Origin of the sequence: Burkholderia sp. USMB20 (assembly GCF_000949135.2) — a bacterium.
Taxonomy (GTDB): domain Bacteria; phylum Pseudomonadota; class Gammaproteobacteria; order Burkholderiales; family Burkholderiaceae; genus Burkholderia.
Genome location: NZ_JTAN02000019.1, coordinates 343,824 through 400,696 on the forward strand (window position 1 = coordinate 343,824; position 56,873 = coordinate 400,696).

General features: G+C 68.2%; 51 protein-coding genes and 1 pseudogene (2 of these 52 cut by a window edge). 25 read left to right on the forward strand and 27 right to left on the reverse strand.

Going from position 1 to position 56,873, the window contains the following annotated elements:
• Nucleotides 1-558, forward strand: a pseudogene (locus tag PL79_RS26095) (efflux transporter outer membrane subunit); it begins 965 nt to the left of the window's first position.
• On the opposite strand, the gene PL79_RS26100 reads toward PL79_RS26095, so the two are convergent.
• Both PL79_RS26100 and PL79_RS26105 read right to left on the reverse strand, forming a co-directional pair.
• On the reverse strand, nt 536-1,996 hold the full coding sequence (locus PL79_RS26100; RefSeq protein ID WP_044844254.1) for a heavy metal sensor histidine kinase: 1,461 nt from the start codon (nt 1,994-1,996) through the stop codon (nt 536-538). The pseudogene PL79_RS26095 and the gene PL79_RS26100 sit on opposite strands and share 23 nt — an antisense overlap.
• Complete coding sequence (locus PL79_RS26105; protein ID WP_027786146.1) at nt 1,993-2,670, reverse strand: heavy metal response regulator transcription factor; 678 nt, start codon at nt 2,668-2,670, stop codon at nt 1,993-1,995. Before PL79_RS26105 ends, PL79_RS26100 begins: the two co-directional genes overlap by 4 nt.
• A gap of 354 nt (nt 2,671-3,024) precedes the next feature.
• Between PL79_RS26105 and PL79_RS26110 the strand changes: the two genes are divergently transcribed.
• Genes PL79_RS26110 through PL79_RS26125 form a run of 4 tightly spaced genes read left to right on the forward strand, consistent with a single transcriptional unit; the run spans nt 3,025 to nt 6,199 of the window.
• Nucleotides 3,025-3,867 (forward strand): transporter substrate-binding domain-containing protein, encoded by an 843-nt coding sequence (locus PL79_RS26110; protein ID WP_044844255.1) that lies wholly within the window; start codon nt 3,025-3,027, stop codon nt 3,865-3,867.
• A complete protein-coding gene (locus PL79_RS26115; protein WP_044844256.1) occupies nt 3,864-4,598 on the forward strand; it encodes an amino acid ABC transporter permease in 735 nt (244 codons plus the stop codon). The genes PL79_RS26110 and PL79_RS26115 overlap by 4 nt, the downstream gene beginning before the upstream one ends.
• Entirely contained in the window at nt 4,588-5,373 is a 786-nt protein-coding gene (locus tag PL79_RS26120; protein ID WP_082088471.1) for an amino acid ABC transporter permease, read from the forward strand. The genes PL79_RS26115 and PL79_RS26120 overlap by 11 nt, the downstream gene beginning before the upstream one ends.
• Nucleotides 5,360-6,199 (forward strand): amino acid ABC transporter ATP-binding protein, encoded by an 840-nt coding sequence (locus PL79_RS26125; RefSeq protein WP_044844258.1) that lies wholly within the window; start codon nt 5,360-5,362, stop codon nt 6,197-6,199. Before PL79_RS26120 ends, PL79_RS26125 begins: the two co-directional genes overlap by 14 nt.
• Before the next feature lies 1 nt (nt 6,200).
• Here the strand turns inward: PL79_RS26125 and PL79_RS26130 are convergent, their stop codons facing one another.
• Nucleotides 6,201-7,532, reverse strand: coding sequence for an LLM class flavin-dependent oxidoreductase (locus PL79_RS26130; protein WP_044844259.1), 1,332 nt, complete (start codon nt 7,530-7,532; stop codon nt 6,201-6,203).
• Nucleotides 7,529-9,184, reverse strand: a complete 1,656-nt coding sequence (locus PL79_RS26135) for an MmgE/PrpD family protein (protein ID WP_235879335.1) — start codon at nt 9,182-9,184, stop codon at nt 7,529-7,531. The genes PL79_RS26130 and PL79_RS26135 overlap by 4 nt, the downstream gene beginning before the upstream one ends.
• 75 nt (nt 9,185-9,259) lie before the next feature.
• Between PL79_RS26135 and PL79_RS26140 the strand changes: the two genes are divergently transcribed.
• A complete protein-coding gene (locus PL79_RS26140) occupies nt 9,260-9,466 on the forward strand; it encodes a type II toxin-antitoxin system VapB family antitoxin (RefSeq protein ID WP_044844336.1) in 207 nt (68 codons plus the stop codon).
• Nucleotides 9,463-9,846, forward strand: a complete 384-nt coding sequence (locus tag PL79_RS26145) for a type II toxin-antitoxin system VapC family toxin (protein ID WP_044844261.1) — start codon at nt 9,463-9,465, stop codon at nt 9,844-9,846. The genes PL79_RS26140 and PL79_RS26145 overlap by 4 nt, the downstream gene beginning before the upstream one ends.
• 51 nt (nt 9,847-9,897) lie before the next feature.
• Here PL79_RS26145 and PL79_RS26150 read toward each other — a convergent pair whose 3' ends face one another.
• Nucleotides 9,898-10,074 (reverse strand): CsbD family protein, encoded by a 177-nt coding sequence (locus PL79_RS26150; RefSeq protein ID WP_044844262.1) that lies wholly within the window; start codon nt 10,072-10,074, stop codon nt 9,898-9,900.
• 235 nt (nt 10,075-10,309) lie between these two features.
• Here PL79_RS26150 and PL79_RS26155 point away from each other — a divergent pair, with 235 nt between their 5' ends.
• Nucleotides 10,310-10,456: a DUF3096 domain-containing protein gene (locus PL79_RS26155; RefSeq protein ID WP_082088472.1), complete on the forward strand. Its 147-nt coding sequence runs from the start codon at nt 10,310-10,312 to the stop codon at nt 10,454-10,456.
• 689 nt (nt 10,457-11,145) lie between these two features.
• Nucleotides 11,146-11,445, forward strand: coding sequence for a hypothetical protein (locus PL79_RS26160; protein WP_044844263.1), 300 nt, complete (start codon nt 11,146-11,148; stop codon nt 11,443-11,445).
• Nucleotides 11,446-11,764: 319 nt separating this feature from the next.
• On the opposite strand, the gene PL79_RS26165 is transcribed toward PL79_RS26160, so the two are convergent.
• The 13 genes from PL79_RS26165 to PL79_RS26225 all read right to left on the reverse strand — a co-directional run bounded on the left by PL79_RS26165 (nt 11,765) and on the right by PL79_RS26225 (nt 27,648).
• Nucleotides 11,765-12,985, reverse strand: coding sequence for a M20 aminoacylase family protein (locus PL79_RS26165; protein ID WP_442861572.1), 1,221 nt, complete (start codon nt 12,983-12,985; stop codon nt 11,765-11,767).
• Nucleotides 12,986-13,021: 36 nt separating this feature from the next.
• On the reverse strand, nt 13,022-14,491 hold the full coding sequence (locus PL79_RS26170; RefSeq protein ID WP_044844264.1) for an aldehyde dehydrogenase family protein: 1,470 nt from the start codon (nt 14,489-14,491) through the stop codon (nt 13,022-13,024).
• 86 nt (nt 14,492-14,577) lie between these two features.
• Entirely contained in the window at nt 14,578-15,903 is a 1,326-nt protein-coding gene (locus PL79_RS26175) for an NAD(P)/FAD-dependent oxidoreductase (RefSeq protein ID WP_044844265.1), read from the reverse strand.
• A 2-nt stretch (nt 15,904-15,905) separates the two neighbouring features.
• The gene (locus PL79_RS26180; protein ID WP_044844266.1) at nt 15,906-16,640 is read right to left on the reverse strand and encodes a cupin domain-containing protein; all 735 of its coding nucleotides are present in this window, start codon (nt 16,638-16,640) and stop codon (nt 15,906-15,908) included.
• Between the two features lie 116 nt (nt 16,641-16,756).
• On the reverse strand, nt 16,757-17,209 hold the full coding sequence (locus PL79_RS26185; RefSeq protein ID WP_044844267.1) for a helix-turn-helix domain-containing protein: 453 nt from the start codon (nt 17,207-17,209) through the stop codon (nt 16,757-16,759).
• 11 nt (nt 17,210-17,220) lie between these two features.
• Nucleotides 17,221-17,349, reverse strand: coding sequence for a hypothetical protein (locus PL79_RS36935; protein WP_268906936.1), 129 nt, complete (start codon nt 17,347-17,349; stop codon nt 17,221-17,223).
• Between the two features lie 25 nt (nt 17,350-17,374).
• Nucleotides 17,375-18,652, reverse strand: a complete 1,278-nt coding sequence (locus PL79_RS26190; protein WP_044844338.1) for an NAD(P)/FAD-dependent oxidoreductase — start codon at nt 18,650-18,652, stop codon at nt 17,375-17,377.
• A 210-nt stretch (nt 18,653-18,862) separates the two neighbouring features.
• On the reverse strand, nt 18,863-20,737 hold the full coding sequence (locus PL79_RS26195; protein ID WP_044844268.1) for an ABC transporter ATP-binding protein: 1,875 nt from the start codon (nt 20,735-20,737) through the stop codon (nt 18,863-18,865).
• Nucleotides 20,737-21,696, reverse strand: coding sequence for an ABC transporter permease (locus PL79_RS26200; RefSeq protein ID WP_044844339.1), 960 nt, complete (start codon nt 21,694-21,696; stop codon nt 20,737-20,739). Before PL79_RS26200 ends, PL79_RS26195 begins: the two co-directional genes overlap by 1 nt.
• Nucleotides 21,697-21,726: 30 nt before the next feature.
• Nucleotides 21,727-22,680: an ABC transporter permease gene (locus PL79_RS26205; RefSeq protein ID WP_044844269.1), complete on the reverse strand. Its 954-nt coding sequence runs from the start codon at nt 22,678-22,680 to the stop codon at nt 21,727-21,729.
• Between the two features lie 79 nt (nt 22,681-22,759).
• The gene (locus PL79_RS26210; protein WP_044844270.1) at nt 22,760-24,343 is read right to left on the reverse strand and encodes an ABC transporter substrate-binding protein; all 1,584 of its coding nucleotides are present in this window, start codon (nt 24,341-24,343) and stop codon (nt 22,760-22,762) included.
• An 887-nt stretch (nt 24,344-25,230) separates the two neighbouring features.
• Entirely contained in the window at nt 25,231-26,769 is a 1,539-nt protein-coding gene (locus tag PL79_RS26220) for a methyl-accepting chemotaxis protein (RefSeq protein WP_044844271.1), read from the reverse strand.
• Nucleotides 26,770-26,979: 210 nt separating this feature from the next.
• Nucleotides 26,980-27,648 carry a haloacid dehalogenase type II gene (locus tag PL79_RS26225; RefSeq protein ID WP_044844272.1) on the reverse strand — a complete coding sequence of 223 codons (669 nt, stop codon included), beginning with the start codon at nt 27,646-27,648 and terminating at the stop codon, nt 26,980-26,982.
• Nucleotides 27,649-28,118: 470 nt separating this feature from the next.
• Between PL79_RS26225 and PL79_RS26230 the strand changes: the two genes are divergently transcribed.
• The 10 genes from PL79_RS26230 to PL79_RS26275 all read left to right on the forward strand — a co-directional run bounded on the left by PL79_RS26230 (nt 28,119) and on the right by PL79_RS26275 (nt 39,744).
• Entirely contained in the window at nt 28,119-28,979 is an 861-nt protein-coding gene (locus PL79_RS26230) for a GNAT family N-acetyltransferase (protein WP_044844273.1), read from the forward strand.
• A 12-nt stretch (nt 28,980-28,991) separates the two neighbouring features.
• Entirely contained in the window at nt 28,992-29,918 is a 927-nt protein-coding gene (locus PL79_RS26235) for a 2-hydroxyacid dehydrogenase (RefSeq protein ID WP_044844274.1), read from the forward strand.
• Between the two features lie 160 nt (nt 29,919-30,078).
• Nucleotides 30,079-31,479: an aspartate aminotransferase family protein gene (locus PL79_RS26240; protein WP_044844275.1), complete on the forward strand. Its 1,401-nt coding sequence runs from the start codon at nt 30,079-30,081 to the stop codon at nt 31,477-31,479.
• Nucleotides 31,480-31,565: 86 nt separating this feature from the next.
• On the forward strand, nt 31,566-32,057 hold the full coding sequence (locus tag PL79_RS26245) for an Lrp/AsnC family transcriptional regulator (protein ID WP_006749694.1): 492 nt from the start codon (nt 31,566-31,568) through the stop codon (nt 32,055-32,057).
• Between the two features lie 98 nt (nt 32,058-32,155).
• Nucleotides 32,156-33,628, forward strand: a complete 1,473-nt coding sequence (locus PL79_RS26250) for an NAD-dependent succinate-semialdehyde dehydrogenase (protein WP_044844276.1) — start codon at nt 32,156-32,158, stop codon at nt 33,626-33,628.
• A gap of 202 nt (nt 33,629-33,830) precedes the next feature.
• Nucleotides 33,831-35,351 (forward strand): GGDEF domain-containing protein, encoded by a 1,521-nt coding sequence (locus PL79_RS26255; protein ID WP_044844277.1) that lies wholly within the window; start codon nt 33,831-33,833, stop codon nt 35,349-35,351.
• Nucleotides 35,352-35,590: 239 nt separating this feature from the next.
• Nucleotides 35,591-37,549 carry a phosphatase PAP2 family protein gene (locus tag PL79_RS26260; RefSeq protein WP_044844340.1) on the forward strand — a complete coding sequence of 653 codons (1,959 nt, stop codon included), beginning with the start codon at nt 35,591-35,593 and terminating at the stop codon, nt 37,547-37,549.
• 515 nt (nt 37,550-38,064) lie between these two features.
• Nucleotides 38,065-38,355 (forward strand): hypothetical protein, encoded by a 291-nt coding sequence (locus tag PL79_RS26265; RefSeq protein ID WP_135801146.1) that lies wholly within the window; start codon nt 38,065-38,067, stop codon nt 38,353-38,355.
• Between the two features lie 253 nt (nt 38,356-38,608).
• Nucleotides 38,609-39,406 (forward strand): alpha/beta fold hydrolase, encoded by a 798-nt coding sequence (locus PL79_RS26270; RefSeq protein ID WP_193759882.1) that lies wholly within the window; start codon nt 38,609-38,611, stop codon nt 39,404-39,406.
• Nucleotides 39,406-39,744 (forward strand): hypothetical protein, encoded by a 339-nt coding sequence (locus PL79_RS26275; RefSeq protein ID WP_135801147.1) that lies wholly within the window; start codon nt 39,406-39,408, stop codon nt 39,742-39,744. The genes PL79_RS26270 and PL79_RS26275 overlap by 1 nt, the downstream gene beginning before the upstream one ends.
• A gap of 167 nt (nt 39,745-39,911) precedes the next feature.
• Here the strand turns inward: PL79_RS26275 and PL79_RS26280 are convergent, their stop codons facing one another.
• The 5 genes from PL79_RS26280 to xylA form a co-directional block, all read right to left on the reverse strand.
• Nucleotides 39,912-41,111, reverse strand: coding sequence for a sugar ABC transporter permease (locus tag PL79_RS26280; RefSeq protein WP_044844279.1), 1,200 nt, complete (start codon nt 41,109-41,111; stop codon nt 39,912-39,914).
• A complete protein-coding gene (gene xylG / locus PL79_RS26285) occupies nt 41,108-42,667 on the reverse strand; it encodes a D-xylose ABC transporter ATP-binding protein (RefSeq protein WP_044844280.1) in 1,560 nt (519 codons plus the stop codon). The genes PL79_RS26280 and xylG overlap by 4 nt, the downstream gene beginning before the upstream one ends.
• 84 nt (nt 42,668-42,751) lie before the next feature.
• On the reverse strand, nt 42,752-43,780 hold the full coding sequence (gene xylF / locus PL79_RS26290; protein WP_044844281.1) for a D-xylose ABC transporter substrate-binding protein: 1,029 nt from the start codon (nt 43,778-43,780) through the stop codon (nt 42,752-42,754).
• 133 nt (nt 43,781-43,913) lie between these two features.
• Complete coding sequence (gene xylB, locus PL79_RS26295) at nt 43,914-45,392, reverse strand: xylulokinase (protein WP_044844282.1); 1,479 nt, start codon at nt 45,390-45,392, stop codon at nt 43,914-43,916.
• A gap of 4 nt (nt 45,393-45,396) precedes the next feature.
• Nucleotides 45,397-46,719, reverse strand: a complete 1,323-nt coding sequence (gene xylA / locus PL79_RS26300; protein ID WP_044844341.1) for a xylose isomerase — start codon at nt 46,717-46,719, stop codon at nt 45,397-45,399.
• Between the two features lie 266 nt (nt 46,720-46,985).
• Here xylA and PL79_RS26310 point away from each other — a divergent pair, with 266 nt between their 5' ends.
• From PL79_RS26310 to PL79_RS26320, 3 genes are all read left to right on the forward strand, one after another.
• Nucleotides 46,986-48,179: a XylR family transcriptional regulator gene (locus PL79_RS26310; protein ID WP_044844283.1), complete on the forward strand. Its 1,194-nt coding sequence runs from the start codon at nt 46,986-46,988 to the stop codon at nt 48,177-48,179.
• 27 nt (nt 48,180-48,206) lie between these two features.
• Entirely contained in the window at nt 48,207-49,295 is a 1,089-nt protein-coding gene (locus tag PL79_RS26315) for an aldose epimerase family protein (RefSeq protein WP_044844284.1), read from the forward strand.
• Nucleotides 49,296-49,641: 346 nt separating this feature from the next.
• Entirely contained in the window at nt 49,642-50,220 is a 579-nt protein-coding gene (locus PL79_RS26320) for a DUF4337 domain-containing protein (protein WP_044844285.1), read from the forward strand.
• A gap of 244 nt (nt 50,221-50,464) precedes the next feature.
• Here PL79_RS26320 and PL79_RS26325 read toward each other — a convergent pair whose 3' ends face one another.
• The 3 genes from PL79_RS26325 to PL79_RS26335 are packed head-to-tail and all read right to left on the reverse strand — an operon-like array spanning nt 50,465 to nt 53,724.
• Nucleotides 50,465-51,649, reverse strand: coding sequence for a porin (locus PL79_RS26325; RefSeq protein WP_044844286.1), 1,185 nt, complete (start codon nt 51,647-51,649; stop codon nt 50,465-50,467).
• A gap of 55 nt (nt 51,650-51,704) precedes the next feature.
• Nucleotides 51,705-52,499 carry an ABC transporter substrate-binding protein gene (locus PL79_RS26330; protein WP_044844287.1) on the reverse strand — a complete coding sequence of 265 codons (795 nt, stop codon included), beginning with the start codon at nt 52,497-52,499 and terminating at the stop codon, nt 51,705-51,707.
• A gap of 55 nt (nt 52,500-52,554) precedes the next feature.
• Nucleotides 52,555-53,724, reverse strand: a complete 1,170-nt coding sequence (locus PL79_RS26335) for a M20 aminoacylase family protein (protein ID WP_044844288.1) — start codon at nt 53,722-53,724, stop codon at nt 52,555-52,557.
• A gap of 157 nt (nt 53,725-53,881) precedes the next feature.
• On the opposite strand from PL79_RS26335, the gene PL79_RS26340 reads away from it, so the two are divergent.
• From PL79_RS26340 to PL79_RS26350, 3 genes are all read left to right on the forward strand, one after another.
• Complete coding sequence (locus tag PL79_RS26340) at nt 53,882-54,844, forward strand: LysR substrate-binding domain-containing protein (protein ID WP_044844289.1); 963 nt, start codon at nt 53,882-53,884, stop codon at nt 54,842-54,844.
• Nucleotides 54,845-54,970: 126 nt separating this feature from the next.
• The gene (gene frmR, locus PL79_RS26345) at nt 54,971-55,246 is read left to right on the forward strand and encodes a formaldehyde-responsive transcriptional repressor FrmR (protein ID WP_044844290.1); all 276 of its coding nucleotides are present in this window, start codon (nt 54,971-54,973) and stop codon (nt 55,244-55,246) included.
• A 57-nt stretch (nt 55,247-55,303) separates the two neighbouring features.
• Nucleotides 55,304-56,413, forward strand: a complete 1,110-nt coding sequence (locus PL79_RS26350) for an S-(hydroxymethyl)glutathione dehydrogenase/class III alcohol dehydrogenase (protein ID WP_044844291.1) — start codon at nt 55,304-55,306, stop codon at nt 56,411-56,413.
• A 192-nt stretch (nt 56,414-56,605) separates the two neighbouring features.
• On the opposite strand, the gene PL79_RS26355 is transcribed toward PL79_RS26350, so the two are convergent.
• Nucleotides 56,606-56,873: the final stretch of an AraC family transcriptional regulator gene (locus tag PL79_RS26355; protein WP_044844292.1), read on the reverse strand. The gene runs 758 nt beyond the window's last position; 268 of the gene's 1,026 nt are visible here — the last part of the coding sequence; the start codon falls outside the window, past its right edge — the gene reads right to left on this strand; it ends in the stop codon at nt 56,606-56,608.

Sequence of the window (56,873 nt, forward strand, 5' to 3'; positions counted from 1 at the left end):
CGCGTTCTTCCCGATCTCGTGCTGTCGGCGAGCGCCGGCCTCGAGAGTTCGTTCTTCGCGCCGTGGCTCGCCGCGCGAGCCTGTTCTGGTCGCTCGCCGCAACTTGCCGGCACGCTGTTCGACGGCGGTCGCCGCAGCGCATCGCTGCGCGGCGCACATGCGCAGTACGACGGCGCGGTCGCCGATTACGGCAGACCGTACTGTCGCGTCCAGCAGGTCGAGGATCAGTTGTCGACGATCGATGCGCTCGCGTCCGAAGCCGGCAGCCAGCAGCGCGCGACCGACGCGGCCGACCTGTCGCTGCGGCTGACGACGAATCGCTTCAACGCCGGCGCCGTCAGCTATCTGGACGTGGTGACCGCGCAGACGATCGCACTGACGAACCGGCGCACGGCCGATCAGATCGACGCGCGCCGGATGGAGGCCGCGGTCGGGTTGTTGAAGGCGCTGGGCGGCGGCTGGCAGGCGAGCGCGGATGAGGAATCGAACACCGGCACGCACGAACGCCCGGTCGCCGCGTTACCCGACTCCGCAGTCACGCAGCCGACGGCCGGTTGAACGTGAGCACGAAGCGCGTGCCGCGCGCGTCGCTTTCGACCTGCGCGGTGCCGCCGTGCAGTTCCATCACCGAGCGCACGATCGCGAGGCCGAGCCCGGCCGTGCCGCCCGGCACCCCGCCGCTGCGGGCGGGATCGCCGCGCACGAACCGGTCGAAGATCCGCGGCAGCAGCGCGGAATCGATCGGCTCGCCCGGATTCGCGACGACGACGCGCACCGCGTCGGCGGCGTCATCGACACTGAGCGTAATGACGCCGCCGGCGGGCGTGTAACGCAGCGCGTTCGCGAGCAGGTTGCCGACGGCGCGACGAAACAGCTCGACGTCGGCGGTCAGCTGCCCCCGCCCTTCGACGCGCAACGTCGAGCCCGCTTCGTCCGCGAGCCCCTCGAAATACTCCGCGATGCGCTCGAGTTCGTCGTGCACGTCGAACGCGCGCTGCCGCGTGACGAAGCTCGGATGCTCGGCGCGCGCGAGAAACAGCACGTTCTCGATCATCCGTGCGAGACGATCGTATTCCTCGAGATTCGATTCGAGCAGCGCCTGGTACTCGTCGGCCGCACGCGGCCGCGCGAGCGCGACTTCCGTGGCGCCGCGCATGTTGTTCAGCGGTGTGCGCAGGTCGTGCGCGAGATCGGCGCTGAATTGCGACAGATGCGCGAACGCTTGCTGCAGGCGGCCGAGCATCGCGTTCTGCGCATCGACGAGCGCGCGCAGCTCGCTCGGTGCACGCGACGCGTCGAGCCGTGTATCGAGCTTGTCGATGGTGATCCGGCCCGTGTTGTCGACGATCTCGCGCAGCGGCGCGAGCGCCGTGCGGATCAGCCAGTAGCCGAGCAGCAGCGCGAACAGCGCGCCGAGCCCGCCGGCGATCTCGAGCCGGTCGCGGTAGCCGTCGAGCAGGTCGGCGCGGTCGTGCATGTTGCGCGCGATCGCGATGCGGATCGGCGTGCGGTCGCCGAGCGCGGCCTCGATCACGACGCCGCGCATCGGCGTGCCGTTGTCGGCCGTCCACGTGACCAGCCGGTCGGCCGTGATCCGCTCGTCCGCCGGAACCGGCGCCGCATGCGGCGCGAACAGCTGCGCGTCGGCCAGCGGAACCGACGCGGCGGCAGGCGCATCGTCGAGCGCGGCGAGCCGCACGTTGTGGCGCGCGAGCACGTCGCCGCGCGCATCGACGGCGGCCATCGACAGCGCCTCGTTGCCGAGCACCTGGCTCGTCAACCGCTCGGCATGCGTGCGGACTGCATCGAGCGACTCGAGCTCGCCCGCGAGCCGGCGCGTGTGGCGCGCGGCCAGCACGATGTCGAGGTCGTCCTGCGTGTTCACCTGCCGTTCGAGGCCCGCATACACGTATGCGCCGACCAGCGCGAACGCGGCGAGCGTGGTCGCGGCGAACGCGAGCGCGAGCGTCGCGGCGAGCGAGCGCGGCCGCGTCATGCGTCGTCCTTCGGTTCGAGCACATAGCCGACGCCGCGCACGGTATGGATCAGCTTGACCGGAAACGCGTCGTCGATCTTCGCGCGCAGGCGCCGGATCGCGACCTCGACGACGTTGGTGTCGCTGTCGAAATTCATGTCCCACACGTACGATGCGATCTGCGTGCGGCTCAGCACCTCGCCCTGCCGGCGCGCGAGCAGCTGCAGCAGCGAGAATTCGCGCGGCGTCAGGTCGATGCGCGTGGCGCCGCGCTTCACGCGGCGGCGCACCACGTCGATTTCCAGATCGCCGACCGCCAGGTGTTCGGTCTCGCGCGGCGGCCCGCGACGCGCGAGCGTGCGGATGCGGGCAAGCAGCTCGACGAACGCGAACGGCTTCACGAGGTAGTCGTCGGCGCCGAGTTCGAGGCCGTGCACACGATCCTGCACGTCGTCGCGCGCGGTCAGGAACAGCACCGGCGTCGTATGCGTGTCGCGCAGCCGCTTGAGCACGCCCCAGCCATCGAGCACGGGCAGCATCACGTCGAGCACGATCACGTCGTAACGCTCTTCCTGCGCGAGCGTCAGCCCTTCGCCGCCGTCCTTCGCGAGATCGACGCTGAAGCCCGATTCCTCGAGCCCCTTCTTCAGGTACGCACCCGTCTTCGGTTCGTCTTCGACTATCAGGATACGCATGGCCGGCTCCGTCGCTTTCGTGATGACATCCGGCGATGTTACCGGCAAACGGCGACAAGGGATCGCTGCGTGCGGGCGCAAACGCCATTGATTACAAAACGGTAATCGGGCGGTCAGCGTAGCGTGCGGTTGCGAAGCCGTGCACGGCGGAGTGGGTAACCTGCATAAACCCTCCGCCACATCGCCATTCCAGCCGCTAGAGCGTCGCCTTCCTCTGCGTAAATCTAAGGACCAGATAACGGTATGAGAATTTCTTGGTTCTTGGATGCGTTCCACATCCCGAAAATACGAGCTCCCGACAACCGGGCGCGCGATGTGCCGCCCCGCGTCGCTCAAACAACGTTCCTCTTTCCCATGTTCAGCAGATCGTTTCGCACTACGTCGGGCCACGCGCTGTGCGTCGCCGCCCTCCTTTCCGTTTTTTCCGGCGTCGCCCGCGCGGACAGCACGCTCGATCGCATCCATCAACGTCACACGATCACGATCGGCGTGATCCTGTCGGGCCCGCCGTTCGGCTCGCTCGATCCCGCGACGCAAAAGCCGGTCGGCTTCAACGTCGATCTGGCGAACGACGTCGCGAAACGACTCGGCGTCGACGTCGAGCTGACACCGGTTCAGCCGTCGAACCGCGTGCAGTTCCTGCAGCAGGGCAAGGTCGACGCGCTGATCGCCAACATGGAGCTGACGACGGAGCGCGCGGAGATACTGTCGTATGCGCCGACGCCGTTCGAATCCATCGGCGGCGCGCTGATCGCGCGCAAGGACAGCGGTATCAAGTCCTGGGCCGACTTGCGCGGCAAGCCGGTCTGCGTGTCGCAAGGCAGCAACTACACGAAGCCGCTCGCGACGGAATACGGCGCGCAGGTGAAGGCCTTCCGCGGCCAGCCGGAATCGCTGCTCGCACTTCGCGGCAACAACTGCGTGGCCGCCGTGCACGTCGCGCCGACGTTGCGCATGCTCGTCGCGCGCAACCCCGACTGGAAGGACTACACGACGCCGCTGTCGACCGACCTGATTCCGTCGCCGGCGGTGATCTGGGTCCGCAAGGGCGAGACCGACACGCAGGGCGCGCTCGACCGGATCGTTCAGGATTGGCACCGCAGCGGCTGGCTGCTCGACGTCGAGCGCAAGAACGGCATGACGCCGTCGCAAGCCGTGCTCGACCTGCACGCGAAGCTCAAGGCGCAGCGCACATGACGGTGGCCGCCGCGGTCGATGCGCTCCGCAAGTTCGGCCTCGATTACAGCTTCGTGCTCGCCGCGGACGAACGCGCGTCGTTCGTGCACGGGATGGGGGTGACGCTCGAACTGTCGATCGCGACCGCGGTCGGCAGCCTCGCCTGCGGCGTCGTGCTCGCCGCGCTGCTGGTATCGCCGAGCGCGGCGCTCGCGCGCCCCGCGCGCGCATTCGTCGAGGTCACCCGCAACACGCCGACGCTCGTGCAATTGTTCTGCGCGTTCCTCGTCGTCAACATGCTGATCAGCGCCGCACTGCGCAATTTGGGCGGCAATCCGCTGACGCCGTTCATCTGGAGCGTGATCGTGATCTCGCTGCACAAGGGCGCGTTCCATGCGGAAGCGCTGCGCGCCGGCCTCGAAGCGGTACCGCGCGCAACGCTCGAGGCCGCGCAGTCGCTCGGCTACAGCCGCCGCCAGCGGCTCTGGCACGTGCAGCTGCCGCTCGCGATACGCTTCGCGCTGCCCGCGCTCGTCAACAACCTGGTCGATCTCGTGAAGATGACGACGGTCGCCTCGGCGATCGCCGTCGGCGACGTCACCTATGCGTCGATCATGATCTGGACGCAGCGCGACAACGTGCTCGAGTTGATGATCCTGATCCTGCTCTTCTTCGGCGCGCTCACGTTCACGGTCAACCTCGCGGGACGTTGGCTGGAACACCGCCTGAGGATACCCGGCTATGGCCATTGACATGCACGCGCAGCCCGCGCGCCTCGTGCGATGGCGCGCCGTCGCGGCAACCCTGGCCGCGCTGGCCGTCGTCGCGCTGGCCGTCGCGGGCCGCCGTCACCCGACCCTCGTCGCGCTCGCCACGTGGCTGCCGGCGCTCGGCAAGGCGATGCTGATCAACATCGGCATCAGCGCGATCGCGATCGCGATCGGCACGCTCGCCGGCCTCGTACTCGGCCCGCTGACGCTGTCGCGGCTCGGCATCGCGCGCGTGCTGGCGCGCGCGTACGTGCAGTTGTTCCGCAACGCGCCGCTGCTCGTGCTGATCTATTTTTCGACCTACGTGTTCCCGTTCGAAATCAGGTTCGGCCATGCGTCGCTGCCGTTTCCGGACTGGTTCAAGGTAACGCTCGGTCTCGCGCTGCCCGCGAGCGCGAACTTCGCGGAAATCTTCCGCGGCGCGATCCAGTCGATTCCGCACGCGCAGTGGGACGCCGCACGCTCGCTCGCGTTCAGCCGCGCGCAAGTGTTCCGCTGGATCATCCTGCCGCAATGCGTACGCCGCATGCTGCCGCCGTGGATGAACCTGTATGCGAGCATCGCGATGGCCACCGCGCTCGCGTCGCTGGTCGGCGTGCACGACCTGCTCGACACCGCGCAGGTCGCGAGCAACACCGTCGCGCGAGCCGACTTCACCGTCGTCGTCTATTTCACGGTACTCGGCCTGTTTTTCGCGTACTGCTACCCGATCGCCCGTTTCACCCGCCTTCTCGAAAGACGTCATGCATTCCACTGAAACTCCGCGCGGCGCGGACGAGCCGCTCGTCCGCCTGCGCGACGTGCACCTGTCCTACGGCACGACGCCCGTGCTGCGCGGCATCGATCTCGACGTGCACCGCGGCCAGGCCGTGTCCATCATCGGCCCGTCCGGCTCCGGCAAATCGACGATCCTGCGCTGCATCACCGGGCTGTTGCGGCCGCAGCGCGGCCTGATCGAGGTCGACGGCACGCGCGTCGACCTGCTCGCATCGGAGCGCGACGAAATCGCGCTGCGCAAGCGGGTCGGCTTCGTGTTCCAGCAATACAACCTGTTTCCGCACCTGAGCGTGCTCGACAACCTCGTCGTCGCCCCGGTCCGGATTCTCGGCCGCGATCGCAACGATGCGGTGCGCACCGCACACGCGCTGCTCGAACGCGTGCGTCTCGCGGACAAGGCGCACGCCTACCCCGGCGAGTTGTCGGGCGGCCAGCAGCAGCGCGTCGCGATCGCCCGCGCGCTCGCGATGCAGCCCGACCTGATCCTGTTCGACGAAGTGACGTCCGCGCTCGATCCGGAAACCGTTGGCGACGTGCTGTCGGTGATTCGGGATCTCGTGCGCGACGGCATGACCTGCGTGCTCGTCACGCACGAGATGCGCTTCGCAGAGGAAATCAGCGACGTCGTCTATTTCACCGAGGCGGGCGTGATCGTCGAGCACGGGTCGGCCGCGCAGCTGTTCCGCGCGCCGCAAAGCACGCGCACGCGGGCCTTCCTCGCGCATGCGCTCGGCCCGGCCGGCAGCCCGCACGCAAGCCGCGACAGCGCGCCGGTCGCACTCGACCTGACGCGCTTCGCGGTCTGATTCAGCGCGCTGCGTAGCGGCTCGGCGGGCGCGCGAGCCCGAGATGGTCGCGCAGCGTCGTGCCCTCGTATTCGGTGCGGAACAGGCCGCGCCGTTGCAGTTCCGGCACGACCTGCCCGACGAATTCGTCGAGTCCGCCCGGGAAATACGGCGGCATGATGTTGAAGCCGTCCGCGGCGCCGCCGTCGAACCATTCCTCGAGCGCGTCGGCGACCTGCGTCGGCGTGCCCCACACGATCCGGTGCCCGCGCGCGCCGGCGACGAGATAGTAGAGTTCGCGCAGCGTGAGGTTCTCGCGGCGCGCGAGATCGGTAAGCAGCTTCGCGCGGCTCTTCAGCTGATCGGATTCGGGCAGGTCGGGCAGCGGGCCGTCGAGCGGATACTTCGACACGTCGTGGCCGAGACGGTCGGACAGCAGCGTCAGCGCGCCCGACGTATCCGTCCATTGCTGGAGCTGCGCATACTTGTCCTTGGCCTCCTGCTCGGTGCGGCCGATCACCGGAAATACGCCCGGCATCACGGCAAGCGCGTCCTCGGCACGGCCGTATGCCGCGAGCCGACCCTTCAGGTCGCGATAGAAGGCCTGCGCTTCCTCGAGCGTCTGCTGCGCGGTGAACACGACTTCCGCGGTGCGCGCGGCAAGCTCCTGGCCGGGGCCCGACGAGCCGGCCTGAATCACGACCGGATGGCCCTGCGGCGGGCGCGACGCGTTGAGCGGCCCCCTCACGTTGAAGAAGCGTCCGGCGTGATCGAGCGTGTGCACCTTCGCCGGGTCGAAATACACGCCGCGCGCCTTGTCCCTGACGACCGCGTCGTCGTCCCAACTGTCCCACAGCCCCTTCACGACATCGACGAATTCGCCGGCCATCTCGTAGCGCTGCGCGTGATCCGGATGATTGCCGCGCGTGAAATTCGCGGCGGTGCGGTCATACGAAGTCGTCACGACGTTCCATGCCGCGCGCCCGCCGCTCAGGTGGTCGAGCGATGCGAACACGCGCGCGATATGGTAAGGCTCGCTGTACGTCGTCGACGCGGTCGCCGCAAGGCCGATGTGCCGCGTATGCATCGCGAGCGCCGACAGCAGGCTCATCGGCTCGAAGCGCATCGCCATCGACGGATGCGCGTCGGGGCCGCTCGTCAAGCCGTCGGCCAGGAAGACCATGTCGAACTTCGCGCGCTCGGCGGTCTGCACGACGCGGCGCAGCAGATCGAAGTTCTCGCTGCCGGATTCGGCATCGGGATGGCGCCAGCCGGCGACGTGGTGTCCTGCGCCCTGGAGGAACAACCCGAGGCGCATCTGGCGGCGGGAAGGTGTGCTGCGTTCGGTGCTCATGATTGAAGCGACGTAAAGGTGTGGAAAAGTCGGGCAAGATCGGCCGTGCTTCGCATCGTATCGATCAGTTCCGGGACGAACGCGAGTGCGGGATCGTGGGCGGTCGCGTCCGCGAACTTCGCGGCAAGGTCGTCGGCACCGACGAGGCGTTCGGTGCGTTGCCGAAGCGTGTCGCCGTTGCGCAGCGCAATCTCGACGACCGAGAAACGCGTCGCGGGATCGGTCGACGCGCGCGGCGCCGCGGCATCGTGGCGCCGCGTCACGCGTGCGGCGAGCGCGATCAGGTCGTCGCGCACGGGCACGTCGGCGAACGTCGCGACGCCGGGCGGCCCGTCCGTCAGTGCGGCCGCCACCGCGTATTCCACGCTGAAGCGCGCTTCGAGGCCGGTGGCCGGCAGTCGGTCCGACAGCGGCGTGTCGCCGCCCGGCGGGAACGTGACCACGATGCCCTCGATGTCCGCCGGCGCGATGCGGTGGCGCTCGCGCAGATCGAGCGCGGCCTGCACGGCGTAATGGGTTGCCGTGCAGCACGGCCACGGCTTGAAGTACAGGCCGGGCGACACGATCTGCCACGGCGCGCCCCAGTCGGCCAGCACGCGCGCCGGCTGCGACGCGCCGCCGCCGAACACGGCGAAGAATCCTTCCGGGCCGTCGAGTGCGCCCGGTGCGCCGGCCAGTCCGGCCTCGGCGAGCGCCATGGCGAACAGCCCCGCGCGCGCGGCAAGGCCCGCGTGCAACGGCTTGATCTCGCTGCCGAACTGCAGGCGCAGCCCGGCCGATTGCGTCGCGGCGATGCCGAGCGCGTTTTCGGTGGCCGCCGCATCGAGCCCGGCCAGACGCGCCGCGGCGGCGGCCGCGCCGAGCGTGCCGAGCGTCGCGGTGTTGTGGAAACCGAGTTCGTAGTGGCGGCTACCGAGCGCGAGACCGATCCGCGCCATCGTCTCGACGCCGACGACGTATGCGTCGAGCAGTTCGAGCGCGCTGCGTGCGCGCACCTGCGCGAGCGCGAGCAACGCCGGCAGCAGCACGGTGCCGGGATGGCCGCGCACGCTGCTGTGCACGTCGTCGTAATCGAGCGCATGGCCTGCATAGCCGTTGAGCAGCGCGGCATGTTGCGGCGACGCCGGTATCGCGCTGCCGATCACCGCTGCGGCGCCGGCCGAATCCCGACCGCACGCCGCCAGCAGCTTGCGGTAACCGTTGTCGCGAGCGCCGGCGAACGCGGCGGCAAGGAAGTCGAGCAGGCCGCACCGCGCGGCAGCGATGGCGGGCGGATTACGCGCGGGCTCGGCGCACGCGATCGCTGCGGCCAGCCGGCGCGTGACGTCGCCGGCCGTGCCGTCGGGATTCAAGTGGGGAGACATGTCAGCCGTTGGAAAATCGCGAAATGCCGCAACGGGCGGCGCAACCGGGAACCTTCCGGTTCCTGCTCGCATGGGAGCGTTGGATACTAGCGAAGCATGCTTGCGTGCCCAACCAAGTATTCGAGCTTTCGATATCGCGTATTCAGCGTTGCTTGAACGGAGGTCGACGAGTTCGCTGCCATGAGCGGTTCCCGGTAAACAGTGCCGTCGTGTGAGCGAGTTTTCGGCGGACTGACCCGGGCCCGGGCCCACCAAACTGCCGCGGTTGAAAGTGAAAAATTCTGGCATGGCGTTTTTATCAACGACTGGACCGCTGCCGAATTGATGCTAAAATTGATGCACAAAGGCATCAACGGAGTCATCATGCGTACTACTGTTACCGTCGACGACGCGCTCTATGCGCGCGCACTCGAACTCGCCGAGCCGGGCACGTCGCCGGCCGACCTGTTCCGGGCTGCACTCGAAACGTTCGTGCGTGTCCAGGCCGGACAACGCCTAGCCGCGCTTGGCGGTCGCGCGCCGGACATGCCGGATGTGCCACGCCGTAACCCGGAGGCGGCTACCCGATGAGCGTTCTGATCGACACATCGGTCTGGGTCGAGCATTTCCGGCGACCGCTACCAGCGCTTATCCAGCTGCTGCGTGTCGATGACGTCTTGACGCATCCATTGGTGATACTCGAGCTGACGTGCGGGACGCCCCCCGAACCGCGGGCCCGAACGCTGGGAGATCTCGCGTTATTGCGCCAAACGCGGCTCGCGACGCCAGCCGAAGTAGCGGACTGGATCGAGCGGGAACGGCTGTATGGGCGCGGATGCGGCGCAGTGGATTGCACGCTGCTGGCGTCGGTGCTGTTGACCCCGAGCACTCGGCTCTGGACGCGCGATCGGCGGCTCGCCCAACTGGCGGAGCAATTCGGGGTTCATTACTTACCGCCTCACCTGCGTTGAGCGAAGCCAGTGCCTATGGCTTCCAGTTCGGTGTCTCCCCCACGTCAGGCTCTATTGCCGCTTCTTGAGTCGCTCCTTCGCATCGCCGAATGATGCCTGTGTCTTGCCGACGATCTGTTCGGCCTTGCCCGTCAATCTGTCCGTTGGACTTCCCACGACCTTGCCAACCAGCTCCTTCAGTTTGCCCTTTGCTTCCCTGAGGCGGCCCTTTACCTGATCTTTGTTCATGAGTTTCTCCTTGAGGCTGACGGGTGCGCGAACTGCGAATGCCGATCCGGCACGCTGAGCGAATCGCGATGAAAACGTCGGTGCAGGCACGGCGCTTGCGACGGCTGAAGCGTTCGCGCTTGTGACCAGCGAGTTGACGGTCGAAGGCTGGACGCTCGCCAGGCTCGCGCGTCTGTAACGGGTGCCGGAGGCAAGGCAGGCTGTGGCCACTCGTTGCCAATCTTGCGGAGGAAGCATGAATATCGTCACTAGCGCCGGCCCGCTGGTTTCGCTGATCGCCGGCATTCTCATCCTCGTGGTACCGCGCCTGCTGAATTACATCGTTGCGCTCTACCTGATCATCATCGGGCTGCTCGGTCTGTTCGGCGGACGTATCCATTGAATTGACATGACCACGAGATAGCCGGTTACGGACGCGCATCAGTCCATCGTGACGCCATGCTTGCGTTCACGGCGGCGGACACCGCCAGCGAAATGAGCAACACCTATGCCGTCTGCACGTGGATGCGTAACCGAGAAAGACGACGACATGGCGCGTCTTTCCTTGACGCAATGACTCGCCGCCTCTGCGCCGGGCGGCCTGATGCGGAAAACCGTGATCCCGACGAGTGCGCGCCTTCTCGCAACGCGGTGCAGGGGCTTCCCTTCGGATAGATGTGATATTCGACCCGGCATCGCATGGCGGGAACGGGTAATACTCACGCCCCGCGATCGCAAATTCGATTCCCCTGGTCAGACTTTTCCCCGTTTCCCTCCATTTCGTTTCAATTCGATGTAAGTGTTCCTTTGTCGGATCGGAACCGAAATGACGAGTGCGCCGTACACCTTGTCCGCGTGTGCGTACGCTTCGCGTCATCATGCTCTGCACTCCTTCCCTTTAAGCGTCGCACTGTGCCTCGAAGCGATTGCATGTCAAATCCGCAGCGACGATGACGTCGTGCGTGCGGCCACCGGATGGGTGCTGGCTGCGAAGCGACGCGGGTGGCGTGGTTGACATAGCAACGAAGCGCTGCCGCTCCGTTTTGGGAACGAATCGTGCGCGTTCTCGGGTATTGAATGGAGGACAGCGCTATGAAGCCCATGACCATTGCAAACCGCCGGATTCTGGCGACACTCGTAGCAGGCGGCGCACTCGTCGCGGCCGGCACGGCCTTCGCGCAAACCTACGTCGTACCGCCACCGAGGTACGAGGAGCCCGCCCCGGCGCCGGGTGTGTCGGTCACGATTGGCATGCACGGCGACCGCTACTGGGACGGCCATCGTTACTGGGAGCACGAGGCGTGGATGCATCGTCATCCGCGTGAACGTGATCCGTGGCGCGAACACGAACACGAGCATGAACACATGCACGAACACGAGTATCGTGAATAGTGAAGTGCGGCCACCAGAAGCGGCAGAGGCCTCTCCAGCTTGACACGCTCGTTGCTTGCGCACGGACTTGCCTGATCGCTTCGGACCATTTCAGTCCTGGTTCGTGCGCACGGCGATTCGCCGTCCACCGCGTTCGCTGAACAACCTGCCGAAGGTCGAGCAACCGGCGCGCGTGGTGGGCATGCACGAAAGTGCCTGTCTCGCGCGTTTCGCGGCAACCTCGGACCGACGATATTCGATTCTCCGCGGTACGAGCGCCTGCGAATCGCGCGGTCTCAGCCGGATTGGATCCGACGTCGCCCGCCGTTGCGTCACGCACTCACGACGATCGCGTGAAGTAACGCTGTGCCAGGGCGACCCAGTAGCGAACGCCGGCCGGAGTGATGTCGTCGTTGAAATCGTACGTCGGGTGATGCAGCGCCGGCGCGGCCGCTCCCGCCGGCGCGTTGCCGATCAGCACGTACGCGCCCGGGCGCTCCTCCAGCATGAAGCCGAAGTCTTCGGACGTCATGTTCGGCGGCACGTCGGGGTGAAGCCGCTCGTCGCCGAACGTGTCGCGAATCACAGCTTCGCAGAGTGCGGTCTCGGCCGGCGTGTTGACCGTCGCCGGATAGTACTGAAAGAATTCGATGTCGACTTGCGCACCATAAGCCGCGGCCAGCCCTTCGCACACGAGCCGGACGTCGCGCTGCAGCTGTTGCTGCAATGCCGACGACAGCGTGCGGATCGTCCCGCGCAACTCGGCGTTGTCCGGAATGACGTTGTCCGTCGTGCCCGCATGGAACATGCAGACGGAAATGACGGCTGGGTCCACCGGATCCTTGTGCCGCGCGGCAATGGTCTGACACTGCAGCACCATCGAACAGGCGAGCGGCACGGGGTCGATGCCCAGGTGCGGCTGCGCCGCATGCGCGCCCTTGCCCGTCACCGTGATCCTGAATCGGCAGCCGGCGGCCATGATGGCGCCGGTGCGCAACCCGAACTGCCCGGCCGGCAAACCGGGCCAGTTGTGCATGCCGAACACGGCTTCCGTCGGACATTGCGCGAACAGCCCGTCGTCGATCATCTTGCGCGCGCCCGCGCCGCCCTCTTCCCCGGGCTGAAACACGAAATGCACGGTGCCCGGCAACTGCGGCAGGTCTTTCAGGATGCGCGCGGCGCCGAGCAACATGACGGTATGCCCGTCATGCCCGCACGCATGCATGACGCCTTGCGCGCCCGATGCGTGCGCGAAGTCGTTGGCCTCCTGGATCGGCAACGCATCCAGGTCCGCGCGGAGCACGATTCCGCGGCCCCGGTCCGCACCCGGCAGGCTCGCGACGACGCCCGTGCCGCCCAGCCCGCGCGACACCGCATAGCCGAGATCTTCAAGCTCGCGGGCGACGACGTCGGCCGTCCTGTATTCCTCGAACCGCAACTCGGGATGCGCATGCAGGTCGCGACGCAAGGTCGCCCAGTGTGCGCAATGGGCTTTCAGGGACGTCTCGGGGAAATCGGGATTATCCAATGTCGGCACCTTCGGAAAGTAGACGGCTTCCATTCTGTACTGCCTCTGCACTCGCGCGCAGCGGCTGCGTCAATCGCCAAAACCCACGATCGACTTGACCTCCATGTACTCCTCCATCCCTTCGATCCCGTACTCGCGGCCGTTGCCCGACTGCTTGTACCCGCCGAACGGCGCCTGAGGATCCCACGACGGGTAGTTCAGATGGACCTGACCCGAGCGCAGGCGCGCGGCCACCGCGCGCACGCGTTCCTTGTCGGTGCCCTGCACATGTGCGCCGAGCCCATAGACCGTGTCGTTCGCGATGGCGACGGCCTCGTCGACGGTATCGTAAGGCAGGATCGCGAGGACCGGACCGAAGATCTCCTGCTGCGCGATCGCCATGTCGGTGCGGACGTCGGAAAACACGGTCGGCCGCGCATAAAAGCCGCGGTCGAATCCCGCCGGCCGCCCGGGACCGCCGGCGATCAGTTTCGCCCGTTCGTCGAGGCCCGCGTCGATCATCTGCGCGACCCGGCCGAACTGCGCGCGATTGGCCAGCGGACCATGCGTCGTCGTGTCGGCGAACGGATCGCCGACGACCAGCTGCTGCGTCGCCGCGACGGCCAGCGCCTCGACGCGGCCCAGCACGCTGCGCGGCACGATCATCCGGGTCGGCGCGCTGCACGACTGGCCCATGTTGCGGAACGCGGCGGCAACGCCCGGCGCGATGGCGCGCGACAGGTCCGCATCGGGCAATATGATGTTCGGCGACTTGCCGCCGAGCTCCTGCGCGACGCGCTTGACGGTCGGCGCCGCGGCCTGCGCGACCAGCACGCCGGCACGCGTCGAGCCGGTGATCGACACCATGTCGACCTCCGGGTGCGACGCGAGCGCCGCGCCCACCTCGGTTCCGCTGCCGCTCACCAGGTTGAACACGCCGGCGGGCACGCCCGCATCGGCGATCACTTCGGCAAACAGCAACGCGCTGAGCGGCGACAGCTCGCTGGGTTTCAACACCACCGTGCAGCCTGCCGCGAGCGCCGGGCCGACCTTCGCCGTGATTTGATAGATCGGCCAGTTCCACGGTGTGATCAGCGCGCACACGCCGATCGGCTCGCGCACGATCGCGGTCGTCCCGCGCCGTGTCAGGAACGGGTAACTGGCCAGATTGTCGCGCGCGACGCGGATATGTTCGGCCGCGAGCGGCACATGAGCGCCGCGTGCGTAATTGATCGGCGCGCCCATTTCCATCGCGAGCGCGAGCGCGAACCGTTCGGCACGCTCCAGCATCAACGCGTGAACGCGGTCGAGCAGTGCGGCGCGTTGCTGCGGCGAAGTCGCGGCCCAGCGCGCGAAAGCATTGCGCGCAGCCTGCACCGCGCGGTCGGCGTCGCGTGCATTGCCGAGCGGGATCTCGCACAGCGTGTCTTCGGTGGACGGGCTGACGACCGCGAACCGGTCGCCGCCGTCAGGCAAGACCCAGTCGCCGTCGATGAAGAAGCGCTCCAGCCTGCCGGCTTCCATCAGGTGACGAACCGGTGAATCGATGGGTGAATGCATTGCGGGGTGTCCTTGAATCGATACCATGCGCCGGCGAACGGCGGAAGCCCGGAGGCCGCCATCGTCGTCCGCGAGACGGCCTCACACTAGAAATCGGCAACCTTGCCCCAGGCGGAATCGGCGAACCGGCCCGGCTGATACGGTACCGGGTCCACGATCGGCGGCGCGCCGATGGCGAGATCCGCGATCAGGTGACCGGCGCCGGGGCCGATGCCGAAACCGTGTCCGGAAAAGCCTGCCGCCAGGATCAATCCCGGCACGCCCGGCACTTCGCCGATACCCGGGACGCCGTCCGGCGTGCTGTCGACGTACCCGGCCCATGCGTGCGTGATCGTGGCTTCGCGCAGTTCGGGCAGCAGTTCGACGGCACGACGATAGGTTTCGGTGACGGTCGGCATGTCGGGCTTCGGATCGAGGATGCGCACCGCCTCCATCGGGGTCGGCGCATCGAGCCGCCACCGCTTGAGCGTTTCGTGGCCGCCGCGCATGCCCTCGAGGCCGCCCGGCAGCAGATTGCGCCAGCGCTTCGCGAACATCGGCACGAACTGCGGGGCGAACCGCAGGAACTGCGGCGTCACGTCCACGCGCGCGCGGCCGCTGATGGCCAGCGCGTAGCGTCCGTCGTCGCGGCGCGTGACGGACACGCCGGAGGTGTACAGCGCGTCCGGCAAGCGCTGTTCGACGGGCGACACGCTCAGGATCGACTGACGGATCGACGCCTGCGGAAAGCGGATGCCGAGCTGGCGGCAGAACGACGACGCCCACGCGCCGCCGGCGAGCACGACCGTCTTCGTCCTGATGACGCCGGCCTCGGTGACCACGCCGCCGACGCGCCCGCCCTCGAGTTCGATCCCGCGCGCAGCACACTGCTGGTGGACGCTGCCGCCCAGCTTCATCAGTGCAGCCGCCACGGCCGGCGCGGCCTTGCCCGGGTCGGCCGTGCCGTCGGTCGGCGAGAACACGCCGCCCTTCCACTGCCGGCCCGTCACGCGCCCGCGCTCGCCGGCCTGCTTGCTGTCGAGCATGTACGTCGTCACGCCCGCGGTCTTCGCGAAGTCGCCCCAGCTGGCCCAGCGGGACAGCTCGGCCTCGTCGTTGCTCAGATACAGCAGCCCGCAGCGATGAAAGCCCGTGTCTTCGCCGGATTCGGCGGCGAATCGTTCCCACAGGTCGATGCTCTTGCTCGCCATCGGCAATTCGCGCGCGTCGCGGTTCTGCTGCCGGCACCAGCCCCAGTTGCGGCTCGACTGCTCGGCGCCGATGCGGCCCTTCTCGACCAGCGCGACCGACATGCCGCGCCGGGCGAGGTAGTACGCGGTAAAGACGCCGATGATGCCGCCGCCGATCACGACGACGTCGGCCGAGGCCGGCAGCGTGGGCGAGGTTTCGATAAGGCGCAGCGGAGGGGACATGGTCAGTCTCGTTCGGTGGATACGTGGACGTTCTGCACGACGTAGAATTTCGCCACGCGCTCGCTGCTTTCCCACCCGATCGACGCGCCGCGCGGCACGAACAGCGCGTCGCCGGCGCCGAGCGACAGCACGCTGCCGTCGGGCGCCGCGAACCGGACGCCGCCGGCCAGCAGGAGCATGAATTCGTTCACGCGATGCGGGCGAACGATCCGGTGATACGGCGTCGAATCCCACGTGCCCGCGCAGTACCCGGCGCCGTCGTCGACGAACACGTTGTCGCTGCGGCATTGCGGCGCGGGGCCGAGCAGGACCTCCGGCGGCAGCGTCGCGGACGGCTTGAAGTCGGCGTCGGCGCGCAGCGCGAACACGCCGCGCTGCGTCGGTGTCGCGCACGCGGCCGCGCAGAACGTGAACAGCACGCGCGATGCCGCGGTGACGCGCAGCGCCGTGCCGCCGCCGATCACGGCCCCTTCTCCCGGGCCCAGCACGAGCGGTGCGGCGCCGGCCGCTTCGAGCGTCAGCTCGCCTTCGATGATCGCGATGGTTTCGATGTGCGGAAAGCTCGCCACGTCGAGTTCGCCGGCGAAGGCGATACGTCCGGCGGCCATCGCGTCGGGCCCTTCCCAGGCGATCTCCCGATGTCGCGCGAACGGATCGTTCGCGCCGAACGCCTGCTGGCGAAACGCGGTTGACGAAGGTGCGCCGTCGGCACGGTGCAACACGAAAGCTGCGGTCATTTCTGCTCCTGTGCAATGCGCGGCGGCCGGGTTGAAAACCGTCGCGCGATATCGGAAAGGGTCGTTCGCCGGCGCGCTCGCCGGCCATCCGTCAGGCGTGCCCGTCGCCGTTGCGCCTACGCGGCGTGACACGACGCTGCGCGGCGCTCGGTGTGCGGGCGCATCGAAGACGGCCGCGCAGGCGTGCCCGGCCGCGCGACCACGTAATCGCGCGGCGTGATCCCGAGTACCCGCCGGAAATGCCGGCACAGGTGGCTCTGATCGAAGAAGCCGACCTCGGTCGCGACGACCGACGGCGCGAGGCCGGCGCGCAGCAAGTCCTGCGCACGCCGCACGCGCACGAGGCACAGATACCGGTGCGGCGACAACCCGACTTCGCCGCGAAAGCGTGCGGTGAAACGCGACACGCTCAATCCGGCCACCGCCGCGAGCGTGTCGAGGTTCAGCGGCTGCGCGAATGACGCATCGATCGTGCGCAGCACGTCGCCGATCGCCGGCGATACGGGCTGCGGAACACGCGGTGCGCGAGGCGTCGCGCCTTCGTCCGCGTCGTGGAACAGGGTGACCATACTCGCCGTCCTCATGCGGCCGCCTGCGCGGCAGTGCGCGGCGCGGCGCCGGGCGCGCCCGGCCCGGCCATCGTGTCGCCGCCGGTCCCGTCGCGGCGGCCGTTGCCGGCGGCGAGCGGGCAAACGAATCGTGCGGTCATATCCAATCCTCCGGGGGCAGTCGCTTCAGTGCAGGAAATCCTGGATCCGGTAATACGCGCCGACGATCGGCAGAAACCACGCGTGCCCGAAATGGCCGGGCATCGCCGGCCATTCGAGGTCGCGCCACGGATTCGACGCGGCGGCGCCGTACAGCACGTCGGCCATCACGCGGCCCATGTGCACCGACATCTGCACGCCGTGGCCGCTGTAGCCCATCGAGTAATAGAGCCCGTCGTGCTGGCCCGCGCGCGGCAGCCGGTCGGCGGTGATGTCCACCAGCCCGCCCCAGCAGTAATCGAGCCGCACCTTGGCCAGTTCCGGGAAATACTCGGCCATGCCGGCGCGCAGGATGTCGCCGCTTTTCGCGTCGGAGCGCGGGCTCGACATCGCGAAGCGCGCGCGGCCGCCGAACAGCAGCCGGTTGTCGGGCGTCACGCGGAAGTAGTTGCCGATCTGGCGCGACGTCACGTAGGCGCGGCGCTGCGGGAACAGCCGGTTCAACTGTGCGTCGGGCAGCGGCTCGGTCACGACGATGAAGCTGCCGACCGGCGCGATGCGCCGCCGGAACCAGCCGAACGGGCCGTGCTGCGATGCGCCGGTCGCGACCAGCACGCGATCGGCGACGATCCTGCCGCGCGTGCAGGTGATCGCGTGGCGCTCGCCGTCGAGCCGCTCGAGCTGCGTGACGGCCGCATGCTCGTAGACGCGCGCGCCGGCGCGTACGGCCGCCTGCGCAAGCCCGACGCCGAACTTGCCCATGTGCATCTGCGCGCCGTTGCGCTGCAGGAGTCCACCGTAGAAACCGTCGGAAGCGACTTCGTCGCGAATCCGCGCCGGCTCGATCAGTTCGATGTCCGGATCGACATCGCGGCGCAACGCGTCGAAGGTCTTTTCGAGCCCCGCGAAGTGCTGCGGCTTCGCGGCGAGCTTCAGCTTGCCCGCCCGCCGGAAATCGCAGTCGATCGCGTGCTCGGCGACGATCGTCTCGACGCTCTTCACCGCGCTTTCGTACGCGCGATAGAACTGCTTCGCCGGCTCCGCGCCGATGCGCGCGGCCAGCGATGCGTAGTCCTGCGCGACGCCCGTATTGCACTGGCCGCCGTTGCGGCCGGACGCTTCGCCCGCGACCTGCGCGGCGTCGAGCACGACCACCGATACGCCGCGCTGCGCGAGCGCCAGCGCCGCCGACAGGCCGGTGAAGCCGCCGCCGATCACGACCACGTCGGCGCGCCCTTCGACGGGCCCTTCGCAGCCGGCGCGAAACGCGGGGCGGGTATCCAGCCAGTACGATTCGAATTTCATCGGTTCCTTCTCGAGCAGGTCGGCGACGACGATCGGCGGCCGTTCATGGGAAATCATTTAATCACCATCAAAAACCGCAGTTGCCGCGTATTCGCGCGCGGCACGCGCACAAAGCGCCGTTTTGCGCGACCGCCGCAGCAGACTATGCGGTGCGCCGTTCGCTGCGTCACTTGCCACGTCGCGCGCGGCGAACATCCGGCGTGTCGCGCGCTACAGCTGCACCGGCTGCTCGGGCGCGGCACCCTCCGGCGCCGGTTCCGCCTGGAAGCGCGCGAGGTCTTCCTCGCTGCGATGGCACAGCACCTGCGCGCCGTTGCCGAGCGTGCGCAGCGCCGGTGCCGTCCGGTTGCAGACGCCGTCCACGCGCATCGCGCAGCGCGACAGGAACGGACACAGCTCGGCGTCGTTCTCGCGCTCGCCGATCGGCACCAGCGGTCGGTGGCAACGCTCGGCCGCATCGCCGAGCCAGCCCGCGCGCAGCTCCGGCGCGGACGACACCAGCAGATGCGAATACGGGTGATAAGGCGGCGCGCACAGCGCGTCGCGGCTACCGGTTTCGACACGGCGGCCCGCGTACAGCACGACGATGTCGTCGCTGATCGCGCGCACCTTCGCGATGTCGTGCGTGATGAACACGTACGACACGCCGAGCTTCGCCTGCAGGTCGCGCAGCAGATCCATGATCGCGGCGCCGACGACCGTATCGAGCGCCGACGTGACTTCGTCGCACAGGATCAGGTCGGGCTCGGCCGCGAGCGCACGCGCGAGGTTCACGCGCTGCTTCTGCCCGCCGGACAGCTCGCCGGTACGCCGCGAGGCCACCGCGGGCGGCAACCGCACGAGTTCGAGCAGCTCGGCGACGCGCTGCCGCGCCCGCGCGCCCTTGATCCCGTGATAGAACGCGAGCGGCCGCGCGAGCGTGCGCTCGACGGTATGCACCGGATTGAGCGCGGTATCGGCGTTCTGGAACACGATCTGCACGCGGCGGTGCTGCTCCTTCGTGCGCTTGGCGATATCGAGCGCGAGCGGCTCGCCGTCGAGCAGAATCTTCCCGGCCGCCGCCGGGACCAGGCCCGCGATCACCTTGGCGAGCGTCGTCTTGCCCGAGCCCGATTCGCCGATCACGCCAACCGTCTGCCCGCGCCCGATGCGCAGGTCGACTTCGTGCAGGATCAGCTTCGCGGGCCAGCCCTTTGCCGTCCGGCCGCCGTAACCGGCGACCGCACCGCGCACGTCGAGCAGCGGCGCCGGTTCGGCCGGCGCCGGTTTCTCGTCGCGTTGCGCATCGTTCGGCGTGACGGCCGCGATCAGGCTCTGCGTGTACGGGTGCGCCGGCGCATGCAGGATCTGCTCGGTCGCGCCGACTTCGCGGATCACGCCGTCGCTCAGCACGACGATCCGGTCGGCCATCTGCGCGACCACCGCCAGATCGTGCGACACGTACACCGCGCTCATCCCGTAGCGCCGGATCACGCTCTTGAACGCCTGCAGCACGTCGATCTGCGTGGTCACGTCGAGCGCGGTGGTCGGCTCGTCGAGGATCACGAGCTCCGGATCGGTGATCAGCGCCATCGCGGCCATCAGCCGCTGCAGCTGGCCGCCCGACACCTGGTGCGGATAACGCTTGCCGATCGTCTCGGGCTCCGGCAGCGCGAGCGCGCGGAACAGCTCGACCGCCTTCGCCTGCGCGTCGCGCTTCGTCATCGTCTTGTGGATGAGCGCGCTCTCGATCACCTGGTCGAGAATCGTGCGCGACGGGTTGAATGCGGCGGCCGCGCTCTGTGCGATGTACGCGACCTTCCGACCGCGTAGCGCGGTCAGGCCTTGCGCGGACAGCGTGCAGACGTCCGTTCCACCGAGCTTCACCGAGCCGCCGGCGATCCGGCAGCCGGTGCGCGCATGGCCCATCAGCGACAGCGCGATCGTCGTCTTGCCGGAGCCCGATTCGCCGATCAGCGCGAGCACCTCGCCGCGCGCGATCTCGAAGTCGACGCCGTGGACGATCGTCGTTTCCTCGCCGCCCGGCCGGCCGCCGACCACGCGCAGCCCGCGCACCTCGACGAGCGGAGTCGATTCATCTCGCATCAGTGTTCTCCCGCGGCCGCGGCCGCGCCCTTGCGGCGGCCGCGATGCGGCAGGCCGTCGATCAACAGGTTGACGCCCACCGTCAGGATCGCGATCGCGACCGCGGGCATGATCGCGACGGCCGAGCCGTCGCCGAGGCTCGCGATGTTCTCGCGCACGAGCGAGCCGAGGTCCGCGTACGGCGGCTGCACGCCGAGCCCGAGAAAGCTCAGGCCGCTCAGCAGCAGCACGACGAACGTGAAGCGCAGCCCGGTATCGGCGAGCATCGGATGGATCATGTTCGGCAGCATCTCGACGCACGCGATGTACAGCGCGCTCTCGCCGCGCGCCCGCGCCACCTGCACGAATTCGAGCGTGCTGATGTTGACCGCCAGCGCGCGTGCGATCCGGTACGAGCCCGGCATGTAGCTGACCGCGGCGGTGAGGACCAGCAGCGGCAGCGACGAGCCGAAGGCCGCGACGAACATCAGCGCGAACATCTTCGAAGGAATCGACGTGAGCGCGTCGAGCAGCCGGCTCATCGTCTCGTCGACCGCGCGGCCCGACACGGTCGCGAGCAGCCCGAGCGTCGTGCCGGTCAGCGCGGCGAGCAGCACGGCCGCGAGCGCGAGCAGCACGGTCAGCCGGGTGCCGTACAGGATCCGGCTCAGCATGTCGCGGCCGAGGAAGTCGGCGCCGAACGGCAGCTTCGCGCTGAACGGCGCGAACACGTCCGGCGTGACGATCGCGCCGACGTCGTGCGGCGCGAGCAGCGGCGCGAACACCGCGATGAACAGCATCAGGCTGACCATCGACAGGCCGATGCGGCCGCCGGTCGTCAGTCTGATGCGCGCGGCGCGGCGCTTGCGCGGCTGGTCGGGGGACGGCGCGGCGGGCGGCGTCGCGCCTCCCGACGGCGAGCGCGGTTCGCCTGACGGCGGCAGCGCGCTGCTGCGATGAACGGGTTCGGTCGGGTGCATGGTCGGCATCTCGGAAGGTGGGCGGGACGCTCAGGTCCGCAATCTCGGGTTCGACACGATCGAGCAGAGGTCGGCGAACAGCACGAGCGTCAGGTAGGCGACGCAGAAGATCAGCGTGCAGGCCTGGACGAGCGGGAAATCGCGATTGCCGACCGCATCGACCATCAGGCTCGCGAGGCCCGGATAGTTGAAGATCGTCTCGACGACGATCACGCCGCCGAGCAGGTACGACAGGCTCAGCGCGATCGCATTGGCGATCGGCCCGATCGCGTTCGGCAGCGCGTGGCGCAGCACGACGCGCGCGGGGCTCGCGCCCTTGAGCACGGCCATCTCGACATACGACGCGCTCAACTGCTCGATCACCGCGGCGCGCGTCATCCGCGCCATCTGCGCGATCACGACCGCGCACAGCGTCAGCACCGGCATCGCGTACGCGCGCAGGAAATCGTGCAGGCTCTCGATCGGGCCGCTGTACGACAGCGCGGACAGCCAGTGCAGCTTCACGGCGAGCACGAGCACGGCGACCGTCGCGATCAGGAACTCCGGCGTCGCGACGAGCGCCAGCGTGCCGAGGCTGATCACGCGGTCGACCACCGACTCGCGCTTGACCGCCGCGAGGATGCCGAGCAGCAGCGCGATCGGCACCGACACGGCGGTCGTGATCGCCGCGAGCGCGAGCGACTTCGGCAGGCGCCCGCCGATCATCGCCGACACCGGCATGTCGCCGGACAGCGAACGGCCGAAATCGCCGTGCAGCAGCCCGGTGAGCCAGTTCAGGTAGCGCACGTGGGCCGGCATGTCGAGGCCGAACTGCTGGCGCAGCGCGGCGACCGTCTCGGGCGTCGCCGACTGGCCGAGCGCGGCCTGCGCGGCATCGCCCGGCAGCAGGTTCGTGATCGTGAAGATGATCGCGGACACGATCAGCAGCGTCAGCGCGGTGACCGCGATGCGCCGGCCGATCAGTCCAAGCAGGATTCGATTCATGAAACTTCACTCCCGTAAAGGCCGCGTGCGGCCGGCGCGGCAATCCGCACCGGCCGCACGGCGGCGGCACGCGCCGGCGTCAGGCGTTCCACCACACGTGCTCGGCGAACATGAAGCCCATCATCCCGCCGGTCGGGATCGAGCCGAGGCCCGCGATCCGCTTGTCGTAGCCGTCGAGGAAGCTGATGAAGGCCGGGATGCCGACCCTGCACTGCTGCGCGACGAGCACCTGCATGTCGCCGTACATCTGCTTGCGCTTCGCGTCGTCGGTTTCCGAGCGCGCGGCGAGCAGCAGCTGGTCGAACTTCGGGTTCTTCCAGCCCGACTCGTTCCACGGCGCGTCCGACTTGAAGAACTGCGTGAACAGCACGTCGGCGCTCGAACGCGGGTTGATGTTGCCGAAGCCGAGCGGATGCTTCATCCAGTGATTCGACCAGTAGCCGTCCGCCGACACGCGGTTCACCTGCAGGTTCAGACCAATCTTCTGGCCGGCCTGCTGCAGCAGCACGGCCATCTCGATCGACCCGTTCGCGTCGGAGGTCGCATAGATCGGCGGCAGCGCGGCGCCCAGCGCGCCCGCCTTCTGGAACAGGAACTTCGCCTTGTCCGGATCGTACGGCCGCTGCGGCAGCGACGCGTTGAAGTAGCGATGTCCCGGCGGGATCGGCTGGTCGTTGCCGATCACCGCGTAGCCGCGGAACACCGCCGAGCGGATCTGCTCGCGATTGAACAGGTACTTCATCCCTTCGACGAAATCGGGGTTCGCGACGATCGGGTTGTCGCTGCGCATGATCAGGTCGGTATAGAGCCCCGACTTGGTTTCCTGCAGCGCATAGCCCGGCGTCGACGCGACCCGCTGCGTCGAGCGCGGATCGATCGCGTTGATCAGGTGCACGTCGCCCGACAGCAGCGCGTTCAGGCGCGCGGCGCTGTCGCTGATGCCGATCAGCTCGATCTCGTCGAGGTACGGCATCCCCGGCTTGAAGTAGCTGTCGTTGCGCACGCCGACGGTCGACACGCCCGGCTTGAACGACTTCAGCTTGTACGGGCCGCAACCGATGCCGGTGCTGAAATCGGTCGTGCCGTCCTTGACGATCACGAGTTGCGGCGTCGCGAGGATCACCGGCAGATCGGCATTCGCGCTCGCGAGCACGAGCGTGACCTCGTCCGGGCCGCTCGCCTTCGCGTCGGCGAACTGATCGGCGAGCGGCTTGACCTTCGACGCGGTGGCCGCGTTCTTGTGGCGCATCAGCGAGTACACCACGTCGGCCGGCGTGACCGGTTTCCCGTCGTGGAACGTGACGCCCTTGCGCAGCTTGATGATCCACGTCTTCGCGTCGGTCGTCTGCAACGACTGGGCGAGATTCATCTGCGGCGTCAGGCTCGCATCGAGCTGCGTGAGGCCGCTGTAGAACATGAAGAAACGAATGTAGTCGGCGCCCGTCGAACCCTTGGCCGGGTCGAGCGTATCGGCCGTCGAGCCCGATTCGTTCGCAACCCGAATCTTGCCGCCGCGCTTGGGCGCGGGTGCCGCAAAGGCAGTCCCGGGTTGCATCAGCAGCCCGCCGGCGCCGGCGGCCATCATGCCGCTCGCCGCCATGACCCGCATCATGTCGCGGCGCGTGAAGCCGCCCTTGCTGCCGTTGTCGATATCGTCGCTCATCCGAACTGCTCCTGACTGTGGAAAGTGGGTCCTGGGGTCCAGCGTGGTTCGAGAATCCCGTCGTGCCCGTGTGCTGGTCTCGGGCGCGACGTCGTGCGCATTGAGTTCATTTAAGCATCGCCAAAATGCGGGTTATCGCGATTCGGGGCGGCTGCACGATACGATTCGACCGTTTTGGACCGCCCGCGCAGCATGATTTGCTGCGTGACCACGCGTACCGCCATCGGCTCGATGCCGCGTCGCGACCACTGCGCGATACGTGCGCGACGAAGGAAATCGTAAAGTGATACGCGCGGCAGATTGCGCCGACAAAATTGGCCGCGCGGCATCCGAAACGCGTTCGACGCACGCAAACCGCATGTTTGTGTGGAATGCGTGCTCGCGGCCCGCGGCGCCCGGTGCGACCGGAACGTCGCGCGCGCATCGGACGGCGGGCGCCGGCCGCGAGGACGGCGGGCGCACGAAAGGTCAGGAGATTGCCGCGACGTCGAAGCGGCTTTGCCGGACGACGGGCGGACAACAGGGATGCGGTCGGATGATCCGACGCCGGGCGCGAACCCGTGACGGGCGGTCAAGCCGCGACTCCCCGCTGCGACGCGGTCGGCGCCGACAGGTTGGTGAGCACCACGCCGAACACTTGCCGGCGTGGCGTCAGGAAAACGAGGTGATGGCGTTGCCGGCGGGTGCCACGCGGCGGTCAGCAGTCGGGCGATCAGGCGGTCAGGCAGTCAGACGTCGAGCAATCAGGCAGCCGGGCAGCCGGGCAGTCGGGCGGTCACACGGTCAGGCGGTCCGGCGGTCAGGCGGTCAGGCGGTCAGGCGGTCAGGCGGTCACGCAGTCACGCAGTCACGCAGTCACGCAGTCACGCAGTCAGACAGTCGAGCAATCAAGCCGTCAGCCTGAACACCGATACGGCGGCCCTCAACCGTGCCGCCTGTTCATCCAGCGAGGACGCGGCCGCGGCGGCCTGCTCCACCAGCGCGGCATTCTGCTGGGTCACTTCGTCCATCTGCGCGACCGCCAGGCCGATCTGTTCGATGCCGGTGCTTTGCTCGGCGGATGCCGCGGTAATCTCGCCCATGATGTCGGCGACCCGGTCGATCGACCGGACGATCTCCGTCATGCGCGCGCCGGCCGTCTCGACGAGCCGGCTGCCGCTGCCGACCCGCTCGACCGACGCCTCGATCAATCCCTTGATGTCTTTCGCGGCCGCCGCGCTGCGTTGCGCGAGCGAGCGGACCTCCGCGGCCACGACCGCGAACCCGCGCCCTTCCTCGCCGGCCCGCGCGGCTTCGACCGCGGCATTGAGCGCGAGAATGTTGGTCTGGAACGCGATGCTCTCGATCACGACGGTAATGTCGGCGATCCGCACCGATCCGTCCGAAATCTGCCGCATCGTTTCGACGACTTCCCGCACGGCCGCGCCGCCGAGTTCGGTCGCCTCCTTCGCGTGGGTCACGAGCGCATTCGCCTGACGTGCATTGTCGGCATTCTGTTTGACCGTCGACGTGATCTGTTCCATGCTGGCGGCCGTTTGCTGCAGCGACGCGGCCTGTTCCTCCGTGCGCTGGGACAGGTCCAGGTTGCCTTGCGCGATCTCACCGGTGCCGACGGCAATCGAGCGGGTCGTAGTCTGGATGTCGGCGATGGTTTCGGTGAGTCGCGCCTTCATGTCGCCGAGCGCGACGAGCAGGCTGCCCGGCGCGGCGCGCGCCGTATCGAACTGCACGTCCAGTTCGCCGGCGGCGATGCGGGCCGCGATCCCGGCCGCCTGCGCGGGCTCGCCGCCCAGCGTCCGCCGGACGCTGCGCAACACCCCCCACGCGATCGCCGCGAGCGCCGCGGCGATGACGAGCGTGATGGCGCCGAGCACCTGCGCGAGCCGCGCAAACGCCGCGTTGATGTCGTCGTAGAAGAATCCGGTGCCGATCCACCAGTCCCAGTCCGGAACGGCGACCACGCCCTGGAGTTTCGGCTCCACGTCCGCGTCCGGACTGCGCTTGATCAGCACGTCGACGAGCGCGAAATGCGCCTGGGCCATTCCGGCGCGGTACGCCTCGCTGTCGGTCAGGCCGCTGGTCGTGCGGTTGCCCTTCGCGCGGGTGCCGATGAACTTCGCGTTCGGATGCACGAGGTTGACGCCGTCGGACGTCGTCACCCAGTAGTAGCTCTTCGAATTCGCATTGAGCGCGGACAACGCGGCCTTGGCCTGCTGCTGGGCCTGCTCCCGGGTAAGCGTTCCGCTCGCCTGCATCGCGCGATACGAGTCGACCAGATGCTCGGCTTTGGTCAGCAGAATGACGATCTCGTCACGACGGCTGTCGATCAGCGCGTCGCGCAGCGTGTGCAGCGACATCGCGGCGAGCAATGCAACGCCGAGCAGCGCCGCGACGACGAGCATCAGCAGTTTCGTGGACAACTTCATGCGGGGGCCTCGCGATATTAACCGTTCGGTACATATATCGGCTCGGACGGCCCCGCCTTGAATGGCGCCGTATCGGTAATTACCCTCGGTTCGTGCGGTGAGCGGACGCGTAAAGCGGCAAGGCCGTCGCGCCCCCTTGGCCGGCCCCGACAGGCCTGCCGGCACGGCGGCGCGCGCAGGGCACGCAGCCGCCCGCGGTCGCGGCGACGCTTACAGCCCGAGCTGCGTCGCGAGGTGGCCGATGTCCGACACCTCGTAATAGTTGTAGAACGGCGTGCCCGGCTCATGCCCGCGATTGACGAACGCCTTGTGCTTGATGCCGAGATCCTCGGCCGTCATCAGGTCGTAGCGCAGGCTCGACGACACGTGCAGCACGTCCTCGGGCTTGCAGCCGAGCTTGCCGAACATGTATTCGAAGCCCTGCATGCGCGGCTTGTACGATTGCGCCTGCTGCGCGGTGAACACCGCATGGAACGGCGCGCCGAGCTTGTCCACGTTGCTCATGATCTGCTCGTCCATGGCGTTCGACAGGATCACGAGCTTGTACTTCTGCGCGAGCCGCGACAGGCCGGCCGGCACGTCCGGATGCGGGCCCCACGTCGGCACCGCATGATAGAAGCGCTCGGCCTCGGCTTCGTCGAACGGCGTGCCGATGCGCGCGCAGGTGCGCCGGATCGCGTTGACGACGACGTCGCGGTACGGCTTCCACGCCCCGAGCACCTCGTCGAGCCGATAGGCGGCGAACGCGCGCACGAAATCCTCCATCGCGACCGGCGACAGCCGGTCCGCGTAGATCTCGCGCGCCAGGTCCGCCATCTGGAAGCGGGTCAGCGTGCCGTAGCAGTCGAACGTGATGAACTTCGGTTCAAATTGGATCATGGTGAGGTCCTGTCGGTATGAAACCCCGGCAGGGCCGGGGACGGGCTGGGTTCAACGCAATTGAATCAGGGCAAAAAATCCGTCGCGCATCGTTCGACGCCGGTCGAAACGCAGATTCGCCGCGTGTTGCAGGCCGCGGGCAGCACGATCTGCGGCACGGCCGCGCGCGGCGCCGCGGGCCGCCCGGCATGCTTCGCGCAACCGCGGCGCGCCAACTACCCGGCGGGCCCGGCGCGGCTCGCCCGGGCGGCGCCGCTGCAGTTCCATCGTAGTGTCATTCCCACAGCAGAAGCTGTCGGATTGGCGTGCCGCGCCGGCATGAAGCGCGCGTTCGCGCGCGCCGATCGCGCCGGTTTGCGTCGATCTCGCCCGGCCGCCCGCCGTCGCCGGAAAACAGGCGAATCGTCCTATCCGCGCCGCGGTGTCGCTGGCAGAGTCGATATGTCATTCCTACCCATCCGGAGTCCGGCGTGTCCGATCTCAACCCTTCCAGCACGCTCATCTATCGTCCGTTCACCGACACCGACCTGCCCGCCGCGCATCGTCTGTCGGAAGCGGTCAAGTGGCCGCACCGTCTCGACGACTGGCGCTTCGCGCTCCAGCTCGGCCACGGCTTCGTCGCCGAAGACGAAGGCGGCATCGTCGGCACCGCGCTCGGCTGGCGCTTCGGCGACGCGCACGCATCGCTCGGCATGGTGATCGTGTCGCCCGAGCGCCAGAGCCGCGGCATCGGCCGCGAACTGCTCGCGCGCGTCGTCGACAGCCTCGGCGCGCGCACGATCTTCCTGCATGCGACGCCGTCCGGCGAACCGCTCTACGTGAAATTCGGCTTCGAGGCGATCGGCACGATCGACCAGCACCAGGGTGCCGCGTTCCAGCCGCCGCTGATCTCGCTGCCGCCGGGCGAGCGCCTGCGCCCGCTCGGCACCAACGACGGCCCGCGCCTCGCGGCGCTCGCCTCGCGCGCGGCAGGTTATCCGCGCGACGCGGTGATCGATGCGCTGCTCGGCGTCGCGAACGGGATCGCGCTCGATCGCGACGGCGAACTGCTCGGCTTCGCGCTGTTCCGCCGCTTCGGCCGCGGCCATGTGATCGGCCCGGTGGTCGCGCCCGACGCGCTGCGCGCGCAGGCGCTGATCAGCCACTGGCTCGCGCTGCACGAAGGGATGTTCGTGCGGCTCGACGTGCCGGGCGACAGCGGGCTGTCGGACTGGCTGCAGGGGCTCGGGCTGCCGCGCGTCGACACGGTCGTCGCGATGGCGCGCGGCGCGGCGCCCGCGCGCGACCCGGCGCTGCGCACGTTCGCGATCGTCAACCAGGCGCTCGGCTGAGCGGCACGCGCGATGAGCTTTCTCTACAAGGCCGACCCGGTGCGCGGCGCGCAATGGGCGCAGCGCTTCGCGCAACAGGCGCCCGACCTCCCGTTCCGGATCTGGCCGGACCTCGGCGACCCTGAAACCGTCCGCTATCTCGCCGCCTGGCAGCCGCCCGACGATCCGGCCGCGCTGCTGCCGAATCTCGAGGTCGTGTTCTCCGTCGGCGCCGGCATCGACCAGTTCGACCTGTCGCGCGTGCCCGCGCACATCCCGGTCGTGCGGATGATCGAGCCGGGCATCGTCGAAGGGATGGTCGAGTACGTGACGCAGGCGGTGCTGACGATCCACCGCGACCTGTTCGACTACGCGACGCAGCAGCGCGCGCAGGTGTGGCGCGAGCGGCCAGTGCGCGCGGCCGCGTCGCGGCGCGTCGGCGTGCTCGGGCTCGGCACGCTCGGCCAGGCCGTGCTCGACACGTTGCGACGCTTCGGCTTCCCGTGCGCCGGCTGGAGCCGCACGCCGCGCACGCTCGACGGCATCGACTGCTATGCGGGCGACGCGGCACTCGACGCGTTCCTCGCCCGCACCGACATCCTGATCTGCCTGCTCCCGCTCACCGACGGCACGCGCGGGCTGCTCGGCGCGCGCGTGTTCGACGCGCTGCCGGCCGGCGCGTCGCTCGTGCAGGTCGGGCGCGGCCCGCAGCTCGACGAGGCCGCGTTGCTCGCGGCGCTCGCGAGCGGCCGGCTCGACAGCGCGATCCTCGACGTGACGGACCCCGAGCCGTTGCCGGCCGGCCACCCGTTCTGGACGCACGCGCGTATCCGGATCACGCCGCACATCGCGAGCGCGACGCGGCCCGATACCGCGGTCGACGCCGTGCTCGCGAACCTCGCGCGCCACCGCGCGGGCCAGCCGATGATCGGCGTCGTCGATCGCGCGCGCGGCTACTGACGCGCGCGCCCGGCCCGGCGGGGCGCGCAGCAGAAAATGCCGAAGCGTCCCGTGCAAACACCGTTTTCATACGTTTCAGGGCGCAAATTGAAGACACGTGCGGATTTCTCGCCCGGTAGCATGAACTCACGCTGACACCCGACGAGAGTCCCTCCCCGCCATGAACCAAGCCGCGCTGATCGAAGCCGATCGTCAACACCTGATCCACCCCGTCGTCAACTACCGCGTGCACGAAGCGCGCGGCGTCACCGTGCTCGACTCCGCGAGCGGCGTGTTCCTGCGCGACGCCGACGGCCATACGCTGCTCGATGCGTTCTCGGGCCTGTGGTGCGTCAACGTCGGCTACGGCCGCGACAGCATCGTGAAGGCCGCCGCCGACCAGATGGCGAAGCTGCCCTACGCGACCGGCTATTTCCATTTCGGGTCGCAGCCGGCGATCGAGCTCGCCGAGCGGCTCGCCGCGCTCGCGCCGCCTTCGCTGAACCGCGTGTACTTCACGCTCGGCGGCTCGGACGCGGTCGACTCCGCGGTGCGCTTCATCACGCACTATTTCAACGCGACCGGCCGCCCGTCGAAGAAGCACATGATCGCGCTCGAACGCGGCTATCACGGCTCGTCGTCGATCGGCGCCGGCCTGACTGCGCTGCCGGCGTTCCACCGTCATTTCGACCTGCCGCGCGCGGACCAGCACCACATCCCGTCGCCCTACCCGTACCGCCATCCGCTCGGCGACGATCCGCAGGCGCTGATCGCCGCGTCGGTCGCCGCGCTGGAAGCGAAAGTCGCCGAACTCGGCGCGGACAACGTCGCCGCGTTCTTCTGCGAACCGGTGCAGGGTTCCGGCGGCGTGATCGTGCCGCCGGCCGGCTGGCTGAAGGCGATGCGCGACGCGTGCCGGCGCCTCGGCATCCTGTTCGTCGCCGACGAGGTGATCACCGGCTTCGGCCGCACGGGGCCGCTGTTCGCGTGCGAGACCGAACAGGTCGACCCGGACCTGATGACCGTCGCGAAGGGCCTGACCGCCGGCTACGCGCCGATGGGCGCGGTGCTGATGTCCGACGAAATCTACGAAGGCATCGCGGGCAGCCGCGCGGAGTCGGCCGCGGTCGGTCACGGGCATACGTATTCCGCGCATCCGGTCAGCGCGGCGATCGGCCTCGAAGTGCTGAAGCTCTATCACGAAGGCGGGCTGCTCGCGAACGGCCAGGCGCTGGCGCCGCGCTTCGCGGCGGGGCTCGATGCGCTGCGCGCGCATCCGCTCGTCGGCGACGCGCGTTCGGCCGGCCTGCTCGGCGCGCTCGAGCTGGTGGCCGACAAGGCGCACAAGACGCGCTTCGACCCGGCGCTGAACGTGCCGGACAAGATCGCGGCGGCCGCGTACGCGAACGGCGTGGTGTTTCGCGCGTTCGGCGACGGCGTGCTCGGTTTCGCGCCGGCGCTGAGCTTCACCGCGGGCGAGTTCGACCTGATGTTCGAACGCGTGCGCAAGACGCTCGACGACGTGCTGGCCGACCCGGGCGTGCAGCGCGCGCTCGACGTCGCGCACGCGCAGCCGGCCTGACGGGCCGAGGGAAAGCCGGGCTTGTGGCGGCCATCGTTCGACTCTAAAGTAACCGGACATTCCATTTTTTCCCCTCTCACGTAACCATGACGGACAGCAAGCTGGATCGCATCGACCTGCGCATCCTCTCCCAGTTGCAGAAGCGCGGCCGCATGACCAACGTCGAGCTGGCCGATGCGGTCGGGCTGTCGCCGAGCCCGTGCCTGATTCGCGTGAAGCGGCTCGAGAAGGCCGGCTACATCGGCGGCTACGGCGCGCACATCCAGCTCGAGAAGCTCGGCGACGTGCAGGTCGTGTTCACCGAGGTCACGCTGGCCGACCACCGGCGCGAAGACTTCGACCGCTTCGTCGCGGCGATCCGCAACGTCGACGAGATCGTCGAATGCCACCTCGCGAGCGGCGGCTACGACTATCTGCTGAAGTTCATCACGCGCAGCGTGAGCCATTACCAGACGATCGTCGAAGGGCTGCTCGAGCAGAACATCGGCATCGAGAAGTATTTCAGTTACGTGATCATCAAGTCGCCGTTCGTCAAACGGCACTACCCGCTCGAATCGCTGTTCGGCGAACGGCACTGACCGCAGCACGCGGCACCCTTGAACGCGGCAGCCCGCTGTCCGCGCGGGGTCGTCGCGCGCCGGCGTCGCCGCCGAACCGCCTCACCCAAGGACCTGTCATGCCGCTTACGCTGTCCCGCACCGAACTCGTTCGCACCGCCAACCTGATCGACGGCGCCTGGCGCGACGCGCTCGACGGCCGTCGCTTCGACGTCACCGATCCGGCGACGCTCGACCTCGTTGCCCACGCACCCGACAGCGGCGCCGCCGACGCGCGCGCCGCGACCGACGCGGCCGCACGCGCGCTGCCCGGCTGGCGCGCGACGCCCGCGCGCGAACGCGCCGCGATCCTGCGCGCGTGGCACGCGGCGATCGTCGCGCACACCGACGATCTCGCGAAGCTGATGTCGCGCGAACAGGGCAAGCCGCTCGCCGAAGCGCGCGGCGAAGTCGCCTATGGCGCGTCGTACGTGCAGTGGTTCGCCGAGGAAGCGACGCGCACGTATGGCGACCTGATTCCGCAACAGCAGCGCGGCAAGCGGTTGAGTGCGGTGAAGGAGCCGATCGGCATCGTCGCCGCGATCACGCCGTGGAATTTCCCGCTCGCGATGATCGCGCGCAAGATCGCGCCCGCGCTCGCGGCCGGCTGCACGGTCGTCGCGAAGCCGGCGGAGGACACGCCGCTCACCGCGCTCGCGCTCGCGTTCCTCGCGCAGGAAGCCGGCGTGCCGCCCGGCGTGCTGAACCTGATCGCTGCGTCGCGCGAACGCGGCATCGACGCGGTGGCCGACTGGCTCGCCGACGGCCGCGTGCGCAAGATCACGTTCACCGGCTCGACGCCCGTCGGCAAGCTGCTCGCGCGCGAGTCGGCCGCGACGCTGAAGAAGCTGTCGCTGGAGCTCGGCGGCAATGCGCCGTTCATCGTGTTCGACGATGCCGAGCTCGACGCCGCGGTCGACGGGCTGATGGCCGCCAAGTTCCGCAACGGCGGCCAGACCTGCGTGTCGCCGAACCGCGTGTACGTGCAGGCCGGCGTCTACGAGGCTTTCGCCGCGAAGCTCGCCGCGCGCGTTGCCGCGCTGAAGGTTGCGCCTGCAACCGACCCGGCCGCGCAGATCGGCCCGATGATCAACGCGCGCGCGGTCGACAAGATCGCGCGCCACGTCGGCGACGCGATCGAGCGCGGCGCGCGCGTGCTGACGGGCGGCACGCGCCTGACCGAACTCGGGCCGCACTACTACGCGCCGACGGTGCTCGCCGACGCCACCGCCGACATGCAGCTGACCTGCGAGGAAACCTTCGGCCCGGTCGCCGCGCTGTTCCGGTTCGATACCGAGGACGAAGCCGTCGATGCCGCGAACGACACGCCGTTCGGGCTTGCCGCGTATTTCTACACGCAGGACGTGCGGCGCATCACGCGCGTGTCGGCGCGGCTCGAAACCGGCATCGTCGGGATCAACGAAGGCGCGCTCGCGAGCGAGGCCGCACCGTTCGGCGGCGTGAAGGAATCGGGCTACGGCCGCGAAGGCTCGCGCTACGGCCTCGACGACTATCTGTCGATCAAGTACCTGTGCCAGGGCGGGCTCGACTGATACCGCGCCGATCGCATGCAGCCGCCCGGCGCCGCGGCGGCTGCATGCCCGTTGCGCGGTGCGCCGCTGCCGCACACGTTTGCGGCGCCGGGTGCGGCGATCGCGGCGCGAATCGGCCTCGATTTCCGGGCATACTTGCCGTTAACCCGGAATTGACCCGCGCCGCTGCAGACGCAGCGAGCTTCCCGCACGAGCGCCAGCCATGCCTGCACCCACTTCGATCGAGAAAATTGCCGACTGGGCCGGCCGCAATTACTTGATCGTCGGCGTGCTGGGCACGCTGATGTCGCTGGCGGCGCTCGGCATCAGCGCGGCCACGCTGTGGGCCGCACGCAGCGAAGTGGTCGAACATGCGCACGAGACGTCGCGCAACGTCGCCGCCGTCCTGGTCAGCGAGATCGGGCGCACCGTCGAAACGTCCAACAATGCGCTCGTCGCACTCGCCGCCAACCTCCGCAACCCCGCGGTCGCGCGCATCGACACCGGGCTGCGTCACGACGTGCTGTTCGAGCGCACGACCGCGCAATACATGACCGGCATGGGCGTGACGAACCGCGACGGCCGGCAGATCGACGGATGCTGCGGCCCGCTCCACAACTGGGATTTCAGCGATCGCGACTACTTCAAGGTCCATCGCGATGCGCACAACGTCGGCCTCTACGTGTCCGAGGCGTATAGCGCGCGTTCGCGCGGCGGCACGAGATCCATCGCGCTGTCGCGGCGCATCGAACGGCCGGATCACTCGTTCGACGGAATCGTGGTGGTCGCGATCGACCTGGCCTACTTCGATCACCTGCTGTCGCGCCTGAACGTCGGACCGCACGGCGTCAGCGCGATCCTGCGCGCGGACGGCACGATCCTCGCGAGAAACCCGCCGTTGAGCGATCAGCAGATCAGCCGGCTGCGCCGCACGAAGTCGTTCGTGCAGATGCTGAGCCGCGACTCGGGCTTCTATGCGGCGCGCTCGAGCATCGACGGCGTCGCGCGGCTTTATACGTACCAGCACGTGCCCGGCACGCCGTTGATCGCGGTCGTCGCCCCGGCCGAGGGCGACGTGCTGGCCGGCATCACGCGCCTGACGTGGACGGTCGGCGTGTCGGCGTCCGTCATCGGCGCGCTGTTCTGCGCGGTGGTGTGGCTGCTCGCGTTCGCGCTGCGCGACAACCTGCGCAAGCAGACGCTGCTCACGGACCAGACGCGCACCGATCCGCTGACGGGCCTGCACAACCGCCGCGCGCTCGATGCCGCGCTCGCCGACGAATGGGAGCGGCTGCAGCGCGGCAGCGGCGGCAGCCTGTCGGTGCTGTTCATCGACGCCGACCACTTCAAGCAATACAACGACCGCTACGGCCATGCGCAAGGCGACACGGCGCTGCGCTTTCTCGCCGAATGCATCCGCGCGAACGTGCGGCGGCGCGGCGACATCGCTGCACGCTACGGCGGCGAGGAATTCGTCGCGGTGCTGCCCGATACGGACGAAAGCGGCGCCGCGGAAGTCGCGGAAGCGATCCGGCGCGCCGTCGAACACAGCCGGCTCGACGGCTTCGATGCAACGATTCCGCAGTTCACGGTCAGCATCGGCTGCGCGACCGGCCATCGTGCGCACCCGCGGACCGTGCATGCGCTGTCGCATCAGGCCGACCTCGCGCTCTATGCGGCCAAGCGGCACGGCAGAAACCGCGTGTGCCGCGCCGATGCGGATTCGGCCGCCGAGGCGGCGTGATCGCGCCGGTTATCGTCGTCGTTCCGGGGAACACCAGTCCGGCCGGACGCACGCATGGCCGGCGCGTTGCGATGCGCTGCCGATGGCCGACTCGCCTCGTCCATCACGTTCAGTATCACGAATTCACCAAATAGTGAGCATTCGCGTGCTTCGACCGCGCCCCGCAACAAATCCTTAACGGCTGCGTCACGATCGCCCACGACAATCCGCCATCTTCAACACACCGGATGGAGTTTTGCATGTTTGCGTCACGAAGCCGTTTCCCGCTGCACGTCGCAGCGCTGTCGAGTGCGATCGTTCTCGCCGCGTGCGGCGGCGGCGACGATGTCGCGTCGACCACCCCGACCAGCGCGGCCATGCCGGCGCCGCCGGCCGACCCCGGCTTCGTCGACAGCGCACCCGTGCCGAGCGTGCCGGCCTTCGTCGACAACATCGCGACCAACCAGCGCGGCGACGCGCGCTATGCGACGCTGTCGACCAACGCCGCGGTACGCGTGGTGAGCCGCTTCCTCGACCTGTGGCAGCCGTCGACGATGCTCGTCGACGCGGGCGTGACCGCGGCCGCGAACGGCGCGTTTCCGGCGATCTCGCCGTCGACCTGCTCGGGCCTGCCCGGCAGCGGCACGCCGTGCGGCACGATCCTGAACGACACGGTGCTGGCAGCCAATGTTCAATACGTGGTCAACGCAACGACCGCGCGCACGCAACAGCAGGCCGATGCCGCCTACTTCGACGACCGGCGCGGCAAGGGCTACAGCGTGACCGACGGCATGGGCCCGCTCACCGACGCGTGGCGCACGGCCGCGCAGCAGACGACCAGCATCACCAGCGTGCCCGCCGACGCCACCACGGTGCTGTACAACGACAGCGGCAACAACGTCGGCGTCGGCAGCAGCGCCAACGCGAACTTCGGGAAAGTCGTCGACCTGCTCAACGAAATGGGCAACAACGCGTCGACCGAACCGTCGAAGCGCTTCTACAAGTACGCACGGCCGTACCGCTGGAGCGCGAGCGTGGTCGTCGCGCCGACGCTCGTGCCGGCGGAAAGCACGACGCCCGCGACCGACGGCGGCTTCATCAGCGGCCACACGGCCGAAGCGATGCGCGACGCGATGACGATGGCGTGGCTCGTGCCGGAGCGCTTCCAGGAGATGGTCAGCCGCGGCCTCGAACTGGGCGAGAACCGGATCCTCGCCGGCATGCACTCGCCGCTCGACGTGATCGGCGGCCGCATGCTCGCGCTGGCCATCAGCGCGGCGAACCTCACCGCGTACGCGAGCGACGCGCAGGCCGCGTACGGTCAGGCTCACCAGGCGCTTCAGCAACTCACGGGGACGACCGGCACGACCTTCGCCGCGTTCGCGCATTCGGGCACGACGGCCACCGACCGGTTCGCCGATTACGCGACCAACAAGGCCGCTTTCACGCGCCGCATGACGTTCGGCTTCGGCGCGATCGAATCGACCGATGCACCGCCCGTCGTGCCGAAGGGCGCGGAGGTGCTGCTGCAGACGCGCTTCCCGTACCTGAGCGCCGACCAGCGGCGCGTCGTGCTGAAGACCACCGAAGTGCAGTCCGGCTATCCGGTGATGGACGATGCGGAAGGCTGGGGCCGCCTGAACCTGTTCGCCGCGGGCGACGGCTACGGCGCGTTCAACGGCAACGTGATCGTGTCGATGGATGCGTCGCAGGGCGGGCTCAATGCGGCCGACCAGTGGCGCAACGACATCGCGGGCGCGGGCAAGCTGACGCTGCAAGGCACCGGCACGCTGACGCTGGCGGGCGACAACCGCTATACGGGCGGCACGCAGGTCAGCGGCGGCACGCTCGCCGCGGCATCGGCAAGCGCGTTCGGCACCGGCGACGTGTACGTCAGCGCCGGCGGCAGCGTGAAGATCGCGGCAAGCGCACCCGTCACGATCGCGACGCGCTACACCCAGCTCGACAACACGACGCTCGAACTCGACATCGACGGCAACGGCGGCGGACGCCTGCGCGTGGGCGGCCCGCTCACCGTCGCCGGCGGCACGCTGCACGTGAAGTTCGTGAACGGCTATGCGCCGAAGGTCGGCGACACGATCGCGCTGATCGACGGCGCGGCGGCCTCCGCGACGTTCTCGACGGTGACGGTCGACGGGTTCAAGGCGACGCCGGTTTATACGGCGACGGGGGTGTCGGTCAGGTTGTCGGCGTCGTAACCGGCAGCGGCCATCGATCCTCGCCACGGCGCCGCCCGTGGGCGGCGTCGGCGGGTACCGCTTCGGCGCGATGTGACCGGGAACAACGGCAGCGTCCGCGATACGGTGCCGGGCAAACGCGATCCGTTCGCACCGTCATTCACGTCGGACATCGGTGCGGACGCGACGCTTCATTACCCATTCGAGCGCGCGCGCTGAACAACCTGTTCAATCGCGCCATCTCCGTCAGTTCCTGCAACAGTCCGTGAGTTACGCCGGGCGCACCGCGTAGCCTGTTTGCGTCGCTCGCCCACGCGTTCCAGTTCGATTCGGTTTACCGTCGGCGGCCACCGCCATTCTGCTTCGAAGGTCTCGTTTCTCGGTCGTCTAGATCCGAGTGCATGTGTCCACCCGGACACTCAGCATGAGCTTTCGCACAGATAATGACAAATTTCACATACTTTTCGCGCAGCAGATTCGCTAGGATCATTTCCCTGCTTTTCCGATTCATATTTTCTCGCAGGGAATGGCGAAAAATGAAGAAACCTGTCCGACACGCAATCATGGCATTTGCGCTTTTGATAAATGCGCAGCTTTCGAACGCGCAAGCCATTGCGGCTGACACGCCGCAATCCAATGCCGCTCTGCCCGTGACGCTACCTCAACCGGATTACGCTTCGCAGCGCGTGAAAGTCGGTTTGTCGAGCGCAGAAACGACGCTCGTCCTTCCGTGGTTCGTGGAGGAACTGATCGCGACAATCAACACCAGCCATTCACTGAATGAAGCAGCCAGTGATTATGCAGGGCGTTTAAAGCGTGGTCTTTAATCAATAGTCCGTTACCAAACCTGACGGTAACCAGACGCCAGAACGCCCGCTGCGCCGCATCGGGCATTTTCTGTTTCAGCGCGTACGACGGACATCCGCCATATTTTGAATTGTCGACGGGGCCTATAAGCCATTAACCGTCGGCATGCTTGCCCGGCGTTGATGCCGGCACCTTTTCATCAGGAGGTAGCGCATGAACCGCATACCGGACGAATCGACCGCGTTCCGGATCGGTGCTCGTCGCGTTCGAACGATGCAGCTGGACGGCGGCATCCTGGCCGCACAGGTGGGTAGCGAACCACCCGCGGTCATCGTACTGAACGGCGGACAAGCCTTCGTCTCGAAGACGACCAAGCGCCGGCTGCGGCGCGACCTGCTCCGCGTCGCCGGTATCTTGCCGCCCGACACGCCATTCGTCCTGCTCGGGTATCCTGACAAGCCCGGTGCGCAATACCGAATCGCCGACATCGTCGAGCATCTCGCGCGCGGCATCGCCGCGCATTGGCAGTGCACGACGCTCATCGGCATCTCGTTCGGCGGCGTCGTGGCGGCGCGCCTCGCCGCCGCCCACCCGGAACGCGTCTCGCGACTCGGGCTGGTGTCGAGCGCGCATCGCCTCGCCCCGACAGGCTACCGGCTCATCGAGCAGCAAATCGTGCATACGACCCGCTCCGATTTCGTCCGTCTGCTCGAAACGATGTCCGGATGCTTCCGCGCCAGCTGGCGCAACATGCTCCTGCGCGCGGCGCTGTTCAGTCGACGCCGCCACGTCGCGTCATCGGTCAACGAACGACACGTCATCGTCCGCACGCTGCGCGCATTGCGTGACGATGCACGCGACGATTCGCCGTGGCCGCGGCGGATCCGCGCGGATACGTTGATCGTCGGCGGCGCCGACGACCCGATCTTCGCCGACGCGGCGCTCGAAACTTCCGCGTGGGTGCCGTCGGTGACCCATCACGCGCTGCCAGGCGAAGGACACATGGTGATGATCGAGCGCCGGAAGCAGGTTGCGCGACTCGTTCGGAACTGGCTCGCCGCGCGATCCTGATGTTCGTGTCCGACGTAGACGCCAGCGCACGATCGATCCCTGAGATCTGGCGCACGACGCGGCCGCACCGGGTACGAAATATGCGCACATCCCGGATTGCCGGTTGCCCGGCAGATATTGCAACGCAGGCAACCGGCGTCATGACCCACAATTACAGGAGAAAAGTGATGACCCTGCTTATCTACCTGCTCGGATGGATCGTTTTCATCGCCGGCGTGGCATGGGGCCTGATGACGCTGCATGTGTCGCAGCACATCATCGAGATCGTCGCCGTCATTCTGTTCGGCATCGCGGTAATCACGGGCGCGACGCGCGCGCGCCATCGCGACCGCACGTAGTCGCGGAACGGGCGCCGGATTTCGCTGCATTCAGGCGTCGCGCAGGTCAACGGCCCGTGCCGGACACCCGCGCGGGTTATCCGTACCACCCGCGGCGGCGCTTCGTGCCGGCGCCGCCGCGGGCGTGCGTCGATTTCATCGAGGCGCAGGCGCCGTAGAACGCCGCCTCAGCGCCGGTTCGAGCGCGACACCACGTCGATCCACACGGCCAGCACCAGCACCGCGCCCTTGACGATCATCTGCCAGTACGCGTCGACGTCGAGCATCGACATCCCGTTGTCGAGGCTCGCCATCACGAGCGCGCCGATCAGTGCGCCGTAGACGGTGCCCGACCCGCCGCGCATCGACGTGCCGCCGATGAAGCACGCGGCGATCGCGTCGAGTTCGCCCATCGTGCCGGCCGACGGCGAGCCGGCCGCCAGCCGCGCGGTGTTGACGATGCCCGCGAACGCGCACATCAGCCCCATCAGCGCGAAGATCGCGAGCTTCACGCGATCGGTGTCGACGCCCGACAGCCGCGTCGCCTCCAGGTTCGAACCCACTGCATAGATGCGCCGGCCGAACACGGTCTGCGTCGCGATCCACGAGAACGCGCCGAGCAGCGCGAGCAGCAGCAGCACGGGCACCGGAATGCCGCCGTAGCGGTCGAGCGTCGCGACGAACGCGAACAGCACGGCCCCGGCGCCGACGACCTTCGCGACGTCCTGCCACAGCGGCGCGACGGCGAGCCGGTAGCGGTGCCGCGTGGCGCGCTGCCGCAGCACCAGCAGCGCGACGAGCGCGAACAGCAGCACCGCGAGGCCGTCGCCGGCCGCGCGCGGCAGATAGCCCTGGCCGATGAACACGAAGCCGTCGGACACCGGCGCGATCGTCGAGCCGCCCGTCACGCCGAGCAGGATCCCGCGAAACGCGAGCATCCCGCCCAGCCCGACGATGAACGACGGCACGCGCCGGTAGGTCGACCACCAGCCGTTGAACAGCCCGACCAGCACGCCGAGCGCGAGCACCGCCGGCACCGTCACGGCGACCGGCCAGTGCCGATTGACGTCGAGGATCGCCGCGACACCGCCGAGCAGCCCGAGCAGCGAGCCGACCGACAGGTCGATCTCGCCCGCGATGATCACGAACACCATGCCGCACGCGAGCATCCCGGTGATCGACATCTGCCGCAGCAGGTTCGACACGTTGCGCGGCGTGACGAACGCGCCGTCGGTCAGCACCGAGAAGAACACCCAGATCGCCGCGACCGCGAACAGCAGCGCGAGGACCTTGTAGCGCACGAACACCTGGCGCAGCGGATGGCCGTGCGTGCGACGCGCGTCGGCGCCCGGCGGCACGGCGGGAGAAGAAGACAGTTCGGTATTCATGGTGCACTCGCTGCAATGGGTTCGGACGGCTGCCGCGCGGGTTTCAGCGCGGCGCCGAGGATCTGTTCCTGCGTGAGACCGTCGTTGACGAAATCGCCGCGCAGCTCGCCTTCGCCGATCACCAGTACACGATCGGCGAGCCCGAGCACTTCCGGCAGCTCCGACGACACGACGATCAGCGCGACGCCGCGTTTCGCGAGCGCGAAGATCAGCCGGTAGATCTCGGCCTTCGCGCCGACGTCGACGCCGCGCGTCGGTTCGTCGAGGATCATCACCTGCGGGTCGGCCAGCAGCATCCGCGCGAGCACGGCCTTCTGCTGGTTGCCGCCGGACAGGCTCGCGATCGGCAGGAACGGGTGCGCCGCGCGCACCGACAGCCGCTGCATCTCGGTGCGGATCGCATCGAGTTCGGCGGCCGCGTCGATCCGCCCGCGCGCGGCGAACCGGCGCAGCACCGACAGCGTGATGTTGTGGCCGACCCCGAGCTGCGGCACGATCCCGTGGCGCTTGCGATCCTCCGGCACCATCGCGATGCCCGCGCGGATCGCATCGGCCGGCGAGCGGATCGCGAGCGGCTGGCCGTTCATCCGCACGGTCGCCGTGCTCGCCCCCGGATACGCGCCGAAGATCGCCTGCATCAACTCGGTGCGGCCCGCGCCGACGAGCCCGGCGACGCCGAGGATCTCGCCGCGCCGCACACTGAACGACACGTCGTCCACGCGCTTGCGGCGCGGGTTCGCCACGTCGTGACAGGTCACGTTGCGCGCCTCCAGCACGACGTCGCCGATCTGGTGCGGCTCGCGCGGATACAGGTTGCGGATCTCGCGGCCGACCATCATCGCGATGATCCGGTCGGTGGTCAGCGCACGCATCGGCTCGGTCGCGACATGCCGGCCGTCGCGGATCACGGTCACCGTGTCGCATACTGCGTCGACTTCGTCGAGCTTGTGCGAGATGTATACGCACGCGACGCCGCGGCGCTTCAGGTCGCGCACGATGTCGAGCAGGATGCGCGTCTCGGCGGCACTCAGCGACGACGACGGCTCGTCGAGGATCAGCAGCTTCGCGCGCTTGTTCAGCGCCTTCGCGATCTCGATCAGCTGCTGATGGCCGCCGCCGTAGTTCATCACCGGCTGCGCGACGTTGATCGCGTCGATCCGCAGCTCGCGCAGCAGCGCTTCCGAACGCCGCACCATCTCCGCATAGTGCATGCGCCCGCCGGGCAGCGTGATCTCGTTGCCGAGGAAGATGTTCTCGGCGACCGACAGCTCGGGCACCAGCATCAGTTCCTGGTGGATGATCACGATGCCCGCGCGTTCGGTGTCACGCACGCCGGACGCCGCGAGCGGCGCGCCTTCCCAGCGGATCTCGCCGTCCCACGTGCCGTGCGGGTAGACGCCCGACAGCACTTTCATCAGCGTCGACTTGCCGGCGCCGTTCTCGCCGCACAGGCCGACGCACTCGCCGGGGCGCACGGTCAGGTCGATGCCGTCGAGCGCCTTCACGCCGTCGAATGCCTTGACGATGCCGCGCATCGTCAGCAAGGGTTCGGTCATACGTTCATTGCCTCGCAGTGCGCACGCGGCCGGACCATGTGCGGCCGCACCTCGCCGGCCGCGTGCATCATGCCCATCGAGCGGTTACTGGCTCGCGAGCTGGGCCTGGGTGTAGAAGCCGTCCTTCACGACGACGTCGACGTTGCGCTTGGTCAGGAGCGTCGGCTGCAGCAGCACCGTGTCGACCTTCATCTTGCCGTTGTCGTATTGCGCGTTGAACGCGGGCTTCGTACCCTTCGCGAGATCGACCGCGAGCTTCGCGGCTTCGCTCGCGATCAGCTTCAGCGGCTTGTAGACGGTCATCGTCTGCGTGCCGGCGATCACGCGCTTGACGGCCGCGAGGTCCGCATCCTGCCCGGACACGGGCACCTTGCCGGCCAGATGCTGCGCGGCGAGCGCCTGGATCGCGCCACCCGCGGTGCCGTCGTTCGACGCGACGATCGCATCGATCTTGTTGTTGTTCGCGGTCAGCGCGTCCTCGACGATCCGCAGCGCGGTCGATGCGCTCCACTCCGGCACCCACTGCTGGCCGACGACCTTGATGTCGCCGCGCTCGATCGCCGGCTTCAGCACCTTCAGCTGGCCCTCGCGCAGCATCTTCGCGTTGTTGTCGGTCGGCGCGCCGCCGAGCAGGAAATAATTGCCCTTCGGTTTCGCGTCGAACACGCCCTGCGCCTGCAGTTCGCCGACCTTCTGGTTGTCGAACGAGATGTACGCGTCGACATCCGCGTCGAGGATCAGGCGGTCGTACGATACGACCTTGATGCCGGCCTTGCGCGCTTCGGCGACGACGTTGCCGAGCGTCTTCGAATTGAACGGCACGATCACGATCACGTCGACGCCGCGCGAGATCAGGTTCTCGATCTGCGAGATCTGCCGCGCCTCGCTCGCGTCGGCCGACTGTACGGATACCTTGGCGCCGAGCTTCGTCGCGGCCGCGACGAAATAGTCGCGATCGCGCGACCAGCGCTCGACGCGCAGGTCGTCGATGCAGAAGCCGATCTCGGGCTTGTCCTTGCTCGCATGCGCGAGCGGCGCGCCCAGCGCGAACATCGCCAGCGCAGCGGCGCCGGCAAGCGAACTCAATACGGTACGACGCGTCACGGATTTCATTGTCTCCACTCCTTGTTATCGAACTTGTCGAACTACCTCACGAACATCGGGCGGGCGCGTGAGTGCGCCGCCCGCATCGAGTCCTCGCAACGCGCGGCATCGTGCGATGCGAACCGCGCGCGCCATCCACGCGTCACGCACCGGTTGCGAACACCGGTTCGAGCGCGCGATAAAGCGCACGAAACGTCGGCCGCCGCATGTCGCGATACCACGCGTGCCGAGCGAGATCGGGCTCGCGCACCGCGACGACCGGCGGTTGCGGGCACACGTCGCCGAGCGGCGTATCCGGTTCGAGCGCGAGGCGCGCAAGGCGCGCGGCACCGAGCGCCGGACCGACCTCGCCACCCGCGCGCAGTGTCAGCGCGCGTCCGCTCAGGTCGGCGAGCATCTGCGTCCAGTAAGCACTGCGCGAGCCGCCGCCAATCACCGTGATGCCGGCGGGCTCGAGCCCGGCCGCATGCAGCGCGTCGATGCCGTCGAGCAGCGCGAAGCCGACGCCTTCGAGCGTCGCGTTCGCGAGATCCGCGCGCCGGGTATCGGGTGTCAGCCCATAGAAGACGCCCTTCGCATTCACGTCGTTGTGCGGCGTGCGCTCGCCACTCAGGTAAGGCAGGAACCACGGGCGGCTCGCGCGTGCGTTCGCCTCGGCATCGGCGAGCAGCGCCGCGACGCCGTCGTAACCGGTCAGTTGCGCGGTGAAGTCGACGCAGCCGGCCGCGTTCAGCATCACCGACATCAGGTGCCATGTATCGGGCAACGCGTGACAGAAGCTGTGCACCGCCGATTCGGGGTTGGCGCGAAACCCGTCCGACACCGCGAAATACACGCCCGACGTGCCGAGCGACAGCAGTGCATCGCCGGGCCGCACGATCCCCACGCCGACCGCGCCGGCCGCGTTGTCGCCGCCGCCGGCCACCACCGGGATCTCGCGCAGCCCGAGTGCGCGCGCGACGGCCGGCAGCAGCGTGCCCGTCACGCGGTTCCCCTCGAACACCGCCGGCATCTGCGCGCGCGACAGCCCGCACGCGTGGAGCAGCGTGTCGTCGTAGTCGCGCTTCGCGACGTCGAGCCACAGCGTGCCGGCGGCATCCGACGGATCGGTTGCGAACGCACCGGTCAGCCGGTAGCGCAGATAATCCTTCGGCAGCAGCACGTGCGCGATGCGTGCGAACACATCGGGTTCGTGCCGGCGCACCCACAGCAGCTTCGGCGCGGTGAAGCCCGGCATCGCGACGTTGCCTGCCACCGTGCGCAGCGCGGGCGCGAGCCGCTCGAGTTCCGCGCACTCCGCATCCGCGCGGCCGTCGTTCCACAGGATCGCGGGGCGCAGTACGTCGCCATGCGCGTCGAGCAGCGTCGCGCCGTGCATCTGGCCGGTGAGCCCGAGTGCGGCGATGTCGCGCGGATCGATGCCACCCGCGCGGGCGTCGGCGACGACCGCGGCGAGCGCGCCGCAGGCGGCGTCCCACCAGTCCTGCGGCGCCTGTTCCGACCAGCGCGGCCGTGGCCGGCTCACCGTCAACGGGCGGCTCGCGCTCGCCCGCACCGCACCGTCGCGGTCGAGCAGCACCGCCTTCACGCCCGACGTGCCGAGATCGAGTCCGAGATACATGGCGTCAGCGCAGCCCGTAGATGGCCTGGTTCACGATGTTCTCGAGCCGCTCCTGCGCGCCGCTCGCGTGCCGCGGGTCCACGCCGCGCGCGAGCGCGTCATCCGCGAGCGACTGCAGCGTGTAACCGCCCGACAGGATCTTGCGGCCGAACGCGTCGTCCCACTGCGCGTAGCGCTGCCGGCGCAGCGCGTCGAGCCGGTCGTTCTCGACCAGCACCGCCGCGCGCTCGAGCGCGAGCGCGAGCACGTCGATCGCGCCGACATGGCCGTAGAACAGGTCTTCCGGATCGACGCTCTGGCGCCGCACCTTCGCGTCGAAGTTCATCCCGCCGGTCGTGAAGCCGCCGTGGCGCAGGATCTCGTAGAACGCGAGCGTCAGCTCCTCGACGCTGTTCGGGAACTGGTCGGTATCCCAGCCGTTCTGCGGATCGCCGCGGTTCGCGTCGACGCTGCCGAACACGCCGAGCGCGAACGCGTTCGCGATCTCGTGATGGAACGAATGACCGGCGAGCGTCGCGTGGTTCGCCTCGATGTTCACGCGGATCTCGTTCTGCAGTCCATACTGCACGAGAAAGCCGTGCACGGTCGCGACGTCGTAGTCGTACTGGTGCTTGGTCGGCTCCTGCGGCTTCGGCTCGATCAGCAGCGCGCCCGTGAAGCCGATCCGGTGCTTGTGCTCGACCACCATCGACAGGAAGCGCGCGAACTGCTCGCGCTCGCGCTTCAGGTCGGTATTGAGCAGCGTCTCGTAGCCTTCCCGGCCGCCCCACAGCACGTAGTTCTCGCCGCCGAGCCGGTGCGTCGCGTCGAGCGCGTGGCACACCTGGGTCGCGGCCCACGCGAATACGTCCGGGTTCGGGTTCGTCGCGGCGCCCGCCGCGAAGCGCGGGTGCGAGAACAGGTTCGCGGTGCCCCACAGCAGCCGCACGCCGCTCGCCTGCTGGCGCTCGCCGAGATAGTCGACCATCCGCGCGGAATTGGCCGCGTATTCGCGCAGGGTGTCGCCTTCCGGCGCGACGTCGGTGTCGTGGAACGTATAGAAAGGCGTGCCGAGCTTCGTGAAGAACTCGAATGCCGCGTCCGCCTTCATGCGCGCACGTTCGAGCGCGTCGCCCGGCTGCTGCCATGGCCGCTGGAACGCGCCCTGCCCGAAGATGTCGTGCCCCGGCCACACGAACGTATGCCAGTAGCAGACGGCAATCCGCAGATGCTCGGCGAGCGTCTTGCCGAGCACGCGCTTCTCGGCGTCGTAATGGTGGTAAGCCAGCGGGTTGTCCGACTGCGGGCCTTCGTAGCGAATCGCGGGAATGTGTTCGAAATACGACATGGCGTCTCCGTGCAGGGTCTTGTTGCGGCGCAACGCGCGTCGCGACGACGACGCACGCGGCCGAATCCGGTTGGCTGGATCGTGCCCGCGCGCCTGCTGGCCGGCAATTGCGAAATTGCGCAGCATGCTTAACGTTTCTTGCCAGCCGCTGCGCGCGGTGCGCGTTCCGGCCTACAATCGCCGGACACCAGAGCATCGCGCGGCACCGTCCGCGCGCCCCGGAGACAACGGCAAGACGCCCGAGCGGCGCCCGCCCCGAGACCGACATGACCCGCGCCTCTTCCGCCCAGACACCGCACCGCATCGCGCTGCTGTTCAACGCGAACAAGGTCTACGACCGCGAGATCATCAGCGGCATCGGCCAGTACCTGCACACGACGCGCGTCGTGTGGGACCTGTTCCTCGAGGACGACTTCCGCTGCCGGCTCGCCGGCATCGAACGCTTCGACGGCGACGGCATCATCGCGGACTTCGACGATCCGGCCGTCGCCGACGCGCTCGCCGGCTCGCCGCTGCCGATCGTCGCGGTCGGCTCGTCGTACGAGGATCCCGCGCAGTATCCGCACGGCGTCCCATATATTGCGACCGACAACCCGAAGCTCGTGTCGCTCGCCTATACGCACCTGATCGGCGCGGGGCTCGCGCATTTCGCGATGTACAGCCTGCCGGTCGCGCAGGAGAACCGCTGGGCGCAGCAGCGCGAGCTCGCGTTCGATCGCCTCGCGCGCGCGGACGGGCTCGACGCGCCGATCTACCGCGGCCTGTCGACGAGCGCGTCGGGCTGGAATCACGCGATCGAGCAACTGATCGGCTGGCTGCATGCGCTGCCGAAGCCGGTCGGCGTGATCGCGGTCACCGATGCGCGCGCGCGGCATCTGCTGCAGGCGTGCCTGATCGCCGGCATCGCGGTGCCGGAACAGGTCGCGATCATCGGCATCGACAACGATCCGCTCACGCGCACGCTGACGCGCATTCCGCTGTCGTCGGTGATCCAGGGCACCGAGGAAATGGGCCGCACCGCCGCGCACCTGCTGCACCGGATGCTGCGCGGCGCACGTTTTCCCGGACAGCGCATCCTCGTGCCGCCGGTCGGCATCAACGTGCTCGAATCGACACGCCACCAGCCGCTCGCGAGCCCGCACGTGATGCGCGCGCGGCATTTCATCCGGCAGTACGCGTGCCAGGGGATCAAGACCGAACAGGTCGCCGACTATGTCGGCGTGTCGCGCTCGCTGCTCGAAGAGCACTTCCGGCGCGAACTGCAGCGCACCGTGCACCAGGAAATCCTGCGTCACAAGCTCGAGGCCGCGCAGGCGCTGCTCGCGAGCCGCAACGCATCGAGCGCGGAAGTCGCGATCCGCTGCGGCTTCACGTCGTTGCAATACATGTACGCGGTATTCCGCCGCGAACTCGGCTGCACCCCGCGCGAATACCAGGAGCGCACCGCGCCCGCCCACTGAATTCACCGCTCACGAGCGAACCCACTCATGCATATCGACACCGACTCTCCCCGCCCGGCATCCGACGTGGGCCGCATTCCGTCCGAACCGTGGGGCACGCTGCCCGGCGGCGATCCGGTGCGGCGCTACACGCTGCGCAACGCGCACGGGATGCGCGTCGTCGTCAGCGATCTCGGCGCGACCGTCGTGTCGTGGCTCGCCCCCGACCGCACCGGGCGCTTCGCCGATATCGTGCTGGCGCACGACACGCCGGCCGACTACGTCGAGTCGGGCGCCTACCTCGGCGCGACGGTCGGCCGCTGGGCGAACCGGATCGCGAATGCGCGCTTCGCGCTCGACGGCGTCGACCACACGCTCGACCGCAACGAGAACGGCAACCTGCTGCACGGCGGCGCGAGCGGCTTTCACCGCGCGCGCTGGGACGTGGTCGACGACCGTGGCGGGCTGACGCTGCGGCTCGATTCGCCGGAAGGCGATGCGGGCTTTCCGGGCAACGTGACGGTGCAGGTGCGTTATACGCTCGACGACGACGGCACGCTGACGATCGACTACGCGGGCGTGACCGATGCGCCGACGCCGCTGAACCTGACCAATCACAGCTACTTCAACCTGAGCGGGCGCGCGGGCAGCGACGTGCGCGGACACTTGCTGCAGATCGACGCCGACGCGTTCGTCGAAGTGGACGACGCGCTGATCCCGACCGGCACCGCCGACGTGACGGGTAGCGCGTTCGATTTCCGGCAGAGCGCGCCGATCGGCGCGCGCCTCGACTGGCCGCATGCGCAGCTCACGCGCGGGCGCGGCTTCGATCATTGTTATGTGCTGCGCGAGCCTGGGCGCGGCGTGCGGCCCGTCGCATCGATCTACGATCCGGAAAGCGGTCGCGAACTCGCCGTGTCGACTGATCAGCGAGGGCTTCAGCTGTATACGGGCAACTATCTGGACGGTGTGCGCGTGAGCGGCGGCGGGTCTTGCGTACGACATGCGGCGCTGTGCGTCGAAGCCGGGTGCTTTCCGAACCAGGTCAACATGGACGCGTTGCGCGACGAAACCATCCTTCGTCCGGGCCGGACCTATCGCCAGACGACGCGGTATCGGGTCGGCGTTCGCGGGTAGCGGTAGCGGACACGTCGGGCCGGGTCGGGTCGCATGCGAACGCGCCAGTCCGCAAACTGCCACACCGGTCGGCATGCCCGCTCCGAAACCACTGGGTCAATCACGTCAACCGGGATACCGAATCCGTCCAGGCAGTGGCCGCCTGAGGTTTATCGTTTATCCGCCGCGATGCGGTCCCAGAGGATCCGGATCCGTCGCTGAACATGGCGCGAGACGCGCCGGGCTGGCGCGTCGCGCGAAAGCATCGCCAGCACGCAAACCTGTGTCAGACTCCGATGTGCGATCGAGCGTCCGTGCGCAGTCGGCCGGCGCCGGATTTCATTCAACTCTTGCGGGTTCCTTACGGATGTCTGAAGAATACGAAGTTCATGGCCCTCACGACCATGCGGCGGAACATCATGCGGCTCACGGCGGCGATCAAGGTACGTCGCGCATCGCCGTGCTGACGGCCGTGCTTGCCTGCTTCGGTGCGATATCGGCCTACCAGAGCGGTGCCGACGAAAGCCTCGCGCTGCTCTACAAGAATGACGCCGCGATCCGGAAAACCGAGGCTGCGAACCAGTGGGCCTACTATCAGGCGAAGGGCAACAAGCAGAACCTCGCCGAACTCGGCGCGGCGTTGAGCCCGGACGCGTCGCCGCAGCGCAAGCGGTTCGAGGCGGACGCCGCACGATACCGCGCCGACAAGGAACCGATCCGGGCGCAAGCCGAGGCGCTCGAAAAGGAAGTCGAGAAGAACAACGCGGCCAGCGAGGCGCGGATGCACCGACACCATCGGTGGTCGCAGGCGACGACCGTCATCCAGATCTCGATCGCGCTGGCGGCGATCACGATCCTCACGCGCCGTTCATGGATGCAGGGTCTTTCCATTGGCGTGGCCGCAATCGGCATCGTGATCGCGGGGTTGGCGTTCTTCGGGGTTTGATCGACGGCGAGGCCGTCGCAGTCCGGTCGTATCTCGACCGTGCCGTGTTTCGATCCGGCCTCGCATCGAGGCGGAAATTCAAGCGCTTGAACCAACGGCACGACGATGTGAGCGGCGAGACGGGCCTGTCGCCACCGGTTCACGCATGACGCGGCGAGTCCTTGCCGGAATGCGCCGCTTGTGCGGGCGGGCGACGCCAGGCCGGCCGCCCATCCCGCCCTTCGCCCCCTCGATCCCGATCCGGTCAGAACTTATGCCGGATCCCCGCATGCACCATCAACTGCTTCGACGTCGACGACAGATCGGCCGCCCCCGGGACATACGCCTGATCGAGCGACGAGCCGGTCGCGTCGCCGGCAACCCGCTGGTACGCGCCCATCAGGTAGACGTCGGTGCGCTTCGACAGGTTGTAGTCGGCCATCAGCCCGATCGAATGGATCTTCGGTTTCGCGCTGCCGGTGGTCGCTTCGTAACGCACGGTCGTATACACATACTGCGCGCCCACGAAGAACGCCGGCGTGAACTGGTATTTACCGTTCACTTCGAAGTTCTGGTACTTGATCGCCGTGACCGTGCCGCCCGCGAGCGGCCCCGTGACGGGTTCGATCGTCTCGTCGCCGAACAGGTAGCCGACGTTCGCGGTCGGCCGCGTGACGTTGCTGTTGGTATACGCGAACCCGACCGTCGCGGGCCCTGCCGTGTAATTGACGCCCGCCCCGAAAATCCGCAGCCGCGCCGACGCGAAGTTCGCATCCGCACCGACCGACCCCGAGCCCGCGATCGCACCGCCGGCCGTCGCGCCCGGGTTGTCCGCGTTCAGGAACGCCGCGCCGACGAGCAGGCCGCCCTGCTCGTACTGCGCACCGACACTCCACTGCCGGTTGTTCGCGAACCCGGTGTCGTTGCTGAAGCTGTACGTGCCGCCGAACGAGAAGCCGGCAAAATCCGGGCTCGCATACTTGACCGTGTTGTTCACGCGGAACGTGTTGCCGGTGTTGTCGTTGTCGAGCGGATGCGAGAACGGATAGGTGCCCCAGCTGCCGTTCGCGGTCGTCGGCGCGAGATAGTCGACGACCGAGTCGTATTGCCGGCCGAGCGTGAGCGTGCCGAAGCGCGTGCTGCCGAGCCCGACGTAAGCCTGCCGCCCGAACATGCGGCCGCCCTGCGCGAGCGTGCCGCTGTTCACGTTGAAGCCGCTCTCGATCTGGAACAGCGCGCTGTAGCCGCCGCCGAGATCCTCGGTGCCCTTCAGCCCCCAGCGGCTGCCCTGCGCGAAACCGCTCGCCATCTGCCAATCACTGTGGCCGCCGACGTTGTTCGTATAGTCGATGCCCGCATCGATCAACCCGTACAACGTGACGCTGCTTTGCGCAAACGCCGGTGCCGCGCACAGTGCCGGCATCGCGACGAAAAACAATCTCCAGTTCATTCGTTTTCCTTATTGATTTGACGATTCCCACTCGCTCGCTACGCTGCGGTTCGGCTTACTTCGTGCCGTAGATGTCGAAGTCGAAGTACTTGCGGTTGATTCGCTGATACGTGCCGTTCGCGAGGATCGTCGCCAGCGCGCGGTTGAATGCATCGCGCAGCTCGGTGTCCTGCTTGCGCAGCCCGAGGCCGTCGCCCTGTCCGAAGTACTTCGCATCGTCGATCGCCGCGCCGACGAACATGAAATCCTTGCCCTGCGGCTTCTTCAGGAAGCCGTCGCTCGCCGCGATCGACGCCTGGAACGCCGCGTCGAGCCGCCCGCTCACGAGATCGGCATAGACCTGGTCCTGGTTCTGGTACGACTCGATCTGCACGCCGGCCGGCTGCCAGTTCGCGATCGCATAGTCGGCCTGCGCGGAACCCTGCTCGACGCCGACCCGCTTGCCCTTCAGCGACGCGGCCGTCGGCAGCAGCGGCGAACCCTTGCGCGCGACCAGCCGCGCCGGCGCGTTCGAGATCCGGTTCGTGAACGCGATCTGCTGCATGCGCTTCGGCGTGATCGTCATCGACGACGCGATCACGTCGAACTTGCGCGCGAGCAGCCCCGGAATCATCCCGTCGAAACTCGACTCGACCCACACGCAGCGCGCATGCAGCTCCGCGCACAACGCGTTCGTGATGTCGATCCCGAAGCCGGTCAGCGTGCCGTCGGGCTGCTTGTATTCGAGCGGCGGATAGGTGGGATCGACCGCGAGGCGGATCTCCTTGCCCGTCCAGTCGCCCGCATGCGCGGCGCCTGCCACCGTCGTTGCCGTCAGCGCCACCGCGAGCGCCGCCATCCATTGTTTCATTGCCAGTCTCCTTGTTGCCGTCGTTGAAGGTAAATCGAATCGGTCCGGCCGCGCGTCACGCGAGGTAGCGCTCGGCGAGCGCGATCCAGTAGCTCGCGCCCGTCGCGAGGCACGCATCGTTGAAATCGTAGCCGGGGTTGTGCAGCCCGCAGCCGGCCGCGCCGTCGCCGTTGCCGATCGACAGGTAGCTGCCCGGGCACGCGTCGAGCATGAACGCGAAATCCTCGCTCGCCGCGATCGGCCGCAGATGCGGAATCAGTGCGTCGTCGCCGCCCCATTCGCGCGCCACGTCGCGCGCGAACGCCGTTTCCGCCGCGTGATTCACGAGCACCGGATAACCGTGGCGATAGTCGATCTCGGCCGTCGCGCCATAACTGTCGGCCTGGCCGTGCACGATCGCGCGAATGCGCCGTTCGAGCAGCGCGCGCACGTCCGGCGACAGCGCCCGCACGCTCAGTTCGAGATCCGCATGCGGCGGAATCACGTTCGATGCGGTGCCCGCGTGGATCGAGCCGGTCGTGACGATCGCCAGTTCCTGCGGATTGACGTTGCGCGACACGACCGTCTGCAGCGCCATCACGATCGACGCGCAGACGACCACCGGATCGATCGTCGTGTGCGGCGCCGCGCCGTGGCCGCCGCGCCCGGTCACGCGCACGCGCACCTCGTCGGCCGACGCCATCGCCGGGCCGTCGCAGAAGCCGAGCACGCCGGCCGGCAGGCCCGGCACGTTGTGCATCGCGAACACGGCATCGCACGGAAACTGCGTAAACAGCCCGTCGTCGAGCATTCGTTTCGCGCCGCCCAGCCCTTCCTCCGCCGGCTGGAAAATCAGGTTCAGCGTGCCGCTGAAGCGCCCGCGCTGCGCGATGCAACGGGCGGCCGCGAGCAGCATCGCCGTATGGCCGTCGTGGCCGCAAGCGTGCATCACGCCGTCGTGCCGGCTCGCATGCGGCAGCCCGGTCGTCTCGCGGATCGGCAGCGCATCCATGTCCGCGCGCAGCCCGAGCCGCTTCCCGGCGCCGCGCGTGAGCGTGCCGACCACGCCGGTACCGCCGAGGCCGCGCGTGACCCGATAACCCCATGTTGTCAGGCAATCGGCGACGAGCCCGCTCGTCGCGTGTTCGTCGAAACCGAGTTCCGGATGGGCATGCAGCCGGCGGCGCAGCGCGATCATCTCCGTCTCGATGGCCGCCATCTCAGGCGGAATGCGTACTCGATCCAACCCCGTTACTCCTTTCCAGGTGCCGCGTGGCGACTGCCGGAATGGCAGGTCGTGGGCCAGATCGTAGGCAGCGAAAAAGCCGGCGAACAGCCGCAGTTTCGTTATGATGACAACCTTTCGTTGTCGGCTATCACACCCTTTCGCACCCTTTCACACCATGAGCACGATCAAGCTGCATCAGTTGCAGGCGCTCGTCGCGAGCGCGGAGGCCGGGAGCATCCGCGGCGCGGCGCGCACGCTCGGGCTGTCGCAGGCGGCCGTCACGCGTGCGTTGCGCGAGCTGGAGGCCAGCGAGCGCCTGCCGCTGCTGGTGCGCGCGCCGGAAGGCATCGGCTTCACCGAATACGGGAAGACCCTGCTCACGCACGCGAAACTCGTGCTCAAGCAGCTCGAGCATGCGCAAAGCGACCTCGAACGGATGCGCGGGCGCGTCGAGGGGCGGCTGAGCGTCGGCGTCACGCCGTGGCTGACGATGACCTTCCTCGCGGAAACCGTGCTGCAGTTTCGCGAGCGGATGCCCGACGTGCGCCTCGAACTGTACGAAGCGCTGATGGCCGTCGCGCAACCGCTGCTGCGCGACGGCAGCATGGATTTCGCGCTCGGCCACGTGCAGGCCGGCAGCGGCGCGCAGGAGTTCGCGTTCGAGCCGCTGCTGCGCTACGAGACGTCGGTGATGGTGCGCGCCGGGCATCCGCACGAACGCGCGACGTCGGTGCACGACCTGCTCGATTGCGACTGGGTGCTGAATTCGTCGGCCGACGGCCAGGCCGCGCTCGTCGACTACCTGTTCACGCGGCACGGCGCGCAGATCGACGAGCGGCGCATCGTGCGCGCGCAGTCGGTCGCGATGCTGCAGACGATGCTCGAGCAGGCCGGCATGTGCACGTGGTGCCCGACAATCCTCGCGGCAGTGCCGCCGTTCGGCGAGCGGATGCGCGTGCTGTCGCTGAAGGAGACCTTCGAGCCGAGCGAACTCGGCGTCGTCACGCGCCGCAGCAGCACGCTGAGCGACGCCGCGCGCTGCTTCATCGACTGCCTGCTGCAGGTGATCAGGCGGCATGCGCGCTCGGCGCGCAAGGACGATCTCGCGCTGTTCCGCACGCTTTCGCTGCTGATCTGACGCCGATCGCGCGCCGGCATCGGGAACCCTGCCGGCGGAGGCACTGCGGCATCCGGGCACGACCGGGTATACCTCCGGCACCGCATTGTTCTATACTGCCCCCCAGTATCCGGAAACCACGATCCCATGCCGCATTCCCCCGCAGAGAAAAAACGCGTCCTGACCCGCGTGCGCCGTGTCCGCGGGCAGCTGAATGCGCTCGAGCAGGCGCTCGAGGAAGGCGCCGACTGTGGTCCGGTACTGCAGCAGCTGGCGGCGATCCGCGGCGCGATCAACGGCGTGATGGCCGGCGTGCTCGAAAGCCATCTGCGCGAGGAATTCACCCAGCTCGCGGAGGCCCCGCGGCCTGCTTCCGAATCGATCGACGATATCGTGACCCTCGTCCGGTCCTACCTGCGTTGACCGGCGCAGGATCGTCGACGCTCCGCTCCATTCGATGATTTTTTCAACAGGATTGTCATGAAATCACGTGCCGCAGTTGCGTTTGAAGCGGGTAAGCCGCTCCAGATCGTCGAAATCGACGTCGAACCGCCCCGCAAGGGCGAAGTGCTCGTCAAGATCACTCATACCGGTGTCTGTCACACCGACGCGTTCACGCTGTCGGGCGACGATCCCGAAGGCCTCTTCCCCGCCGTGCTGGGTCATGAAGGCGCCGGCATCGTGGTGGAAGTCGGCGAAGGCGTGACCAGCGTCAAACCCGGCGACCACGTCATTCCGCTCTATACCGCCGAATGCGGCGAGTGCCTGTTCTGCAAGAGCGGCAAGACCAACCTGTGCGTGTCGGTGCGCGCCACCCAGGGCAAGGGCGTGATGCCCGACGGCACCACGCGGTTCAGCTACAACGGCCAGCCGGTCTATCACTACATGGGCTGCTCGACGTTCAGCGAATACACCGTCGTCGCCGAAGTGTCGCTCGCGAAGATCAACCCGGACGCGAACCCCGAGCAGGTCTGCCTGCTGGGCTGCGGCGTCACGACGGGCCTCGGCGCGGTGAAGAACACGGCGAAGGTGCAGGAAGGCGACACCGTGGCCGTGTTCGGCCTCGGCGGCATCGGCCTCGCGGTGATCCAGGGTGCGAAGCTCGCGAAGGCCGGCCGCATCATCGCGATCGACACCAACCCCGGCAAGTTCGACCTCGCGCGCGTGTTCGGCGCGACCGACTGCGTGAACCCGAAGGATCACGAAAAGCCCATCCAGCAGGTGATCGTCGAAATGACCGGCTGGGGCGTCGACCACAGCTTCGAGTGCATCGGCAACGTCAACGTGATGCGCGCCGCGCTCGAATGCGCGCACCGCGGCTGGGGCCAGTCGGTGGTCATCGGCGTCGCCGGCGCCGGCCAGGAAATCTCGACGCGCCCGTTCCAGCTCGTCACCGGTCGCCGCTGGCTGGGCACGGCATTCGGCGGCGTCAAGGGCCGCTCCGAACTGCCGGGCATGGTCGAGCAAGCGATGGCCGGCACGATCCAGCTGGCACCGTTCGTCACGCACACGAAGCCGCTCACCGGCATCAACGAAGCGTTCGACCTGATGCACGAAGGCAAGTCCATCCGGACCGTCGTGCATTTCTGAACCACACGCGAGGGAGCCGGTTGCCGCAACCGGCCCGTTGCGCGCGTGCGCCGGCAAGCCGCATCGCTTGGCCGGCGCGATGCATGCTCCAACCCCCATCCTCTGTCCAGCCGGTAACGATCGCCGTTGCGTGATCCGTCGCCCGGCGCGCGACTCGGCTTTCGACCGCGAGCCTGTGTCGCGGCTGCCCCGTCAGCACCGCACGCGCCGCATCCGGAGCGTGGCCGACGGCGATTCCCCGAACGCGCGCTTGTAGTCGATCGCGAACCGTCCGAGGTGCGCGAAGCCCCATTTCAGCGCGATGTCCGTCACCGACGCGAGCCCGGGTGTCGCATCGTCGAGCAGTTCGTCGCGCACACGTTGCATCCGCAACTGGCGCACGAATGCCATCGGCGTGATGCCGTGGCGATTGCGGAAGCCGGCGAACAGCGTGCTCGGGCTGACGCCCGCGAGTTCGGCG

Coding starts and splice junctions, on each gene's coding strand:
- PL79_RS26100 (WP_044844254.1), bottom strand. CDS start 1,996: ATGACGCGGCCGCGCTCGCTCGCCGCGACGCTCGCGCTCGCGTTCGCC.
- PL79_RS26105 (WP_027786146.1), bottom strand. CDS start 2,670: ATGCGTATCCTGATAGTCGAAGACGAACCGAAGACGGGTGCGTACCTG.
- PL79_RS26110 (WP_044844255.1), top strand. CDS start 3,025: ATGTTCAGCAGATCGTTTCGCACTACGTCGGGCCACGCGCTGTGCGTC.
- PL79_RS26115 (WP_044844256.1), top strand. CDS start 3,864: ATGACGGTGGCCGCCGCGGTCGATGCGCTCCGCAAGTTCGGCCTCGAT.
- PL79_RS26120 (WP_082088471.1), top strand. CDS start 4,588: ATGGCCATTGACATGCACGCGCAGCCCGCGCGCCTCGTGCGATGGCGC.
- PL79_RS26125 (WP_044844258.1), top strand. CDS start 5,360: ATGCATTCCACTGAAACTCCGCGCGGCGCGGACGAGCCGCTCGTCCGC.
- PL79_RS26130 (WP_044844259.1), bottom strand. CDS start 7,532: ATGAGCACCGAACGCAGCACACCTTCCCGCCGCCAGATGCGCCTCGGG.
- PL79_RS26135 (WP_235879335.1), bottom strand. CDS start 9,184: ATGCCAGAATTTTTCACTTTCAACCGCGGCAGTTTGGTGGGCCCGGGC.
- PL79_RS26140 (WP_044844336.1), top strand. CDS start 9,260: ATGCGTACTACTGTTACCGTCGACGACGCGCTCTATGCGCGCGCACTC.
- PL79_RS26145 (WP_044844261.1), top strand. CDS start 9,463: ATGAGCGTTCTGATCGACACATCGGTCTGGGTCGAGCATTTCCGGCGA.
- PL79_RS26150 (WP_044844262.1), bottom strand. CDS start 10,074: ATGAACAAAGATCAGGTAAAGGGCCGCCTCAGGGAAGCAAAGGGCAAA.
- PL79_RS26155 (WP_082088472.1), top strand. CDS start 10,310: ATGAATATCGTCACTAGCGCCGGCCCGCTGGTTTCGCTGATCGCCGGC.
- PL79_RS26160 (WP_044844263.1), top strand. CDS start 11,146: ATGAAGCCCATGACCATTGCAAACCGCCGGATTCTGGCGACACTCGTA.
- PL79_RS26165 (WP_442861572.1), bottom strand. CDS start 12,985: ATGGAAGCCGTCTACTTTCCGAAGGTGCCGACATTGGATAATCCCGAT.
- PL79_RS26170 (WP_044844264.1), bottom strand. CDS start 14,491: ATGCATTCACCCATCGATTCACCGGTTCGTCACCTGATGGAAGCCGGC.
- PL79_RS26175 (WP_044844265.1), bottom strand. CDS start 15,903: ATGTCCCCTCCGCTGCGCCTTATCGAAACCTCGCCCACGCTGCCGGCC.
- PL79_RS26180 (WP_044844266.1), bottom strand. CDS start 16,640: ATGACCGCAGCTTTCGTGTTGCACCGTGCCGACGGCGCACCTTCGTCA.
- PL79_RS26185 (WP_044844267.1), bottom strand. CDS start 17,209: ATGGTCACCCTGTTCCACGACGCGGACGAAGGCGCGACGCCTCGCGCA.
- PL79_RS36935 (WP_268906936.1), bottom strand. CDS start 17,349: ATGACCGCACGATTCGTTTGCCCGCTCGCCGCCGGCAACGGCCGCCGC.
- PL79_RS26190 (WP_044844338.1), bottom strand. CDS start 18,652: ATGAAATTCGAATCGTACTGGCTGGATACCCGCCCCGCGTTTCGCGCC.
- PL79_RS26195 (WP_044844268.1), bottom strand. CDS start 20,737: ATGCGAGATGAATCGACTCCGCTCGTCGAGGTGCGCGGGCTGCGCGTG.
- PL79_RS26200 (WP_044844339.1), bottom strand. CDS start 21,696: ATGCACCCGACCGAACCCGTTCATCGCAGCAGCGCGCTGCCGCCGTCA.
- PL79_RS26205 (WP_044844269.1), bottom strand. CDS start 22,680: ATGAATCGAATCCTGCTTGGACTGATCGGCCGGCGCATCGCGGTCACC.
- PL79_RS26210 (WP_044844270.1), bottom strand. CDS start 24,343: ATGAGCGACGATATCGACAACGGCAGCAAGGGCGGCTTCACGCGCCGC.
- PL79_RS26220 (WP_044844271.1), bottom strand. CDS start 26,769: ATGAAGTTGTCCACGAAACTGCTGATGCTCGTCGTCGCGGCGCTGCTC.
- PL79_RS26225 (WP_044844272.1), bottom strand. CDS start 27,648: ATGATCCAATTTGAACCGAAGTTCATCACGTTCGACTGCTACGGCACG.
- PL79_RS26235 (WP_044844274.1), top strand. CDS start 28,992: ATGAGCTTTCTCTACAAGGCCGACCCGGTGCGCGGCGCGCAATGGGCG.
- PL79_RS26240 (WP_044844275.1), top strand. CDS start 30,079: ATGAACCAAGCCGCGCTGATCGAAGCCGATCGTCAACACCTGATCCAC.
- PL79_RS26245 (WP_006749694.1), top strand. CDS start 31,566: ATGACGGACAGCAAGCTGGATCGCATCGACCTGCGCATCCTCTCCCAG.
- PL79_RS26250 (WP_044844276.1), top strand. CDS start 32,156: ATGCCGCTTACGCTGTCCCGCACCGAACTCGTTCGCACCGCCAACCTG.
- PL79_RS26255 (WP_044844277.1), top strand. CDS start 33,831: ATGCCTGCACCCACTTCGATCGAGAAAATTGCCGACTGGGCCGGCCGC.
- PL79_RS26260 (WP_044844340.1), top strand. CDS start 35,591: ATGTTTGCGTCACGAAGCCGTTTCCCGCTGCACGTCGCAGCGCTGTCG.
- PL79_RS26265 (WP_135801146.1), top strand. CDS start 38,065: ATGAAGAAACCTGTCCGACACGCAATCATGGCATTTGCGCTTTTGATA.
- PL79_RS26270 (WP_193759882.1), top strand. CDS start 38,609: ATGCAGCTGGACGGCGGCATCCTGGCCGCACAGGTGGGTAGCGAACCA.
- PL79_RS26275 (WP_135801147.1), top strand. CDS start 39,406: ATGTTCGTGTCCGACGTAGACGCCAGCGCACGATCGATCCCTGAGATC.
- PL79_RS26280 (WP_044844279.1), bottom strand. CDS start 41,111: ATGAATACCGAACTGTCTTCTTCTCCCGCCGTGCCGCCGGGCGCCGAC.
- xylG (WP_044844280.1), bottom strand. CDS start 42,667: ATGACCGAACCCTTGCTGACGATGCGCGGCATCGTCAAGGCATTCGAC.
- xylF (WP_044844281.1), bottom strand. CDS start 43,780: ATGAAATCCGTGACGCGTCGTACCGTATTGAGTTCGCTTGCCGGCGCC.
- xylB (WP_044844282.1), bottom strand. CDS start 45,392: ATGTATCTCGGACTCGATCTCGGCACGTCGGGCGTGAAGGCGGTGCTG.
- xylA (WP_044844341.1), bottom strand. CDS start 46,719: ATGTCGTATTTCGAACACATTCCCGCGATTCGCTACGAAGGCCCGCAG.
- PL79_RS26310 (WP_044844283.1), top strand. CDS start 46,986: ATGACCCGCGCCTCTTCCGCCCAGACACCGCACCGCATCGCGCTGCTG.
- PL79_RS26315 (WP_044844284.1), top strand. CDS start 48,207: ATGCATATCGACACCGACTCTCCCCGCCCGGCATCCGACGTGGGCCGC.
- PL79_RS26320 (WP_044844285.1), top strand. CDS start 49,642: ATGTCTGAAGAATACGAAGTTCATGGCCCTCACGACCATGCGGCGGAA.
- PL79_RS26325 (WP_044844286.1), bottom strand. CDS start 51,649: ATGAACTGGAGATTGTTTTTCGTCGCGATGCCGGCACTGTGCGCGGCA.
- PL79_RS26330 (WP_044844287.1), bottom strand. CDS start 52,499: ATGAAACAATGGATGGCGGCGCTCGCGGTGGCGCTGACGGCAACGACG.
- PL79_RS26340 (WP_044844289.1), top strand. CDS start 53,882: ATGAGCACGATCAAGCTGCATCAGTTGCAGGCGCTCGTCGCGAGCGCG.
- frmR (WP_044844290.1), top strand. CDS start 54,971: ATGCCGCATTCCCCCGCAGAGAAAAAACGCGTCCTGACCCGCGTGCGC.
- PL79_RS26350 (WP_044844291.1), top strand. CDS start 55,304: ATGAAATCACGTGCCGCAGTTGCGTTTGAAGCGGGTAAGCCGCTCCAG.